Annotated in this window: 57 protein-coding genes and 1 pseudogene (2 of these 58 only partly in view); 22 read left to right on the forward strand and 36 right to left on the reverse strand. The window is 73.3% G+C overall.

The window, feature by feature from the left end; all coding sequences use genetic code 11:
• The 3 genes in view from Q2K19_RS02600 to Q2K19_RS02610 are tightly spaced (at most 13 nt apart) and all read right to left on the reverse strand, a layout consistent with a single transcriptional unit that may run on beyond the window.
• Nucleotides 1-263 carry the beginning of an anhydro-N-acetylmuramic acid kinase gene (locus tag Q2K19_RS02600; protein WP_302767279.1) on the reverse strand. Its footprint begins 931 nt before the window's first position, so 263 of the gene's 1194 nt are visible here — the first part of the coding sequence; its start codon is at nt 261-263; its stop codon lies beyond the left edge, outside the window.
• 13 nt (nt 264-276) lie between these two features.
• Entirely contained in the window at nt 277-1515 is a 1239-nt protein-coding gene (locus Q2K19_RS02605) for a class I SAM-dependent RNA methyltransferase (protein ID WP_302767281.1), read from the reverse strand.
• Nucleotides 1512-3569 carry an APC family permease gene (locus tag Q2K19_RS02610; protein ID WP_302767282.1) on the reverse strand — a complete coding sequence of 686 codons (2058 nt, stop codon included), beginning with the start codon at nt 3567-3569 and terminating at the stop codon, nt 1512-1514. The genes Q2K19_RS02605 and Q2K19_RS02610 overlap by 4 nt, the downstream gene beginning before the upstream one ends.
• Nucleotides 3570-3727: 158 nt before the next feature.
• On the opposite strand from Q2K19_RS02610, the gene Q2K19_RS02615 reads away from it, so the two are divergent.
• Both Q2K19_RS02615 and Q2K19_RS02620 read left to right on the forward strand, forming a co-directional pair.
• Complete coding sequence (locus Q2K19_RS02615) at nt 3728-4393, forward strand: potassium channel family protein (protein WP_302767283.1); 666 nt, start codon at nt 3728-3730, stop codon at nt 4391-4393.
• 3 nt (nt 4394-4396) lie between these two features.
• Nucleotides 4397-5086, forward strand: a complete 690-nt coding sequence (locus Q2K19_RS02620; protein ID WP_302767284.1) for a potassium channel family protein — start codon at nt 4397-4399, stop codon at nt 5084-5086.
• 42 nt (nt 5087-5128) lie between these two features.
• On the opposite strand, the gene Q2K19_RS02625 is transcribed toward Q2K19_RS02620, so the two are convergent.
• The 4 genes from Q2K19_RS02625 to dut all read right to left on the reverse strand — a co-directional run bounded on the left by Q2K19_RS02625 (nt 5129) and on the right by dut (nt 7551).
• A complete protein-coding gene (locus Q2K19_RS02625) occupies nt 5129-5809 on the reverse strand; it encodes a DUF3159 domain-containing protein (RefSeq protein WP_302767286.1) in 681 nt (226 codons plus the stop codon).
• Nucleotides 5806-6186, reverse strand: coding sequence for an OB-fold nucleic acid binding domain-containing protein (locus tag Q2K19_RS02630; protein WP_302767289.1), 381 nt, complete (start codon nt 6184-6186; stop codon nt 5806-5808). Before Q2K19_RS02630 ends, Q2K19_RS02625 begins: the two co-directional genes overlap by 4 nt.
• A gap of 194 nt (nt 6187-6380) precedes the next feature.
• Complete coding sequence (locus Q2K19_RS02635; protein ID WP_302767291.1) at nt 6381-7028, reverse strand: DUF3710 domain-containing protein; 648 nt, start codon at nt 7026-7028, stop codon at nt 6381-6383.
• 25 nt (nt 7029-7053) lie between these two features.
• A complete protein-coding gene (gene dut, locus Q2K19_RS02640; protein ID WP_302767292.1) occupies nt 7054-7551 on the reverse strand; it encodes a dUTP diphosphatase in 498 nt (165 codons plus the stop codon).
• An 86-nt stretch (nt 7552-7637) separates the two neighbouring features.
• On the opposite strand from dut, the gene Q2K19_RS02645 reads away from it, so the two are divergent.
• A complete protein-coding gene (locus Q2K19_RS02645; protein WP_446839704.1) occupies nt 7638-8138 on the forward strand; it encodes a DUF3093 domain-containing protein in 501 nt (166 codons plus the stop codon).
• Nucleotides 8139-8150: 12 nt separating this feature from the next.
• Here Q2K19_RS02645 and Q2K19_RS02650 read toward each other — a convergent pair whose 3' ends face one another.
• Nucleotides 8151-9011, reverse strand: coding sequence for a hypothetical protein (locus tag Q2K19_RS02650; protein WP_302767294.1), 861 nt, complete (start codon nt 9009-9011; stop codon nt 8151-8153).
• A gap of 132 nt (nt 9012-9143) precedes the next feature.
• The gene (locus Q2K19_RS02655; protein WP_046565779.1) at nt 9144-9440 is read right to left on the reverse strand and encodes a DUF4193 domain-containing protein; all 297 of its coding nucleotides are present in this window, start codon (nt 9438-9440) and stop codon (nt 9144-9146) included.
• A gap of 421 nt (nt 9441-9861) precedes the next feature.
• On the opposite strand from Q2K19_RS02655, the gene Q2K19_RS02660 reads away from it, so the two are divergent.
• Nucleotides 9862-10380 carry a LytR C-terminal domain-containing protein gene (locus Q2K19_RS02660; protein WP_302772221.1) on the forward strand — a complete coding sequence of 173 codons (519 nt, stop codon included), beginning with the start codon at nt 9862-9864 and terminating at the stop codon, nt 10378-10380.
• Nucleotides 10381-10503: 123 nt separating this feature from the next.
• Here Q2K19_RS02660 and Q2K19_RS02665 read toward each other — a convergent pair whose 3' ends face one another.
• Nucleotides 10504-11325, reverse strand: a complete 822-nt coding sequence (locus Q2K19_RS02665) for an inositol monophosphatase family protein (RefSeq protein WP_302767299.1) — start codon at nt 11323-11325, stop codon at nt 10504-10506.
• A 285-nt stretch (nt 11326-11610) separates the two neighbouring features.
• Here Q2K19_RS02665 and Q2K19_RS02670 point away from each other — a divergent pair, with 285 nt between their 5' ends.
• Both Q2K19_RS02670 and Q2K19_RS02675 read left to right on the forward strand, forming a co-directional pair.
• The gene (locus tag Q2K19_RS02670) at nt 11611-13221 is read left to right on the forward strand and encodes an RNA polymerase sigma factor (RefSeq protein WP_302767300.1); all 1611 of its coding nucleotides are present in this window, start codon (nt 11611-11613) and stop codon (nt 13219-13221) included.
• A gap of 244 nt (nt 13222-13465) precedes the next feature.
• Complete coding sequence (locus Q2K19_RS02675; RefSeq protein ID WP_013284786.1) at nt 13466-13699, forward strand: DUF7455 domain-containing protein; 234 nt, start codon at nt 13466-13468, stop codon at nt 13697-13699.
• Between the two features lie 165 nt (nt 13700-13864).
• On the opposite strand, the gene Q2K19_RS02680 is transcribed toward Q2K19_RS02675, so the two are convergent.
• The 3 genes from Q2K19_RS02680 to Q2K19_RS02690 form a co-directional block, all read right to left on the reverse strand.
• Nucleotides 13865-15598: a DEAD/DEAH box helicase gene (locus Q2K19_RS02680; protein ID WP_302767310.1), complete on the reverse strand. Its 1734-nt coding sequence runs from the start codon at nt 15596-15598 to the stop codon at nt 13865-13867.
• 184 nt (nt 15599-15782) lie between these two features.
• Nucleotides 15783-16433: a trimeric intracellular cation channel family protein gene (locus tag Q2K19_RS02685; protein WP_302767313.1), complete on the reverse strand. Its 651-nt coding sequence runs from the start codon at nt 16431-16433 to the stop codon at nt 15783-15785.
• A gap of 40 nt (nt 16434-16473) precedes the next feature.
• Entirely contained in the window at nt 16474-16692 is a 219-nt protein-coding gene (locus tag Q2K19_RS02690; protein ID WP_030502976.1) for a DUF3039 domain-containing protein, read from the reverse strand.
• Between the two features lie 88 nt (nt 16693-16780).
• Between Q2K19_RS02690 and Q2K19_RS02695 the strand changes: the two genes are divergently transcribed.
• Together Q2K19_RS02695 and Q2K19_RS02700 are read left to right on the forward strand one after the other, a co-directional pair.
• Nucleotides 16781-17716 (forward strand): pseudouridine-5'-phosphate glycosidase, encoded by a 936-nt coding sequence (locus Q2K19_RS02695; RefSeq protein ID WP_302767320.1) that lies wholly within the window; start codon nt 16781-16783, stop codon nt 17714-17716.
• Nucleotides 17713-18612, forward strand: a complete 900-nt coding sequence (locus Q2K19_RS02700; protein WP_302767321.1) for a carbohydrate kinase family protein — start codon at nt 17713-17715, stop codon at nt 18610-18612. The genes Q2K19_RS02695 and Q2K19_RS02700 overlap by 4 nt, the downstream gene beginning before the upstream one ends.
• 102 nt (nt 18613-18714) lie before the next feature.
• Here Q2K19_RS02700 and Q2K19_RS02705 read toward each other — a convergent pair whose 3' ends face one another.
• Complete coding sequence (locus Q2K19_RS02705; protein WP_302772223.1) at nt 18715-19074, reverse strand: DUF3099 domain-containing protein; 360 nt, start codon at nt 19072-19074, stop codon at nt 18715-18717.
• Nucleotides 19075-19180: 106 nt separating this feature from the next.
• On the opposite strand from Q2K19_RS02705, the gene Q2K19_RS02710 reads away from it, so the two are divergent.
• Together Q2K19_RS02710 and Q2K19_RS02715 are read left to right on the forward strand one after the other, a co-directional pair.
• Nucleotides 19181-19492, forward strand: coding sequence for a hypothetical protein (locus tag Q2K19_RS02710; protein WP_231934773.1), 312 nt, complete (start codon nt 19181-19183; stop codon nt 19490-19492).
• Nucleotides 19482-19793, forward strand: coding sequence for a hypothetical protein (locus Q2K19_RS02715; protein ID WP_302767323.1), 312 nt, complete (start codon nt 19482-19484; stop codon nt 19791-19793). The genes Q2K19_RS02710 and Q2K19_RS02715 overlap by 11 nt, the downstream gene beginning before the upstream one ends.
• 14 nt (nt 19794-19807) lie before the next feature.
• Here Q2K19_RS02715 and Q2K19_RS02720 read toward each other — a convergent pair whose 3' ends face one another.
• Entirely contained in the window at nt 19808-19966 is a 159-nt protein-coding gene (locus tag Q2K19_RS02720; RefSeq protein WP_302767324.1) for a hypothetical protein, read from the reverse strand.
• 62 nt (nt 19967-20028) lie between these two features.
• Entirely contained in the window at nt 20029-20604 is a 576-nt protein-coding gene (locus tag Q2K19_RS02725; RefSeq protein ID WP_302767327.1) for an HhH-GPD-type base excision DNA repair protein, read from the reverse strand.
• A gap of 134 nt (nt 20605-20738) precedes the next feature.
• On the opposite strand from Q2K19_RS02725, the gene Q2K19_RS02730 reads away from it, so the two are divergent.
• Nucleotides 20739-22223 (forward strand): DUF7782 domain-containing protein, encoded by a 1485-nt coding sequence (locus tag Q2K19_RS02730; RefSeq protein WP_302767330.1) that lies wholly within the window; start codon nt 20739-20741, stop codon nt 22221-22223.
• Entirely contained in the window at nt 22223-22645 is a 423-nt protein-coding gene (dtd, locus tag Q2K19_RS02735; protein ID WP_302767332.1) for a D-aminoacyl-tRNA deacylase, read from the forward strand. The genes Q2K19_RS02730 and dtd overlap by 1 nt, the downstream gene beginning before the upstream one ends.
• Nucleotides 22646-22685: 40 nt before the next feature.
• Here the strand turns inward: dtd and Q2K19_RS02740 are convergent, their stop codons facing one another.
• The 3 genes from Q2K19_RS02740 to Q2K19_RS02750 all read right to left on the reverse strand — a co-directional run bounded on the left by Q2K19_RS02740 (nt 22686) and on the right by Q2K19_RS02750 (nt 25478).
• Nucleotides 22686-23522, reverse strand: a complete 837-nt coding sequence (locus Q2K19_RS02740; protein WP_302767334.1) for an IS5 family transposase — start codon at nt 23520-23522, stop codon at nt 22686-22688.
• A 245-nt stretch (nt 23523-23767) separates the two neighbouring features.
• Nucleotides 23768-24604, reverse strand: a complete 837-nt coding sequence (locus Q2K19_RS02745; RefSeq protein ID WP_302767336.1) for an IS5 family transposase — start codon at nt 24602-24604, stop codon at nt 23768-23770.
• A gap of 85 nt (nt 24605-24689) precedes the next feature.
• On the reverse strand, nt 24690-25478 hold the full coding sequence (locus Q2K19_RS02750) for a sporulation protein (protein WP_302767338.1): 789 nt from the start codon (nt 25476-25478) through the stop codon (nt 24690-24692).
• Nucleotides 25479-25703: 225 nt separating this feature from the next.
• Here Q2K19_RS02750 and sigB point away from each other — a divergent pair, with 225 nt between their 5' ends.
• Together sigB and Q2K19_RS02760 are read left to right on the forward strand one after the other, a co-directional pair.
• Nucleotides 25704-26738 carry an RNA polymerase sigma factor SigB gene (gene sigB / locus Q2K19_RS02755; RefSeq protein ID WP_446839702.1) on the forward strand — a complete coding sequence of 345 codons (1035 nt, stop codon included), beginning with the start codon at nt 25704-25706 and terminating at the stop codon, nt 26736-26738.
• An 85-nt stretch (nt 26739-26823) separates the two neighbouring features.
• Nucleotides 26824-27230 (forward strand): annotated as a pseudogene (locus Q2K19_RS02760) (VOC family protein).
• Between the two features lie 3 nt (nt 27231-27233).
• On the opposite strand, the gene Q2K19_RS02765 reads toward Q2K19_RS02760, so the two are convergent.
• The 3 genes from Q2K19_RS02765 to Q2K19_RS02775 are packed head-to-tail and all read right to left on the reverse strand — an operon-like array spanning nt 27234 to nt 31898.
• Nucleotides 27234-29789 carry a bifunctional acetate--CoA ligase family protein/GNAT family N-acetyltransferase gene (locus Q2K19_RS02765; protein ID WP_302767341.1) on the reverse strand — a complete coding sequence of 852 codons (2556 nt, stop codon included), beginning with the start codon at nt 29787-29789 and terminating at the stop codon, nt 27234-27236.
• A gap of 24 nt (nt 29790-29813) precedes the next feature.
• Entirely contained in the window at nt 29814-30995 is a 1182-nt protein-coding gene (locus Q2K19_RS02770; protein WP_302767343.1) for an acetoin utilization protein AcuC, read from the reverse strand.
• A gap of 45 nt (nt 30996-31040) precedes the next feature.
• Nucleotides 31041-31898 carry a sulfurtransferase gene (locus Q2K19_RS02775; protein ID WP_302767345.1) on the reverse strand — a complete coding sequence of 286 codons (858 nt, stop codon included), beginning with the start codon at nt 31896-31898 and terminating at the stop codon, nt 31041-31043.
• Nucleotides 31899-32026: 128 nt separating this feature from the next.
• Between Q2K19_RS02775 and Q2K19_RS02780 the strand changes: the two genes are divergently transcribed.
• The gene (locus Q2K19_RS02780) at nt 32027-32683 is read left to right on the forward strand and encodes a metal-dependent transcriptional regulator (protein ID WP_302772227.1); all 657 of its coding nucleotides are present in this window, start codon (nt 32027-32029) and stop codon (nt 32681-32683) included.
• Between the two features lie 24 nt (nt 32684-32707).
• Here the strand turns inward: Q2K19_RS02780 and Q2K19_RS02785 are convergent, their stop codons facing one another.
• The 4 genes from Q2K19_RS02785 to Q2K19_RS02800 all read right to left on the reverse strand — a co-directional run bounded on the left by Q2K19_RS02785 (nt 32708) and on the right by Q2K19_RS02800 (nt 35341).
• On the reverse strand, nt 32708-33259 hold the full coding sequence (locus Q2K19_RS02785; RefSeq protein WP_302767347.1) for a hypothetical protein: 552 nt from the start codon (nt 33257-33259) through the stop codon (nt 32708-32710).
• Between the two features lie 77 nt (nt 33260-33336).
• Nucleotides 33337-33579 (reverse strand): DUF5522 domain-containing protein, encoded by a 243-nt coding sequence (locus Q2K19_RS02790; RefSeq protein WP_302767349.1) that lies wholly within the window; start codon nt 33577-33579, stop codon nt 33337-33339.
• 80 nt (nt 33580-33659) lie between these two features.
• Entirely contained in the window at nt 33660-34637 is a 978-nt protein-coding gene (locus Q2K19_RS02795; protein WP_446839700.1) for an asparaginase, read from the reverse strand.
• 41 nt (nt 34638-34678) lie between these two features.
• Nucleotides 34679-35341: a class I SAM-dependent DNA methyltransferase gene (locus Q2K19_RS02800; RefSeq protein ID WP_302767351.1), complete on the reverse strand. Its 663-nt coding sequence runs from the start codon at nt 35339-35341 to the stop codon at nt 34679-34681.
• Between the two features lie 120 nt (nt 35342-35461).
• On the opposite strand from Q2K19_RS02800, the gene Q2K19_RS02805 reads away from it, so the two are divergent.
• The 3 genes from Q2K19_RS02805 (at nt 35462) to Q2K19_RS02815 (ending at nt 38400) form a co-directional block, all read left to right on the forward strand.
• Nucleotides 35462-36718 carry an MFS transporter gene (locus tag Q2K19_RS02805; protein WP_302767353.1) on the forward strand — a complete coding sequence of 419 codons (1257 nt, stop codon included), beginning with the start codon at nt 35462-35464 and terminating at the stop codon, nt 36716-36718.
• Between the two features lie 96 nt (nt 36719-36814).
• A complete protein-coding gene (locus Q2K19_RS02810) occupies nt 36815-37156 on the forward strand; it encodes a YciI family protein (protein ID WP_302767354.1) in 342 nt (113 codons plus the stop codon).
• 65 nt (nt 37157-37221) lie between these two features.
• Nucleotides 37222-38400: an RNA polymerase sigma factor gene (locus tag Q2K19_RS02815; protein ID WP_302772231.1), complete on the forward strand. Its 1179-nt coding sequence runs from the start codon at nt 37222-37224 to the stop codon at nt 38398-38400.
• 17 nt (nt 38401-38417) lie between these two features.
• Here Q2K19_RS02815 and Q2K19_RS02820 read toward each other — a convergent pair whose 3' ends face one another.
• Complete coding sequence (locus Q2K19_RS02820; RefSeq protein ID WP_302767355.1) at nt 38418-39410, reverse strand: hypothetical protein; 993 nt, start codon at nt 39408-39410, stop codon at nt 38418-38420.
• 114 nt (nt 39411-39524) lie between these two features.
• Between Q2K19_RS02820 and Q2K19_RS02825 the strand changes: the two genes are divergently transcribed.
• Nucleotides 39525-40390 (forward strand): IS5 family transposase gene (locus tag Q2K19_RS02825; RefSeq protein ID WP_458329376.1). Its coding sequence is split into 2 segments (ribosomal slippage): nt 39525-39890 and nt 39893-40390, totalling 864 coding nucleotides; the frame shifts between segments, so codons are not numbered across the junction.
• A 15-nt stretch (nt 40391-40405) separates the two neighbouring features.
• Here Q2K19_RS02825 and Q2K19_RS02830 read toward each other — a convergent pair.
• The 4 genes from Q2K19_RS02830 to nrdR all read right to left on the reverse strand — a co-directional run bounded on the left by Q2K19_RS02830 (nt 40406) and on the right by nrdR (nt 45624).
• Nucleotides 40406-41341 (reverse strand): DUF2332 domain-containing protein, encoded by a 936-nt coding sequence (locus tag Q2K19_RS02830; protein WP_302767357.1) that lies wholly within the window; start codon nt 41339-41341, stop codon nt 40406-40408.
• Complete coding sequence (locus tag Q2K19_RS02835) at nt 41341-42096, reverse strand: nucleotidyltransferase domain-containing protein (protein ID WP_302767358.1); 756 nt, start codon at nt 42094-42096, stop codon at nt 41341-41343. The genes Q2K19_RS02830 and Q2K19_RS02835 overlap by 1 nt, the downstream gene beginning before the upstream one ends.
• A 113-nt stretch (nt 42097-42209) precedes the next feature.
• The gene (locus Q2K19_RS02840; RefSeq protein ID WP_302767360.1) at nt 42210-45095 is read right to left on the reverse strand and encodes a vitamin B12-dependent ribonucleotide reductase; all 2886 of its coding nucleotides are present in this window, start codon (nt 45093-45095) and stop codon (nt 42210-42212) included.
• Between the two features lie 34 nt (nt 45096-45129).
• Nucleotides 45130-45624, reverse strand: coding sequence for a transcriptional regulator NrdR (nrdR, locus tag Q2K19_RS02845; protein ID WP_302767363.1), 495 nt, complete (start codon nt 45622-45624; stop codon nt 45130-45132).
• Between the two features lie 545 nt (nt 45625-46169).
• On the opposite strand from nrdR, the gene lexA reads away from it, so the two are divergent.
• Nucleotides 46170-46955 carry a transcriptional repressor LexA gene (gene lexA, locus Q2K19_RS02850; RefSeq protein WP_302767365.1) on the forward strand — a complete coding sequence of 262 codons (786 nt, stop codon included), beginning with the start codon at nt 46170-46172 and terminating at the stop codon, nt 46953-46955.
• 50 nt (nt 46956-47005) lie between these two features.
• On the opposite strand, the gene Q2K19_RS02855 is transcribed toward lexA, so the two are convergent.
• Nucleotides 47006-48577, reverse strand: coding sequence for a hypothetical protein (locus Q2K19_RS02855; protein WP_302767367.1), 1572 nt, complete (start codon nt 48575-48577; stop codon nt 47006-47008).
• Between the two features lie 51 nt (nt 48578-48628).
• Nucleotides 48629-50092: a GTPase HflX gene (gene hflX / locus Q2K19_RS02860; protein WP_302767368.1), complete on the reverse strand. Its 1464-nt coding sequence runs from the start codon at nt 50090-50092 to the stop codon at nt 48629-48631.
• A gap of 197 nt (nt 50093-50289) precedes the next feature.
• Between hflX and Q2K19_RS02865 the strand changes: the two genes are divergently transcribed.
• A complete protein-coding gene (locus Q2K19_RS02865; protein WP_446839699.1) occupies nt 50290-51762 on the forward strand; it encodes a malic enzyme-like NAD(P)-binding protein in 1473 nt (490 codons plus the stop codon).
• On the opposite strand, the gene dapF is transcribed toward Q2K19_RS02865, so the two are convergent.
• From dapF to Q2K19_RS02880, 3 genes are read right to left on the reverse strand one after another with little or no spacing between them, the layout of a single operon-like run.
• Entirely contained in the window at nt 51763-52626 is an 864-nt protein-coding gene (gene dapF, locus Q2K19_RS02870; protein ID WP_302767372.1) for a diaminopimelate epimerase, read from the reverse strand.
• Nucleotides 52627-52633: 7 nt separating this feature from the next.
• Entirely contained in the window at nt 52634-53659 is a 1026-nt protein-coding gene (gene miaA, locus Q2K19_RS02875) for a tRNA (adenosine(37)-N6)-dimethylallyltransferase MiaA (RefSeq protein ID WP_302767374.1), read from the reverse strand.
• Nucleotides 53542-54261, reverse strand: coding sequence for a class III extradiol dioxygenase subunit B-like domain-containing protein (locus Q2K19_RS02880; protein WP_302767375.1), 720 nt, complete (start codon nt 54259-54261; stop codon nt 53542-53544). Before Q2K19_RS02880 ends, miaA begins: the two co-directional genes overlap by 118 nt.
• Nucleotides 54262-54464: 203 nt before the next feature.
• Here Q2K19_RS02880 and Q2K19_RS02885 point away from each other — a divergent pair, with 203 nt between their 5' ends.
• A protein-coding gene (locus Q2K19_RS02885; RefSeq protein ID WP_302767376.1) for a DUF349 domain-containing protein crosses the window boundary here: on the forward strand, nt 54465-55223 show its 5' portion. It continues 450 nt past the right edge of the window; 759 of the gene's 1209 nt are visible here — the first part of the coding sequence; the start codon lies at nt 54465-54467; its stop codon lies beyond the right edge, outside the window.

The following is a 55223-nucleotide window of genomic DNA, read 5'->3' on the forward strand; positions in this document are numbered from 1 at the left end:
GCGCCGCCGGCCAGCTCGACGCCGACCGCCGCCGCCTCGGCGAAGACCTCGCCGAGCCGGTTGTCCAGCCGGCAGACCGCCTCGATGGTGGTGGCCGCCGGGGGCAGCAGCGCCCCGATCTCGGCGCGCAGCCCACCGTCGTAGTCCAGGCTGCGGTGCCCGAGCGGGCGCAGCAGCAGCGTCTCCCCGTCCCGGGTGAACTCGGCCGCCACCACGTCCACCCCGTCGTACGAGGTGCCCGACATCAACCCGACGATCTTCATCGGGCCAGGCTAGTCAGGCGCCGGGCGGCAGGAACAGCCCGACCAGCTCGACGTGCTGGGTCATCGGGAACAGGTCGAAGCCGCGCAGCGCGGTCAGTCGCCAGCCCGCCCCGGTGAAGGCGCGCACGTCCCGGGCGAAGGCGGCCGGGTCGCAGGCCACGTACGCCACCGCGCGCGGGCCGGCGGCGACGATGTCCCGCACCACCGGGGCGCCCGCGCCGGAGCGCGGCGGGTCGAGCACCACCAGGTCGACCGGGCCGGTGACCCGGCGCCGGGCCAGCGCGGTCTCCACCCGGGCCGGAACCACCTCGACGCGGGGCAGGTCGGCCAGGTTCGCCCGGGCCGCCGCCACCCCGTCCGCGCTGGACTCGACCAGGGTGACCCGGGCGTCGCCGACCCGGCCGGCCAGCGCGGCGGCGAACAGCCCGGCGCCGCCGTACAGGTCCCAGGCGGTCTCGCCGGGGCGCGGGTCGAGCAGGTCGAGGACCGCGCCGACCAGGGTGTCCGCGGCGGCGGGGTGCACCTGCCAGAAGCCGGACGCGGGCAGCGTCCAGTCCCGGCCGGCGGCCACCTCGCGGACCTCCGCCGGCCCGCTGACCGGCGTGGGGGCGCCGTCGGCGTACTGGACCACGCTGACGTCCCCGCCGGTGGAGGCGACCGTCTCGACCGCGTCCGCGTCCGGCCAGCGGGCCCCGCTGGCCGGCAGCACCGGCAGCTCCTGGATGGCCGGGTGGGCGATCAGGCAGCGGTCGACCGGCACCACCTCGTGCGAGCGGTGCTTGAGCAGCCCGGCCCGGCCAGCCCCGTCGACCGCGTAGCGGACCCGGGAGCGCCAGCCCAGCGGCCCGCCGGGCAGCGCGGCGACCCGGACGCCGAGCGCGTTGACCTGGGCCTCGGTGAGCCCGCCCAGCCGGGTGAGCTGCTCGCGCACCACGGCGGTCTTCCAGTCGAGCTGCGCCGCCGGCGCGACGTGCTGGAGGTCGCAGCCGCCGCACCGGCCCGGCCGGGCGTACGGGCAGGGCGCGTCGACCCGGTCCGGTGAGGCGGTCAGCACCTCCACCGCGTCGGCCCGGGCGAACCCGCGGTGCAGCTCGGTCACCTCGGCGACCACCCGCTCGCCGGGCAGCGCGTGCCGGACGAAGACCACCTGGCCGTCCACCCGGGCCACGCAGTGCCCGCCGGGGGCAACCGCGGCCACGGTCAGCTCCACCCGCTCGGCCTCCTCCAGGCCCGGTCGGGCGGGCGCGGTCACGGGCGCTCCCCGCTCTCCCCGGGCGGGGCGGAGACCACCGGCGGGACGGCCGGCGGCAGGGTGCTGCGCGGCGCCACCCGGGGACCGCGGGCCGGACCCCGGCTCAGCGTGGCGTCCAGCCGGTCCAGGTTCTTGGTGGCGGTCGAGGCGAGCTGCCACGGCACGCTGGTCACCATCACGCCCGGCTCGAAGAGCAGCCGCCCCTTGAGCCGCAGCGCGCTCTGGTTGTGCAGCAGGTTCTCCCACCAGCGGCCCACCACGTACTCGGGGATGAAGACGGTGACCACGTCGCGGGGCGACTCCCGGCGGACCGAGGCGACGAAGTTGAGGATCGGCCGGGTGATCTCCCGGTACGGGGAGTCGATCACGGTCAGCGGTACCGGCAGCTCGCGCCGCTCCCAGTCGGCCTGGAGGTCGCGGGTGTCCTTCTCGTCGACGTTCACGGTGACCGCGGTGAGGGTGTCCGGCCGGGTGGCCCGGGCGTACGCGATGGCCCGCAGCGTCGGCTGGTGCAGCTTGCTGACCAGCACGATGGCGTGGTTGCGGGCGGGCAGCACGGCCCGGACCTCGGTCGGCTCCAGCTCGGCGGAGATCCGGTCGTAGTGCCGGCGGATGGCCAGCATCAGCAGGTAGATCACCGCCATCGCGGCGATCGCGATCCAGGCGCCGAGCAGGAACTTGGTGATCAGCACGATGATCAGCACCACGCCGGTCATCGCCATGCCGAAGGTGTTGATCGCCCGGGAGCGGATCATCCGCCGCCGCGCCTCCGGGTCCCGCTCGGTACGCAGGTGCCGGTTCCAGTGCCGGATCATGCCGGCCTGGGAGAGGGTGAACGAGACGAACACCCCGACGATGTAGAGCTGGATCAGCCGGGTCACCTCGGCCTGGAAGCCGACGATCAGCACCACGGCGGCGACGGCGAGGAAGACGATGCCGTTGGAGAAGGCCAGCCGGTCGCCCCGGGTGTGCAGCTGGCGGGGCAGGTAGCGGTCCTGGGCGAGGATCGAGCCGAGCACCGGGAAGCCGTTGAAGGCGGTGTTCGCGGCCAGGAACAGGATCAGCGCGGTCACCGCGGCCACCACGTAGAGCAGCACCGAGCCGTTGCCGAAGACCGTCTCGCCGAGCTGGGCGGTGACGGTCTTCTGCACGTACCCGTCCGGCCCGGAGACGATCTGCGACGGGTCCTCCACGAACTGGAGCCCGGTCAGCCGGGACAGCCAGATGATGCCGACCAGCATGCTCACCGCGATGGTGCCGAGCAGCAGCAGGGTGGTCGCCGCGTTCTTCGACTTCGGCGTCTTGAACGCGGGCACGCCGTTGGAGATCGCCTCCACGCCGGTGAGCGCGGCGCAGCCGGAGGAGAAGGTGCGCAGCAGCAGGAAGATCAGGGCGAAGCCGGTGACGCTGTGCTCGGCGTGGATCTCCAGCCCGGCGCTCGGCGCCCGCAGGTCGTCACCGAGCACGAAGATCCGGAACAGCCCGGTCAGCAGCATGCCGGCGATCACGATCACGAAGCCGTAGGTGGGGATGGCGAACGCGGTGCCGGACTCCCGCAGGCCGCGCAGGTTCATCGCGGTGAGCAGCACCACCGCGCTGACCGCGATCAACACCTTGTGGGTGGCCACGAAGGGCACCACCGAGCCGAGGTTCGCCACGCCCGAGGAGACCGAGACCGCGACCGTGAGCACGTAGTCGACCAGCAGCGCGCTGGCCACCGCGAGCCCGGCGCGCGGCCCGAGGTTGACCGTCGCCACCTCGTAGTCGCCGCCGCCCGAGGGGTAGGCGTGCACGTTCTGCCGGTAGCTCGCCACCACGGTGAGCATCACCACGACGACCGCGAGCGCGATCCACGGCGAGAAGAAGAAGGCCGACGCGCCCGCGATGGAGAGCGTCAGCAGGATCTCGTCCGGGGCGTACGCGACGCTGGAGAGCGCGTCGGAGGCGAAGACCGGCAGCGCGATGCGCTTCGGCAGGAGGGTGTGCTGGAGGCGGTCGGACCGGAACGGTCGACCGAGGAGGAGTCGCTTCAGCAGCGAGGTGGGGTTGGCCACAAGCGCCAAGAGTACGACCACCGCGCGCCAGCCGGTGGGGGTGCCTGATCACCCTCGCGCGCGCCCGCGCGGTACGGTCGGTCCCCCGCCTGCGGCGGGAACGTGGCAGGCTCGCAGACGACGGGCCAGCGGGCGGCACCGTGGGAGGAGCGGAGACCGTGCATGTCGTGATCATGGGTTGCGGCCGGGTCGGGTCGACCCTGGCCCACAGCCTGGAGTCCCGGGGGCACTCGGTGGCGGTGATCGACCAGGACGCGGACGCGTTCCGCCGTCTCGGCCCCGACTTCGCCGGCATCACCGTCACCGGCGCCGGCTTCGACGGCGAGGTGCTGCGCCAGGCCGGCATCGAGCGCGCCGACGCCTTCGCCGCCGTCTCCAGCGGCGACAACTCCAACATCATCTCCGCTCGGCTGGCGCGGGAGACCTTCGGCGTGTCCCGGGTGGCCGCCCGGATCTACGACCAGCGCCGGGCGCAGGTCTACGAGCGGCTGGGCATCCCCACCGTGGCCACCGTCCGGTGGACCGCCGACCGGATGCTGCGCCACCTGGTCCCCGAGGGCAACGTCGAGATCTTCCGGGACCCGACGAGCACCGTCTCGATCATCGAGGTGCCGGTGCACAAGGACTGGATCGGCCGGTCGCTGCGGGAGCTCGAGGAGTCCGGCGGTGCCCGGGTGGCCTACCTCATCCGTTTCGGGATCGGCACCCTGCCCACCGCCTCCACCGTGGTGCAGGAGGGCGACCAGGTCTTCATGCTGGTGACCGATGACATCATCGGGTCGGTCACGTCGGTGGCGGCGGCGCCGCCGGAAGGAGGGCACTGAGCCATGCGCATCGCCATCGCGGGCGCCGGCAACGTGGGCCGGTCGATCGCCCAGGAGCTGATCGACAACGGGCACCAGGTGATGCTGATCGAGCGGCAGCCGAAGATGCTCCGCCCGGACCGGGTGCCGGCCGCCGATTGGGTGCTCGCCGACGCGTGCGAGCTGGCCAGCCTGGAGGAGGCCAACGTCGCCGGCTGCGAGGTGGTGGTGGCCGCCACCGGCGACGACAAGGTCAACCTGGTGGTGTCGCTCCTGGCCAAAACCGAGTTCGCGGTGCCCCGCGTGGTCGCCCGGGTCAACCGGGCGGAGAACGAGTGGCTCTTCACCGAGCAGTGGGGGGTCGACGTCGCGGTCAGCAAGCCGCGGGTGATGGCCGCCCTGGTCGAGGAGGCCGTCACGGTCGGCGACCTGGTCCGGCTGATGACCTTCCGGCAGGGCGAGGCGAACCTCGTCGAGATCACCCTGCCGCCCACCGCGCCGTACGTCGGCCAGCCGATCCACGCGGTGCCGATCCCCCGGGACGCCGCCCTGGTGGCGATCCTGCGCGGCAAGCGGGTGCTGGTGCCCAGCCCGGACGACCCGATCGAGGCCGGCGACGAGCTGATCTTCGTGTGCACGGCCGCGGTGGAGGACGAGGTCCGGGCGGTCATCCTCGGCCCGGACAGCGTCGGGCGCACCCGCGACCGGGCCTGACCCCCGTCGGTCCCGCCGGCCGGCGCGTACGGCCGGCGGGGCTCAGGCGCCCGGCAGCGGCGTCGGCGCGGTCTCCCGGGTCACCCGGCGCACCGCCCAGACGGTGATCAGCAGCAGCAGCGCGTACGGCGGGTAGCCCAGGGCGAGCCGGGCCACGCCGAGCGCGGTGTCCTGGTGGGCCAGGTAGAGCCCGGCCTGCACGCCCACCTTGGCCAGCCAGACCACGCCCCAGAGCACGGTGAGCTGGGTGAAGGTTCGCACCAGCCGGGGGTCGTCCCGCCACTCCGAGCGCCCCTTGGCCACCAGCACCGACCAGATCCAACCCACCAGCGGCTGTCGGACCGCCGCCGAGACCAGCAGGGCCAGGCCGTAACCGACGCCGTAGAGGATGCCGGGGAGGTAGAAGTCCCGCTCGTCGCCGGTCCGCCAGGCGATGGCGGCGCCGACGGCGATGCCGACCAGGCCGTTGACCGCGTGCCGCACCGGCCGGCGCTGGGCCAGCCGCAGCCCGGCGATCAGCAGCGCCACCGCCACCGAGGCGATCACCGCCGGGCGCAGCTCCCCCACCACGTTGGCGATCACGAAGACGACCACGGGGATGCTCGACTCGACCAGGCCCCGCCAGCCGCCGAGCTGGTCGGCCATCTGCTCGGTGAGGCTGGGCAGTCGCTCGTCCTCGGGCCCGAGTTCCGGGTCGGTGGTGCGGTGCTGTCCGGTCGTCACTTCGGCGACTCCAGCTCGTAGTACGGGTTGTAGATCACCTTGCGGTCGTCCCGGACGGCCATCCGGCCGCGGGCGGTGAGGTGCCGGCCCGGCTCGATCCCGGCGATGTGCCGGCGGCCCAGCCAGACCAGGGTGACCACGTCGTTGCCGTCGTACAGGTCCGCCTCCAGCGTGGGCAGGTTCGTCCGGGGCGTGTAGACCACCGTGCGGAGCCGCCCGGCGACCGAGACCACCTGGCCCCGGCTGCACTGGTGGGCCGGCATGCCGCCGGACTCGGCGCTCTCCCGGCGCAGCTCCTGCGCCTCGATCTCGGACTCGCTCGCGGTGAGCCGTTGCAGGAGCCGCCGCAGCGACACCCGGCTCTCGTCGGTCGTCATGACCTCCGCGTCACCCTCTCCACCCGGGCCGGTCCGCGCCGGCGCTGGCTCGGCCCGATGCCGGAACCGTCCCGCCAGCGTACGCCGATCCGGCCCGGCCGCGGTGCCGGCGTCGGCCGGACCCGACGGCGGACACGCGGCGGGCCCGGCACCGTCGACGAGAGCCGACGGGACCGGGCCCGGCACGACAGGTCTCAGGCCTCGCCCTGCTGCGCGGCCTGCTGCTCGGCCACCTCGCGGGGCAGCCGCAGCGGCAGCGGCTCGCGGACCGGCTTGGCCTCGTGGCCCCGGTCGACCACCAGGCCGTCGAGGCAGAGCGCCAGCGGGCCGGCCGCGACCGGGTTGTTGGCCGCCTCGCCCTGGTAGACGCCCCGGACCATCCAGCGCGGCCCGTCGATGCCGACGAAGCGCAGGTCGGTCGGGCCGTCCGGGGTACGCACCCGGGCGAGCAGCTCGGTGCCGTACTCCCCCTCGATCTCCTGGGCGGCGGCACCGTCCTTGCCCAGCGACTGCCGGATCTCCTCGCGCACCTCGTCCCAGATGCCCTCGGAGCGCGGCGCGGCGAAGACGCCGAGCTGGAGGGCGTTCTGGCCGTGCACCAGCACGACCTGCTGGATCACGCCCTGCGGGTCGGCCTGCACCCGCACCTCCACGTCCGGCACCGCCGGGATCTGCAGGCTGCCCAGGTCCAACCGGGGCGCGTCGGGCGCCTCGGAGACGTCGTACGGGCCGCGGGACGGCGCCTGCGCGGTCTCCTCGGCCTCGTCGAGGTCGAGGACCTCGGCGTTCCGCTCGTCACGCGCGTGCCGCGCGCCCTCGGCCCGCTTACGGGAGAAGATCACTGCGCCCACCCTCCGCTGTTCGCACTCACCCTGCCACCTCTTCCGTCTGCCCGCCCGCCGGCGCCGGGACCAGCCCGGCGTGCCCGCCGGTCGATCCGTGCCCGCCGGCGCCGCGCCGGGACGTGGGCAGCTCCGCCACCGGCTGGAACTCGGCCCGTGCGACCCGCTGGACGACGAGCTGCGCGATCCGGTCCCCCCGGCTGATCTTCGCCGGTGTGTCCCGATCATGATTGATCAGGTTGACCAGGATCTCACCCCGGTAGCCGGCGTCGACCGTACCGGGCGCGTTGAGCACCGTCACGCCGAGCCTCGCCGCCAGCCCCGATCGGGGATGCACCAGGCCGACGTACCCCTCCGGCAGCGCGATGGCCACGCCGGTCGGGACCAGGGCCCGGCCACCGGGCGGCAGCTCCACGTCCGCGGCGGCCACCAGGTCCGCGCCGGCGTCGCCGGGATGGGCGTACGCCGGCAGCGGCAGCTCCGGGTCGAGCTGCCGTACGGGCACGGGTACGACGTCTGTCACGGTCTTCCTCTTCCGTCCGGTCCATGCGGGGGTGACCCTGCCATCCTGCCGGTTGGCCGGCCGGCCGTGCGCCGTACCCTCGGACTGTGAGCCTGTCCTCGTCCTCGTCCACCCCGGCGCCCCCGGTGGGCACCGCCCGGGAGCACTCGGAGCGGCTGACGCTGCCCTGGTGGGCCTGGCCGGCCGCCCTGGCCGTGGCCGGGCTGCTCGCCGCCGAGCTCTGGATGGGTGCGACGGGGATGCGTGCCTGGCTGCCGTTCGTCGTGCTGATCCCGGCGGCCGTGGCCGCGCTGGCGTGGCTGGGCCGGATCCGGGTGGCGGTGCGCGACGGCGAGCTGTGGGTGGACGACGCCCACCTTCCGGTGCGCCACGTCGCCGACGCGGTCCCGCTGGACGCCGCCGGGCGGCGCGAGGTGCTGGGCGTCGGCGCCGACCCGCTCGCCTTCGTGGTGCAGCGGCCGTGGATCGGCGGCGCGGTCCAGGTGGTGCTGGACGACCCGGCCGACCCGACCCCGTTCTGGGTGGTGAGCACCCGGCGCCAGGTGGAGCTGGCCGCCGCGATCCTCGCCGCCCGCGACGCCGCCTGACCGGCCGAGCCGTCAGGGCAGGGCGGGACGGCCCCCGGGAAGTTCCCTGCCGCGGCGGCGCAGGTCGGTGCGGAGCTCGTCGGCCAGGGTCCGGGTGGCCCGGCGGTTGAGGTAGCCGGCGACGGCGGCGCCGGTCAGGAACGGCCCGAGCGTGGTCAGGTTCCGGCCGAACCGGCGCAGCAGGCTGTCCCGCAGTTCGCGGCGGGCCGCGGTGCTCAGCACGGCGCTCACCCCGACCCCCGGCATCATCGGGTTGATCCCCCGCTTGCTGGCCCAGGACTGCACCAGCGCGACCGCGCGCTGGGTGCCCCCGGTGGGCAGCGGGACCCGGTGGATCTCGTGCAGCTCGCCGATCAGCTTCAGCTCGATCGCCACCACCGAGACCGTCTCGGCGGCCAGCAGCACAGGCGCGGAGAGCAGCGTCGGGGTGACCGCCCACTCGACGGCGGCGACCCCGCCGCCGGCCGCGCCGACCCCGGCGGTGGCCCGGGCGGCGTTGCGGATCAGCCGCTCGGCGAGCTCGTCGTCGTCCAGGCCGGGGAAGTGCCGGCGGAGCGTGGCCAGGTCGCGGATCGGCACGTGCGGGGCGACCTCGGCGACGGTGTCCGCCATCCAGCGGATGGCGGACCGGGGCTTGAACAGGTCGGTGAGGCCGCGGGCCCGCGCCTGGCCCACCAGCCGGGTGAGGAGCTGGCGGCGCCGGGCGGGGGCGATGTCGTCGGCGGTGAGCGCGGCGACGGTCGCGCCGAGCTCGTCGTCGGCGCCGCCCGGTACGGCCGGCGTGGGTTGCTCGGCTCCGCCGCTACCGGTCGGCTGCTCGGCGTCGGTCCCGTCGGCGCCCGGTCCCCCGGTCCGCCTGCTGCGCTCGCTCACCCATCCGCCCTCCCGTGCTGCGCGGCGTGGCAGCCGCTGGTACGAGTCAAGCAGCTTCCGGCCGCCGGTGCACGGCGGCTCGAACAGCGGCGGCCCCGTCAAGGAGGCCGCCGCCGGTGATGCGCGTCGGGATCAGACGCACTCGCGGCAGATCAGCTCGCCGTTGCGCTCGACCGCCAGCTGGCTGCGGTGGTGGACCAGGAAGCAGCGGCCGCACCGGAACTCGTCCTGCTGCATCGGTAGCACCTTGACCGTGAGCTCCTCGTCGGCGAGGTCGGCACCGGGCAGCTCGAAGCTCTCCGCCACTTCGGCCTCGTCGACGTCCACGGCACCCGACTGTGAGTCGACCCGCCGGGCCTTGAGCTCTTCCAGGCTGTCCTCGCCGAGGTCGACCTCGTCGCGACGCGGGGCGTCGTAGTCGGTGGCCATCGGTTTCACTCTCCCATATCGATATGGTCGCTTCCGGTTGTAACGCCGGAGGACGCTGTTTCGGTTCCGTTGGCCGGCCACCAAATGTGTCGGTCACCGGACCCGACCGGTCGGCCGGGTCCGCCAGAGAGGAACTTCCCCAGCGAGCGCGGAACCTTACCCCCCCTTTGGGCGAGGCATGTATACCGCCCTCGTGGCAGAGATGTACGCCCCTGCGCCCGAAGTTGTTCCCAATGTGACTCAGGCGACACGAAGATAGGGGTAGTAGTACCCGTTCCTCCGGTGGCGCGCCGGCATGTCGGACTGTTTCCACGCCACGGCCGGACAACCGTTAACCTCAGCGGCGTACTCGACGGCCGGCGGGCGACGGCCGCCGCCACCCAATCACGGTCCGGGGAGCGCCCAGATGAGTTTTGCACGAGTGCGAGCACTCGTTGTCGTCGGTCTGCTGGCGGTGCTCGCCCTGGTCTTCGTCATCGTCGCGATGGTCAAGGACAGTCAGAGCAACGCGGGCACCGCAGAGGGCTGCCAGAAGGGCTGGCCGCTCGCCGACGTGACCCTGCGCGAGCCGAAGGACGTCAAGATCAACGTCTACAACGGCACCGACGAGGTGGGCCTGGCCGGCAGCGTCGCGGACGACTTCCGCAACCGCAAGTTCCAGGTCAAGAAGGAGGGCAACGCCCCCAAGGCCGTGGACGAGGTCGCGGTGCTGCGCTACGGCCCCAAGGGCGTCGGCTCCGCGCACCTGTTGCGGGCCTATTTCCTCAACAACGCCAAGCTGGAACCCGACCTGAAGCGCAAGGACGACACCGTCGACGTGATCCTCGGCAACAGCTTCCAGCAACTGGCCACCACCACCGAGGTCAACCAGTCCCTCGGCGACCTCGGGGCGCCGGAGGCGCCGCCCGGCACCTGCCCGGAACCGGTCGAGAAGAAGTAGTCCTCGGGTATTCGGCCGACCCCTTGATCGCACATGATCCATAGGAATTCACGGAAAGAGTGGTCTTCCCTGGCGGGACGGCCACTCTTTTCGTGAACCGGGGCTCTCCGGCGGGCCGGTCGGTCAGGGGCCACCGGAGGCGTCGAGGGCGGCCAGCCGGGTGTGCAGCGGCTCGAACAGCGCCGGCGGCGCGGCGATCACCAGGTCCGGGCCCGGCGGCCGCCCGGCCAGCCCGGTCACCAGCAGCCCCGCCTCCCGGGCGACCAGCCCGCCCGCGGCCAGGTCCCAGGCGGCCAGCCCCTTCTCGTAGTAGGCGTCCACCTTCCCCTCGGCGGCCAGGCAGAGGTCCAGCGCCGCGGCGCCCATCCGGCGGATGTCCCGGACGTGCGGGATCAACTCGGCGACCACCCGCGCCTGGTGCGCCCGGCGGCCGGCGTCGTAGCCGAACCCGGTGGCGACCAGCGCCTGCCCCAGGTCGGTCTCGGTGGAGCAGCCCAGCCGCTCCTCCTCCCGCCAGGCCCCGCCGCCCGCGGTGGCCGTCCACTCGTCACCGGTGGCGACGTTGCGCACCACCCCGGCCACCACCTCGCCGTCGACCTCGGCGGCGAGGGAGACCGCGCAGTACGGCAGCCCGTAGAGGTAGTTGACGGTGCCGTCGATCGGGTCGATGACCCAGCGCACCCCGCTCTCGGCGGCCGGGTCGCCCGCGCCGGCGCCGTACTCCTCGCCCAGCACCGCGTCGTCCGGCCGGTGCTTCCGCAGGGCGTCGAGCACCTGCCGCTCCACCGCCCGGTCGGCGGCCGTGACCACGTCGGTGACGGTGCTCTTGGTCGCGGCGACCGAGACCCCCTCGGCCCGCATCCGCTGCGCGGTGGCGGCGGCGTCCCGGGCCACCGCCACGGCGATCTCCAACAGTTCCCGCGGCGTGGGCGCCGAGCGGATCATGTTCGTCCCCTTCCCGCACGACCGAGGCTGCTCGAACCGTGCGCGGTATCATCCTTACAAAGTCCACATCTGCGCCGAATCGGCGGTCCACGCCGCCGGTACGCCGTGCGGCGCGGGATGATCGCCGTAGACGGCGTTACAATTCACCCTGCCCACGCGCCACGGACCGCCAGCGACCGGCCGGCCCGGGACACGGGGGTCCCTCAACGACATCGCCCGACACGGCATTCCATGCTGCGCCGGACGACCCGGCCGTGCTCGCTCTTCGCCTCCGGAAGGTCATTCGTGACAGAACCCCGCCAGACCGGCGCCGACGTTCGCTCGCTCACCGACACCCTGATCGCCCACGCGCAGAGCGCCGGCGGCCAGCTCACGTCGGCCCAGCTCGCGCGCACGGTCGAGTCCGCCGAGGTGACCCCGGCCCAGGCCAAGAAGATCCTCCGTGCGCTCTCCGAGGCGGGGGTGACGGTGGTCGTGGACGGCTCGGCCAGCACCCGCCGCCGGGTGGCCGCCGCCCGGTCGGCCACGCCCGCCTCGCGGGCCACCACCGCCAAGACCACCAAGAAGGCCGCCGCGCCCGCCCCGAAGCAGGCGCCGGCCGCCGAGGAGGCCCCGGCTCCCGCCCCGCGGAAGGCGACCGCGCGCAAGGCCGCCGGCACCACCGCCGAGGTGGCCGCCAAGGCCGCCGCCCCGGCGAAGGCCACCAAGGCGACCCGGGCCACCAAGGCGACGGTGGCCGCGAAGACCGCCGCGGCCAAGCCGGCCAAGGACGCCCCGAAGGGCGAGGGCGCCGAGGGCGAGATCGACCCGGAGGAACTCGCCGCCGAGATCGAGGACGTGGTGGTCGAGGAGCCGGCCGAGCTGACCCAGGCCGCCGAGGCCGACGCGGCCAGCTCCGCCACCGACAACGACTTCGAGTGGGACGACGAGGAGTCCGAGGCGCTCAAGCAGGCGCGCCGGGACGCCGAGCTGACCGCCTCCGCCGACTCCGTCCGGGCCTACCTGAAGCAGATCGGCAAGGTGCCGCTGCTCAACGCCGAACAGGAGGTCGAGCTCGCCAAGCGGATCGAGGCCGGCCTCTACGCCGCCGAGCGCCTGCGCGCCGCCGACGAGGGCGAGGAGAAGCTCACCCGCGACATGCAGCGCGACCTGATGTGGATCTCCCGGGACGGCGAGCGGGCCAAGAACCACCTGCTGGAGGCGAACCTCCGGCTGGTCGTCTCGCTGGCCAAGCGCTACACCGGCCGCGGCATGGCCTTCCTCGACCTGATCCAGGAGGGCAACCTCGGCCTGATCCGCGCGGTCGAGAAGTTCGACTACACCAAGGGCTACAAGTTCTCCACCTACGCCACCTGGTGGATCCGCCAGGCCATCACCCGCGCCATGGCCGACCAGGCCCGCACCATCCGCATCCCGGTGCACATGGTCGAGGTGATCAACAAGCTCGGCCGGATCCAGCGCGAGCTGCTCCAGGACCTGGGCCGCGAGCCCACCCCGGAGGAGCTGGCCAAGGAGATGGACATCACACCGGAGAAGGTGCTGGAGATCCAGCAGTACGCCCGGGAGCCCATCTCGCTCGACCAGACCATCGGCGACGAAGGTGACAGCCAGCTCGGCGACTTCATCGAGGACTCGGAGGCGGTCGTCGCGGTCGACGCGGTGTCGTTCTCGCTGCTGCAGGACCAGCTCCAGCAGGTCCTCCAGACGCTGTCCGAGCGCGAGGCGGGCGTGGTACGCCTGCGGTTCGGCCTCACCGACGGCCAGCCGCGCACCCTGGACGAGATCGGCCAGGTGTACGGCGTGACCCGGGAGCGCATCCGTCAGATCGAATCCAAGACCATGTCCAAGTTGCGGCACCCCTCGCGTTCCCAGGTGCTCCGCGACTATCTGGACTGACCCCACACGTCAACGAGTCGTGTCGGTTTGATCACCAGCCGTACAACACTCTTTGGTGATCGGTCGGTTGCCTGTTTGTGATCGTTGGCGTGGCACCCTTGGTGCACGGCACACTGTCTTCCACGCCAGGTGTGACCTCCGTCCCCGACGGGCACACAGGGAAGGCAGGGCCCGAGAAGGGTGTTGCACGATAGGTGAGCAACCGAAGAGAGTGTTCATCGGTGACGACCAGAGGAGGAAGGCGATGACCCCGACCCTCACGCCGCCGCCCGAGACGGTGAGCCCCCCGGCCGCCGATGAACGGTGCGACCGCTGCAATGCTGCCGGCAAGCTCCGGATCACTCTGGCGGGTGGGAGTGAGCTGGTGTTCTGTGGGCACCACGCGAACAAGTACGCGGAGGATCTCGTGAAGATCACCGTGCGGTACGCGTCGGACCCGGAGTTCAGCTGGCGTGGCGCCGATCTGATGGCGAACTGAGCCGGTAACCAGATAACCGCGACAGAGCCGGCCGGAGGCCCCGAAAGGGTGCTCCGGCCGGCTCTTTCACATCCCCGCCCCGCCCCGCTCACTGCGGCGTCGATCATCGACATCGCCGCAAACCTCATGATCACCCGGAGGGGGTGAGGCCGGGCGGGAGCGCGGTCAGAGGGTCTGGACGGTGGCGATGCGCTCTTCGAGCTGCTCGATGGTGGCCTGGGCGCTCGGCGGGCCGCCGCAGAGGCGGCGCAGCTCGGCGTGGATCTTGCCGTGCGGCTGGCCGGTGTGGTGGTGCCGGGCGGCCACCAGGGCGTTCAGTTGCCGGCGGAGCGCCACCCGGCGCTGGGCGGCACTCATCGGGGGCGCAGCCACCGCCGGGGCCGCAGCGGCCGGCTCAGCGGGCTGCTGAGCGGCCCTGCGCCGCTGCGCGGCGAGCTGCTCGGCCTGTCGCTTGGTGAGCAGCATGGCAACCTGGTCGGCGGTGAGCAGCCCGGGAAGGCCGAGGTATTCCTCCTCCTCGGGGGTGCCCGCCTGGGCGGCGGTGCCGAAGGACGCGCCGTCGAAGATCACCTGGTCCAGCTCGGCGGTCGCGGAGAGCGCGGCGAACCTCTTCTCCAGCTCGCCGCTGGCCTGGTCGTCCCGCTGGGCACGCTCCAGCAGGTCGTCGTCGAAGCCGTCGGAGTCCTTCGGCTTGCCGAGCACGTGGTCCCGCTCGGCCTCCATCTCGCTGGCCAGCCCGAGCAGGTGCGGCACGCTGGGCAGGAAGACCGAGGCCGTCTCGCCGGGCCGGCGGGCCCGGACGAACCGGCCGATCGCCTGCGCGAAGTAGAGCGCGGTGCTGGCGCTGGTGGCATAGACGCCGACGGCCAGCCGAGGGATGTCGACGCCCTCGGACACCATCCGCACCGCGACGAGCCAGCGTTGCTCGGAGGCCGCGAACGTCGCGATCCGCGCCGAGGCGCCCTGGTCGTCGGAGAGCACCACGGCAGCCTTCTCGCCGGTCAGCTGCTCGATCAGCTTCGCGTACGAGCGGGCGGTCTGCTGGTCGCTGGCGATCACCAGGCCGCCCGCGTCGGGCATGCCGGCGTTGCGCAGCACGGTCAGCCGGGCATCGGCGGCCCGCAGCACCTGCGGCATCCAGTCGCCCGCCGGATCCAGCGCGGTACGCCAGGCCTGGGCGATCAGGTCCTGGGTCATCGGCTCGCCCAGCCGCGCGGCCAACTCCTCCCCCGCGTTGGTGCGCCACCGGGTCTCCCCGGAGTACGCCAGGAAGAGCACCGGCCGGACCACGCCGTCGCGCAGCGCGTCGGAGTAGCCGTAGACCGAGTCGGCGCGGGAGCGCAACAGCCCGTCGCCACCGCGCTCGTAGCCGACGAACGGGATCGGGTTGTCGTCGGAGCGGAACGGCGTACCGGTGAGCATCAGCCGGCGCACCGCGGGCTCGAAGGCCGCCTTGACGCCGTCGCCCCAGGTACGCGAGTCGCCGGCGTGGTGGATCTCGTCGAGGATGACCAGCGTCCGCCGGGTCATGGTGCGCCGCCGGTGCACCTGCGGCGCCATGCCGACCTGTGCGTACGTGACGACGGCACCGTGGAAGTCGGCGGCGGAGTGCAGATCGGCGTTGCGGAAGGCGGCATCGAGCTGGATGCCGACCCGGGCCGCGGACTGGGCCCACTGGGTCTTCAGGTGCTCGGTCGGAGCGACCACCGTGACCGCGTCGATCGTGCCGTCGTTGAGCAGCTCGGCGGCGATCCGCAGGGCGAAGGTGGTCTTGCCGGCGCCGGGCGTCGCGACCGCGGTGAAGTCCTCGGTACGGCGGCGCAGGTACTCCACCATTGCCTTGCGTTGCCAGGCACGCAGGGGCGGGAACGTCTCGAGCGCCGGCAACCGCGGTGCCACGCGTAGCTCCTCTCCGCTCCAACGGCGGCGGGGCGAGCCCGGCCGAGGGCCACGGGTACCGCCGCCCATGAAAAGGCCCTCGCGCATTCGGTGCCGCGAAGGCCGACTCAGCATAACCAGCGGGGCCGGTTCTCCCCACTCGACGCCACGCTGGTCACATCCGCCCACCCCACCGGTGGGGTGCTCAGCCCTGGGGGCCGCGGGTGCCGGTGCGGGGCGGGCGCAGCGTGGCCACCGGGGCGGACCAGCGCCGGCGCAGCGACACCAGGCGCAGCAGGAAGACGAAGGTGGCGGCGGCGGTCAGCGGCGCCGCCTTCGCCTGTCCGTACGCCGACAGCAGGGCCACCACGATCGATCCGGCCAGCGCGGCGACGGCGTAGATCTCCCGGCGCAGCACCACCGGGATCTCGCCGGTGAGCAGATCCCGGCCCAGGCCGCCGCCGATCGCGGTGAGCATGCCGATCATGCAGGCACCGACCGGCGGCACGTGCGCGTCGAGGGCCTTGAGGGTGCCGGTGACGGTGAACAGGCCGAGACCGGCCGCGTCGAGCACCAGCACGGTGGTGCGCAGCCGGGCGAACTGCGGGTGCAGCCAGAAGATGGCGGCGGCGGTGACCGCCGCGGCCACCGCGTAGCGCCAATCGGCGAAGGCCAGCGGCGGGACCTCGTCGATGACCAGGTCGCGGAAGATGCCGCCGCCGAGCGCGGCGACGACACCGACGAAGACCACCCCGAACAGGTCCAGCCGTTTGGCCACCGCCGCGGAGGCGCCGGACGCGGCGAAGACCGCCACGCCGGTGAGGTCGGCGAGGAGCAGGGCGGTGGAGGTGGTCACCGCCGCAGGTTACGCGGGCGGCCGGGACGGCCGCCCCGGATCACTCGGCGTACGAGTCGTAGATCTCCTTGCACTTGGGGCAGACCGGGGAACCCGGCTTGGCCGCCTTGGTCACCGGAAAGGTCTCGCCGCAGAGCGCCACGACGAAGGTGCCCATGACGGCACTCTCCGCGATCTTCTCCTTGCGGACGTAGTGGAACATTTCCGGGCCGGTGTCGGCGTCCTTCAGCTCGGGACGCTCGAGAACCTCTGTACTCACGACTACACCTCCAACGGTCCAGTTTTGCAGGTCGATCCGGCCCGGTCCACCTGGGCCCGCGCCAGAAGCGGCCCGTACCGTAGCCGAAGTGACCAACTTTCACATCAGCTTCGGCACCGAGGTGGCCGACGCCCTCCGCGACGGCCACCCCGTCGTGGCCCTGGAGAGCACCATCGTCTCGCACGGCCTCCCCCGGCCGGACAATCTGCTGGTCGCGCGGCAGATCGAGCAGGCGGTCCGGGACGGAGGCGCCGTCCCGGCCACCATCGGGATGGTCGGCGGCGAGCTGATCGTGGGCCTGGACGACGCCCAGCTGACCCGGCTGGCCACCGTCGACGGGGTGAGCAAGCTCTCCGTACGCGATCTCGCGGTGGCGGCGGCGACCGGCGCGGACGGCGCCACCACGGTGGCGGCGACCAGCGCGGTGGCCGCGGCCGCCGGGATCGGCGTCTTCGCCACCGGCGGGCTGGGCGGGGTGCACCGGGAGGCGGCGCAGACCTTCGACGAGTCGGCCGACCTGGTCACCCTGGCCCGGACGCCGATCGCGGTGGTCTGCGCCGGGGTGAAGTCGATCCTCGACGTCGGCGCCACCCTGGAGCGACTGGAGACGCTGGGGGTGAGCGTGGTCGGCTACCGCACCCGCCGCTTCCCCGGCTTCTACCTCACCGACGCCGGCTTCGAACTGGACTGGTCGGTGGAGTCGCCGGAGCAGGTGGCCGACGTGCTCGCCGCCCGGGAGCGGCAGGGTGTGCACCAGGGCGGGCTGATCGTGGCGAACCCGCTGCCGGTGGACGAGCAGCTCGACCCGGCGCTGCACGACCGCACCCTCGCCGACGGCCTGGCCATGCTGGCCGAGGACGGGGTGACCGGGAAGGCCGTCACCCCCTTCCTGCTGGCCCACTTCCACGCCGCCACCAAGGGCGCCAGCCTGGCGGTGAACGTCCGGATCATCCTGCGCAACGCCGACCTGGCGGCACGGATCGCGGTCGCCGCGGCGGCCCGGCGTACCGACTCCCCGGCATGAGCCGGACGCCGCGCGTCGTCGTGGTCGGCGACGTGATCACCGACGTGGTCGCGGTGCTCTCCGGTCCTTTGGCGACCGGCTCGGACACCGCGGCCACAATCCGGTTCAGCGGGGGCGGCCAGGCGGCCAACACGGCGGCCTGGCTCGCCGCGCAGGGTGCGGACGTGACGCTGGTCGCCGCGGTCGGCGACGACGAGGCGGGTCGGGAGCGGATCGCCGAGCTGGAGCGGGTCGGCGTGACCTGCGCCGTGGAGCGGCACGAGGGCTACCCGACCGGCACCGTCCTCGTGCTCGCCCACGACGGGGAGCGGACCATGGTCAGCCAGCGGGGGGCGAACCTGCGGCTGACCGCCGAGCAGGTCGACCGGGCCCTGGCCGCGGCGCCCGACGCCGGGCATCTGCACCTGTCCGCGTACACCCTGCTGGACGCCGGGTCGCGCGGCGCGGGACTGCGCGCGCTGGCCGTGGCCCGCGAGGGCGGACTCACCACCAGCGTCGACGCGGCGTCCGCGGCGCCCCTGCGGCGGGCCGGCGCGGCGGCCTTCCTGAGCTGGGTACGCGACGTCGACCTGCTGCTGGTCAACACGGACGAGGCGACGGTGCTGGCCGGCGGGCTGGACCCGGCGGCGCAGGCGCGGGCCCTCGCCGTGGTGGCCCGGCGGGTGGTGGTGAAGCGGGGCGCGGCCGGCGCGATCTGGGTGGACCGGAGCGGCGCGGTCGAGACGACCCCGGCCCACGGGGTTCCGGTGGTCGACGTCACCGGCGCGGGCGACGCCTTCGCCGCCGGCCTGCTCACCGCCTGGCTCTCCGGCGCCGACCCCCGAGCGGCCCTCTCCCGCGCCGGCGACCTGGGCGCCCTGGCGGTCTCCTCCATCGGCGCCCGCCCCACCCCCTGACCCCCACGCGGCGATCTTGCACTTACGGCCCCGCCCGCGTCCGGTTCGGGCGTTCCGCCCGGGCACGAAGTGCAAGATCGCGGGGAGGGGGAAGGGAGGGGGTCAGGGTTCGGCGTCGATGATTTTGTGGGGGTGTTCGTCGGGGGTGAGGGACATGGGGGGTGGGGGGTCGTCGTGGGGGCGGGGGTGGAGCTTGTTGGCCAGGCGGTGCTGCTCCTTGGGTGGGCGGTCGTTGGCCAGCAGCACCGCGAGCCACGGGATGAGCACCATCCCGAGGCCGCACAGCGGCAGCCAGAGCCAGAGCAGGGGTGCCTTCACGCCGACCAGGGTCGCGCCGACCACCAGGCACGCCACCCGGATGCCCATCATCAGCACGTAGCGCTTCTGGCGGCTGCTGAGCTGGTCGTCCTGGCTGCGTGAGGCGTCGGTGATCAGAATCGGCTGGTGCGCCGGACGCTTCACCACGGACCTCCTCGAGGGGATTACGCCTCATCCTGTCACCCCCGACGGTTGATCGGCGAAAATCGTGACAAGGCGGCGCGTGTTACGTGCGTGGTACGCTCCACTCGTGGGCAACCGGTTCAGCTTCACCGACGAGGCGCTGGCCAACCTGCGGGTCTACGACGTCACGCCCGGGGAAGTCTGGGAGGCCCTGCACAGCACCCGCCGGGTCATCCGGCATCTCGGCGACGACGTCATGGTGGTCTACGCGACCGACCACCGGGGGCGGCGGCTCGCCGTGCTGCTGGCCGAGGCCGACGGCACCGACAACGACTGGGACATCCTCTCCGCCCGCGAACTGAGCGACGTCGAGGCCAAGCGCTACGACGAGGCCGTGCGGAGATCGCGCCGACGAGGAGGCGGTCACGATGCACCGTAACGAGGCGACCAAGCGGTTCCACGACGGCGACGACGCGCTCGCCGACCTGATCGACGAGAGCCAGCCGGTGGAGCTGCCCATCCCCGACACCGACGTGCCGATGGTCAGTCGCTCGGTGCGCCTGCCCCTGGAGACGTACGAACGGGTCCGGGCGGCCGCCGAGGCACGCGGCATCGGGGTGACCACGCTGATGCGGCAGTGGATCGAGGCCGGCCTGGCCGACCTGGACGAATCCGCCACCGTCTCCCTGGCCGACGTGCGCCGGGCCCTCGCGGCCCTGTCCCGCCCCACCGCCGCCTGAGTCCCGGGGCGACCTCACATCGGCGGGACGGGGCCGCCCGTCGTCACGTCGTGGATCAGGCGCAGCGAGACCCGGGTGAAGGCGAAGACGACGTCGAGGAAGAGCTCCCGGAAGGTCGCGCGGTGGCTGACCCCACCGGCACGCAGGAGTTCCGCCCCCCGCTCGTCCGTCATCACCCGCCCAACGTCGCCGTCCCGACGGTCACGTCAACGAGCCGCCGCGGGTGCGGGTTGCGTCAGGCCTTCGCGGCCTTCGCCTCCGCCTTCATCCGCTGCTTGTACTCCCGCACCCGGCGCAGCGACTCGGGGTCGGTCACGTCGGCCACCGACCGGTACGCGTCCGCGTCGCCGTAGCCGCCGGCCGCCTCCCGCCAGCCGTCCGGGGCGATCCCGAACCGCTTGCCGAGCAGGGCGACGAAGATCTGCGCCTTCTGCTTGCCGAAGCCGGGCAGCTCGCCCACCCGGCGCAGCAGCTCACGCCCGTCGGCGGCGTCGGACCAGAGTCGCGCCGGGTCGGCGTCGTACCGCTCGACGAGCACCCGGCAGACCTCCTGCACCCGGGCCGCCATGGCCTTGGGGAACCGGTGCAGGGCCGGGGGCTGGGCGAAGAGCGCGACCAGGCCCTCCGGGGCGTACCCGGCCAGCTCCCGGGCGTCCGGCTCGTGGCCCAGCCGCTGCGCGAGCACGTACGGGGAGGAGAACGCCTTCTCCATCGGCACCTGCTGGTCGAGCACCATGCCGAGGAGCAGCGCCAGCGGGCTGCGGGCCAGCAGTTCGTTGGCGGCCGGATCGATGGGCAGCGAGAGCGTCATGCCCCCATCCTGCCGGTCGGGCCGCCGCCCGCCACGCCGACTCCCCGCAGGACGTGACGCGGCCCGGTGGACACGGGCGCGAAGATGTCGCGGGTGCCGGCCGCGGGGCCGGCCCGGGGAGGCAGGATGACGACGTGGACCGTCATGACATGCTGCTCTCCCCCGCGGGCGTCGCGGCGCTGCGCACCGCGCTGACCGGGGCGCGCTTCACCTCCAACGGCATCGCCGACCGGCTCGGCCCGCGGGCCACCGGCGGCGTGGCCCGCAACGACTTCCGGGCCGCGCTGCGCGCCACCGAGGACGGTGACCCGCTCGCCACGCTGATCCGGGTCTTCATCTGCGACCAGACCGAGCCGTCGGCGGCGGTGGCCGCCGCGCTCGCCCCGCTGACCGTCGAGGAGGCGCTCGCCGGCGGCCTCGTCGAACGGCACGGCGACGGTCTGCGCGCGGGCGTCGACCTGGAGCCGTACGGCGACGACTGGTGGGTGCTCGCCGACGTGCCGGCCAGCGCCCGGCCCGGCCGGCCGCTGCACGCCGAGCACGTGCTGGGCATCGGCGGGGCCACCCAGACGCTGATCGGCGCGGCCGTACGCCGCCCGGTGGAGACCGCCCTCGACCTGGGCACCGGCTCCGGGGTCCAGGCCCTGCACCTGTCCACCCACGCCCGTCGGGTGACCGCCACCGACGTCTCCGAACGGGCGCTGCGCTTCGCCGCCACCACCGCCGCGCTCAACGGGCAGGACTGGGAACTGCTGCGCGGGGACATGGTCGCCCCGGTCGCCGGACGCCGCTTCGACCTGGTGGTCAGCAACCCGCCCTTCGTGGTCGGCCCCGGCACCACCACCCACGTCTACCGGGACTCGGGCCGGGTCGGCGACGCGATCGGCGCCGAGCTGGCCGCCGCCGCGCCGCACCTGCTCACCGAGGGCGGGACGATGCAGTACCTGGCCAACTGGGTGCACGTCGCCGGCGAGGACTGGGCCGAGCGGGTGACCGGCTGGTTCGCCGGCACCGGACTGGACGCCTGGGTGATCCAGCGCGAGGTGGCCGACCCGATGGCGTACGTCAACCTGTGGCTCACCGACGTCGGCGAGGCCGCCGACCCCCAGCGGATGGCGGCCTGGCTGGACTGGTTCGACGCGCACAAGGTGGAGGCGATCGGCTTCGGCATCGTCTCGCTGCGCCGCGCCGGCCACGACCAGCCGGTGATCCGGGTCGAGGACCTGCGGCAGCGGGTGGAGCCGCCGATGGGCGACCGGATCGCCGAGTGGTTCGACCGGCAGGACTGGCTGCGCGACCGCGACACCGACGGGCTGCTCGCCGCGCGGTACCGGGCCGCCGACGGGCTCCAGCTGCGCCAGGAGGCGACCATGGGCGAGGAGGGCTGGGCGGTGAACCGGCAGGTCCTCGCCCTGCCGCGCGGGCTGCGCTGGTCGGAGGAGATCGACCCGCTGGTGCTCGCCCTGGTCGGCGGCGCCGACGGCCGGCTGCCGCTGCGGGACCAGCTGGCGCTGCTCGCCGTGGCGCACGACGTCGCCCCCGACGAGCTGGCCGAGGCGGCCGGACCGATCGTGGCGCACCTGGTCGAGCGGGGCATCATCGAGCCGGTGGAGGGCTGATGCGGGCCGTAGTGCAGACCGTCGGCCGGGCCAGCGTGACCGTCGACGGGGAGGTGGTCGGCGAGATCGCGGACGGCCTCCTGGTGCTGCTCGGCGTGACGCACGCCGACACCCCGCAGGTGGCGTCCACCATGGCGCGCAAGATTCACGAGCTGCGCATCCTGGACGACGAGCGGAGCGCCGCCGACACCGGCGCCCCGATCCTGGTGGTCAGCCAGTTCACCCTCTACGGCGACGCCCGCAAGGGCCGCCGTCCGAGCTGGACCGCCGCCGCCCCCGCCGAGCTGGCCGAACCCCTGGTGACAGCGGTGGTGGAGGACCTCCGCGCCCGGGGCGCGAAGGTCGAGACCGGCCGCTTCCGCACCCACATGCTGGTCGAGAGCGTCAACATCGGCCCCCGCACCCTCCTCCTGGACCTCTGAGAGGGCGTCTGATTCACGTATTTTGTGAGTGATGTGATCTTCAGATGTCTCGCCAGGTTGGGGTGGTTTCGTCGGTGACCCGTTTGGTGAGGTTGTCGATCATCGCGATGCGGATCATGCTGGCGGAGTGGTCGGGTAGGGCTTCGTAGTCACGGGCCAGGCGCCGGTGCAGCATGATCCAGCCCAGGGTGCGTTCGACGACCCATCGGCGTTTGACCACCGAGAATCCTTTGATGTGCGGGTCTTTGGCGACGACCTCGACGTCGATGCCGAGGGTGGCGCCGTGTTCGATGACCTTGTTCTTGAAGCCGGCGTCGACCCAGGTCTTGGCCAGGGCGGGATGCGCGGCTTTGGCCTGATCGAGGAGGTCGACGCCGATGGTGTTGTCGGTGACGCTGGCCGCGGTGACGATGACGGCGAGGAGCAGACCGAGGGTGTCGGTGACGATGCCGCGTTTGCGTCCGACGATCTTCTTGCCGGCGTCGATGCCCTGGCTGGCCAGCGGCGCGTTGGTGGAGGTCTTCACGCTCTGGGTGTCGATCACACCGGCCGACGGCTGAGCGGCGCGTCCGGCCTTGGCGCGGGCCAGTCCGGTGAGCTCGTAGTTGAGCTGGGTGAAGATGCCATCGCCTGTCCAGGCGGTGAAGTAGCCGTAGACGGTCTGCCAGGGCGGGAAGTCGTGCGGCAGATAGCGCCACGCGATGCCGGTGCGGTTGACGTAGAGGATCGCGTTGAAGATCTCCCGCAGGTCGTAGGTGGGTTTGCGTCCCCCGACGCCAGCATCGGTGCGCGCCTGGCGCCAGGCGTCCAGTCGTGGTTCGATCAGCGCCCAACGGGCGTCGGACAGGTCGGAGGGGTAGGCAGGTCGTTCGGCCATACGAGATGTCTACTGTGGACCACGAGGTGGGTCGCACTCGGGGTCCGCCGATTCCCGAACTTTGTGAACCAGACACGATCTGCGGATCAAAGCAAGGCATCTCGCATCGACATCAATTAGGCGACCTGGCCCCAGTAGTGATCATTCGACCCTGCCGACGCCTCACCGACCAGGCCCACGAAAGCAGCAATATGCAGCGAGAGTGATCAAAACGCCCAGTGAGAGCGTGTTTGAGAGGGACTTGATCAGGTCCAGATGAAGGTGCGCTTTGCCTGCCGTCGGGCTGGTCGGCCGCGGGTGATGCGGCGGGTCATGCCGGCGATGGCGGCCCACCTGACGATGCCTTCGGAGGTTTCAGGGTGGCGTTCGTAGTCGCGGGCCAGCCGGCGGCAGGCGGTGAGCCATGCCAGGGTCCGCTCCACGACCCACCTGCGCGGGTGCACGGCGAAGCCCCGCTGCTCAGCGGGCTTGCGCACGATCTCCAGCGTGATTTTCAAGGTGTCGCGGGTCCAGTCGACGAGACGGCCCGCGAAGCCCTGGTCGGCGAAGACGTGCCGGATCGGGGTGGCCAGATAAGCGCCGAGCAGGGCCGTCTTCGCGCCGTCGCGGTCCTGCCACGACGCGGCCATCACCGCCACGGTGACCAACAGCCCGCCGGTATCGGTGATGATGAACCGTTTCCTGCCGTTGACCTTCTTACCCGCGTCGTAACCACGCGTCTGCTGCCCGACGGTGTCGGCGCCCTTCACCGACTGCGAGTCGATGATCCCCGCCGACGGCTCCGGATTCCGCCCGTCCTGCACCCGCGCCTTGACCCGCAGCGTGGCCAGCAGGTTCTCGGTCACACCGGCGTCCTCCCAGCGCACGAAATACCAGTACACCGTCTGCCACGGCGGCAGATCCGCCGGCAGGTACCGCCACGGACACCCCGAGCGGACCACGTACAAGATCGCGTTGACGATCTCCCGACGAGGGTGCTTCTCCCGCCGCCCGTCCGTGCTGGGCTCCGGCAACAACCCTTCGATCAACGCCCACTGGGCATCGGTCAGGTCCGACGGGTAACCACGACGAGGCGACGACACCCAGACACCCTGCCCGCCCCGGCGGCCATCGTCACGCCGCCACACCGTCCACACCCGGCCTTCTCAAACACGCACTGAGCCCGGATCAGGAGAAGAGGCCGCGGCGAGAGAGGGACTGGCGGAGCCAGGCGTCGAGTTGGGCGGGCCAGTCGGTGCGGTCCGCGGTGGCGTGGTCGACGGTGAATCGGCCGAAGGCGTCGCGGCCCTCGGTGAAGAGGCCGCCTCGCTTGTCGACCTCCAGCACCACCTGCACCTGCTGCGGATTCGTCACGAAGGTGACCTCGAGCTGATTCATCGCGCGGGCGTACTGCGGCGCCGGATGGAACTCGATCTCCTGGTAGAACGGCAGGGTCTGGTGCACGCCGTAGAGGTGGCCGCGCTCGACGTCGGCCCGGGCGAACCGGAACCCGAGCCGCAGCAGCGCGTCCAACAGCCGCTCCTGGGCCGGCAGCGGATGCACCGCCACCGCGTCCAGGTCTCCCTTGTCGACCGCCCGCGCCACCTCCAGTTCGGTACGCAGCCCCATGGTCATGCCGTGCAGGTGCTGGCCGTACAGGTCAGTCAGCGGGGTCTCCCAGGGCACGTCGAAGCGGAACGGCACCTCGTACCGCTGCCCCGGCTCCAGCCGGAACGCCCCGGTCACCTGCCGGCGGCCGAACTCCTGGGTGGTGTCGTACTCCGAGTCGCCGCTCTCCACCTCGACCCGGGTGACCAGGCCGAGCGCCACGTACGAGACGTCCACCGCGTGGTCGCCGCCAAGCACCTGGACCCGGCCCTCCAGCTGGCCGCCGGGACGGCAGTTCGGGTTGGTGAGCACCGTCTCCACCGACGGACCGCCCACCCCCATCGCCTGCATGAGCCGCTTGAAGACCACCGCGTCCTCCGATCGCCTGTGCTGCCGCGCCCCGGTGGCCGGCCGCTGGCACGGTAACCGGGTCGGGCAAGGGACACCCGACTTTCCGCCCGGATTGCTGTCGGTTCCCCGATCGCCTCACTCCCGTTTCACGCCCCGACCGCCAAGCTGTTCCTCACCGGCACCACCGCGCCGGCACACGGCACGGAATCCGGTACGGCACGAAGGACACGGGGAGAGACAGAGATGGCCCTGCAGATGATCGAGCACCACACCCGGCCGGCTGCCATGGACGAGGCCGAGCACGGCACCGATATCCCGACCGACCAGGACGCCGGCCTGACCGACCTGGACGCCACCGACGAGCGCGGCGTCTCCACCGATCTGGTCCGGGCGTACCTGAACGGCATCGGGCGCACCAAGCTCCTCACCGCCGCCCAGGAGGTCGAGCTCAGCAAGCGGATCGAGGCCGGCCTCTTCGCCGAGGAGCTCTCCACCTGCACCCCGGTCTCCGCGGAGCTCCGCGCGGACCTGGCGCTGATCGTGGCCGAGGGCCGGGCCGCCAAGGACCACCTGCTGGAGGCGAACCTGCGGCTGGTGGTGAGCATCGCCAAGCGCTACACCGGCCGCGGCATGGCCTTCCTCGACCTGATCCAGGAAGGCAACCTCGGCCTGATCCGCGCGGTCGAGAAGTTCGACTACACCAAGGGCTACAAGTTCTCCACCTACGCCACCTGGTGGATCCGCCAGGCCATCACCCGCGCCATGGCCGACCAGGCCCGCACCATCCGCATCCCGGTGCACATGGTCGAGCAGGTCAACCGGATGGTCCGGGCGCGCCGGGAGCTGTCGGTCTCGCTGGGCCGCGAGCCCACCGTCGGCGAGGTGGCCACGGCGCTGGGGATCCCCGAGTTCCAGGTGATCGAGCTGATCTCCTACGACCGGGAGCCGGTGAGCCTGGACCAGGCGGTCGGCGAGGACGGCGAGAGCGCGCTCGGCGACTTCGTCGCCGCGGTGGACCCCCGCGACGAGCCGGGCGACGCCGCCGCCAACGGCGAGCTGCGCAACGAGGTACGCATCGTGCTGGCCACCCTCTCCCAGCGCGAGCAGGCGGTGATCCGGCTGCGGTTCGGCCTGGACGACGGCCGGCAGCGCACCCTCGACGAGGTGGGCCGGGAGTTCGGCCTGTCCCGGGAGCGGATCCGGCAGATCGAGAAGGTGACGCTGCTGAAGCTGCGCGCCCCGGAGCGGGCGAACCGCTTGGAGGCCTACGCCTGCTGAGCGAAACCGCACCGTGGGGCCCCGGCGGATCCGCCGGGGCCCCGCGGTGCTTGAAGCGACCGTCCGCGGCGGCCAGGCTGGGGCGATGAACTGGACCCTGGAAGTGGTGGTGGTGCCGGTCTCCGACCTGGACCGCGCCAAGGAGTTCTACGCCGACCGGCTCGGCTTCACCGTCGACCACGACACCGCATCAGCGACGAGGTGCGGATCGTGCAGCTCACCCCGCCCGGCTCCGGCTGCTCGATCGTGATCGGCCGGGGCGCCGTCCCGGACATGCCGCCGGGCTCCCTCAAGGGGCTGCAACTCGTCGTGCCCGACCTGGAGAAGGCCCGCGCGGAGCTGGTCGAGCGGGGCGTGCCGGTCAGCGAGATCCAGGTGCTCGGGGAGAACCCGCGACCGGTGCCGCACCCCCTGGACAACGTCGGCTTCGTCTTCTTCACCGACCCGGACGGCAACGCCTGGGCCGTCCAGCAGATCTCCGACCGGGCCTGAGGATCACAGCCGGCGTGGGCCGGTGTCCGGGCGGAACGCCTCGGCGCCGGTGCGGACGCCGGCGTGCAGCACCGAGATGCCGTCCGGGCGGGCCAGCACCGGGTTGAGGGTGAGCGAGCGCACCCGGGGCTGCTCGTCGGCGAGCCGCCCGACCCGCAGCAGCAGGTCCACCAGGGCCGCCCGGTCCACCGGCGCGGCGCCCCGGTGACCGCGCAGCAGCGGCGCGGCCCGGGGCTCGTCGACCAACTCGGCGGCGTCCCGGTCGGTCAGCGGCACCGCCCGCCAGGCCCGGTCGCCGAGCAGCTCGGTCGCCACGCCGCCCAGGCCGAAGCCGACCACCGGCCCGAACGCCGGGTCCTCCACCAGCTCCACCACGCAGGCCACCCCGGCCGGCACCATCGGCTGCACCAGGACGTCCGCGCCGAAAGCCGGGACCATCTCGGCGTACGCGCGGCGCAGCGCCGCCGGGTCGGCCAGGTCGAGCCGGACCGCGCCCAGGTCGAGGCGGTGCCGTAGGCCCGACGCGGCGGCCTTGAGGGCGACCGGCCAGCCGAGCCGCTCGGCGGCCGCGACCGCCTCGTCGGCGGAGTGCGCCGGGACCGACTCCACCACCTCGATCCCGTACGCCCCGAGCAGCGCCGCCGGATCGGCGCCGTCGGCACGCAGCGCGGCCTGCCCGGCCGCCCGGTCCACCCGGTCCAGCTCGGGCAGCGCCCCGGGCGGTCGGCGCAGCCAGCCGGCGTACGTGGTGACCCGGGCGAGCGCCCGGACCGCCTCCTCCACGCTCGGGTACGCCGGCACCCCGGCGGGCACCCGGCCGGCGAGGAACGTCGCCACCACCGGTTTCCCGGTGGTCCGCGCGTCGGGCAGGGCGGCGCTGAAGTCGGCCGCCGGGTCGGCGAGTTGGCCGGGCAGCGGCGGCGCGAAGAGCGCCACCACGGCGTCCACCTGCTCGTCGGCGGCGGAGGCGGCGAGCGCGGCGGCGTACTCGGCGGCGCCGGCCCGGGGACCGACGTCGTGTGGGTAGCCGTCGGCGACGGTGAGGCCCTGGCCGGCGCAGGCGGTGGCAGCCAGCCCGGTCAGCGCCGACGAGTTGCCCACCACGGCCACCCGGCGGCCGGCCGGCAACGGCTGGTGGGCCAGGAGCACGCCGACGTCGAGCAGTTCGGAGACGGTGTCCACCCGGATCACCCCGGACTGGGCGAAGAGCGCGCTGACCGCGGCGGCGTCCAGCGCCGGTCCGTCGCCGAGGCCGGGCGGGCGGGCCAGCGAGGCGAGCGCGACGATCGGCTTGCTCCGACCGATCCGTCGGGCCAGCCGGGCGAACTTGCGCGGGTTGCCGAAGGTCTCCAGGTAGAGCGTGATGACGTCGGTGCCGGGGTCGTCCTGCCAGTACTGGAGCAGGTCGTTGCCGGAGACGTCGGCCCGGTTGCCGGCGGAGACGAAGCTGGACAGGCCGAGGCCGCGGCGGGACGCCTCGGCGAGCAGGGCCACCCCGAACGCGCCGGACTGGCTGAAGACGCCGACCCGGCCGGGGGCGGGCAGCACCGGGGCGAGGGTGGCGTTGAGGCGTACCGTCCCGTCGGTGTTGGCCACGCCCAGGCAGTTCGGGCCGACCACCCGCATGCCGGCCAGGTGGGCGGCGCGGACCAGGGCCCGCTGGGTGGCCGCCCCCTGCGGGCCGGACTCGGCGAAACCGGCCGAGATCACCACGAGGCCGTGCGCGCCGGCGGACGCGGCGTCGGCGACCACGTCGATGGCCGCCTCGGGGGCGACCGCCACCAACGCCAGGTCGACGGCGATCCCGGCGTCGACCGCCGACGGGTACGCGGGCAGCCCCGCCACGGTCGCCGCCGTCGGGTGCACCGGGACGATCGCGCCGGTGAAGCCGCCGTCGCGCAGGTGCCCGAGCAGGGCCGCGCCGACGCCCTGCCCGGTGGTGCTGGCGCCGTAGACGGCGATGCCGCGCGGGGCGAGCAGCCGGGCGATCGAGCGCGCCTCGGTGCGGTGCTCCCGGCCGCGCTGCACCTCCAGGGTCGCCTCGGTGGGGGCGATCGGGAAGGTCAGGTGCACCACGCCGTCGGCGAACTGGCGCTGGACCTGGTAGCCGAAGTCGGAGAAGACCCGCAGCATCGCCCCGTTGGCCGGCAGGACCTCGGCGACGAAGTGCACGATGCCGTACCGGCGGGCCGTGTCGGCCAGGTGCTCCAGCAGCACCGACCCGATCCCCCGGCCCTGGTAGGCGTCCTCCACCACGAAGGCCACCTCGGCCTCCGGCGACCCGGGGCCGAGCCGCTCGTACCGGCCGACGGCGACGATCCGCTCGCCGGCCAGCACCACGAACGCCTCCCGGTCGCGGTGGTCGACGTTGACGAACCGTTGCAGGTCCCGCTCCGGGATGCGCGGGTACGGCGAGAAGTAGCGCAGGTAGCGGGTGCGCTCCGAGAAGCGGGCGTGCATCGCCACGATCGCCGCAGCGTCGTCGGGACGGATCTGTCGCAGCTGGACGGTCGTGCCGTCGCTGAGCAGCACGTCCACCGGTTGCTCCACGGTGGTCACCGGCCGGTCCTCCCCACCACCGGATCAGTCGCGCGGGTCGTGCGGGTCGAGCCCGTGCAGCGGGAAGACCGCCCGCCGGGTGGCGGCGATGGCCCGGCCCACCGCGTTTGGCTCCCCGTTGGGCTGCCACGGCTCGTACGTCGGGTCGGCGTCGTCGGTCATCCGCAGCGGGATCTCGTGGCCCGGCCGCCGCAGCTTCGCCAGCTCCCGCCAGCCGGGCGGGGTGAGCGTGGCCGGGTCGATCGGCTCCCCGGTGGCCACGGCGAGCAGGTGCGTCCAGGCCCGCGGCACCACCTCGACCAGCGCGTACCCGCCGCCGCCGAAGGCGACCCAGCGACCGTCGCAGAGCTCGTCGGCCAGGGCCCGCAGCGTCCGGTAGGTGGCCCGCTGCCCGTCGACGGAGAGGTGCAGGTCGGCGAGGGGGTCGAGCCGGTGCCCGTCCGCCCCGCACTGGGTCACCAGGAGCTGCGGCCGGAATGCCCGCAGCACCGACGGCACGACGGCGTGGAAGGCGCGCTGCCAGCCGGCGTCGCCGACGCCGGGCGGGAGCGGCAGGTTGACCGCGCTCCCCTCGGCGCCCGGCCCGCCGGTCTCGTCGGGGAACCCGGTGCCGGGGAAGAGGGCGAGCGGGGTCTCGTGCAGGCTGACCGTGAGCACCCGGGGATCCCGGTAGAAGATCTCCTGCACGCCGTCGCCGTGATGCACGTCCACGTCCACGTACGCGATCCGCTCCGCACCGAGGTCGAGCAGGCGGGCGATGGCCACCGCCGGGTCGTTGTAGACGCAGAAGCCGGCGGCCCGGGCCGGCATGGCGTGGTGCAGCCCGCCGGCGACGTTCACCGCCCGCCGGGCCTCCCCGCGCCACACCGCCTCGGCGGCGGCCACGCTCGCCCCGGCGATCAGCGCGCTGGACTCGTGGATGCCGTCGAAGACCGGATTGTCCGAGGTGCCCAGTCCGTAGCCGGCGAAGAGGGGATCCCGGGGCGCGGCCCGCACCGCGTCCAGGTAGCGCGGGTCGTGCACCCGGGTCAGCAGGTCGTCGTCGGCCGGCTCCGGCTTGACCAGCCGCACCCCGGGGCGGTCGAGCACCCCCAGCTCGCGGGCGAGCGCCATGGTCAACTCGACCCGGACCGGGTCGAGGGGATGGTCACCCATGTCGTAGGCGAGCAGGGCCTCGTCCCACACCACCACCGTGTCGTCGGCCATGCGGCCATCGTCGCACGGCCGCCCGGAGCCCACCTCACGCGCTGCTCAGCGCGGGGCTGTCCCGCCGGTGGCCACCGGCCGCTGCGGATCGGCCACCCAGTTGCTCCACGACCCGACGTACAGGGCGGCGTCCGGGCGGCCGGCGAGGTGCAGGGCCAGCACCGCCTGCGCGGCGGTCACCCCGGACCCGCAGTACGCCCCGACGGGCGCGCTCGCGGCCACCCCGGCGGCAGCGAACCGCTCCCGCAGCGCCTCGGCGGCGGGGAAGCGGCCGTCGGCGACGTACTCCGGCGCGGGCAGGTTGACCGCGCCCGGCACGTGCCCGGCGACCGGGTCGATCGGTTCGGTCTCGCCCTGGTAGCGCGGCGCGGCCCGCACGTCGAGCAGCACCCCGGCGTCGGCGGCGGCCAGCCGCGCGGCCTCCCCGGCGTCGAGCACCGGCAGTGCGCCCGGGCTGACGGTGACGTCGCCCGGCGCGGGCGCCGGCACGGCGGTGGAGACGGGCAGGCCGGCGGCGAGCCAGGCGGGGAAGCCGCCGTGCAGCACCCGGACCGCCCGGTGGCCGGCCCAGCGCAGCGTCCACCAGGCCCGCGCGGCGGACATGCCGTCGCCACCGTCGTAGACCACCACGGGGTGCCCGGCGCGGACCCCGGCGGTCCGCAGCGCGGCCTGGAGCGCCGCCGGGTTCGGCAGCGGGTGCCGGCCGGCGGCACCGGGCCGGCCGCAGAGCTCGGTGTCCAGGTCGACGAAGACGGCACCGGGCAGGTGGCCGGCGGCGTAGTCGTCCCGGCCGGGCGGCCCGACGAGCCGCCAGCGGACGTCGAGCAGGGTGGGCGCATCGGCACGGTCGAGGTCGGCGGCGAGCCGATCGGGCTCGACCAGCAGGTCATCGGTTCCGGACATGCGGTCCAGTCAACACCATCCGGGCAGCGACCTCGCGGTTCGCGGTCCGTTGATCGTCGGAGGTCCGGGGTACCATCGACCACCGGGAGGCCGCTGACGTGAAGCATGATCTGGTCGATACGACCGAAATGTACCTGCGCACCATCCTCGAACTGGAGGAGGAGGGGGTGCCGCCGCTGCGCGCCCGCATCGCGGAGCGGCTCAAGCAGAGCGGTCCCACCGTCAGCCAGACCGTCGCCCGGATGGAGCGGGACGGCCTGCTCACCGTCGAGGGCGACCGGCACCTGGCCCTCACCGCCCTCGGGCGCGGCAGCGCCGTCGCGGTGATGCGCAAGCACCGGCTGGCCGAGCTGCTGCTGGTCAACGTGATCGGGATGCCCTACGAGGAGGCCCACGAGGAGGCCTGCCGGTGGGAGCACGTGATGAGCGACGCGGTGGAGAAGCGGGTCTACGACCTGCTCAACCGCCCGACCCGCTCGCCCTACGGCAACCCGATCCCGGGGCTGGAGGAGCTCGGTGAGGCCGGGCAGGCCGAGAGCGAGTCGGCCGAGGGCGAGCGCAACCTCGCCTTCCCGGGCCTCTCCGGCCAGGTCGTGGTGCGGCGGATCTGCGAGAGCGTGCAGACCGACGCGGACGTGCTCCGGCAGCTGCACGCGGCCGGCGTCGACCCGGGCGCCACGGTGACCGTGGCCCAGGAGCGCGACGGCGTCTCGATCGACCGCTCCGGCGACCGGGTCCGGCTGCCCCGCGAGGTGGCCTCCCGGGTGTTCGTCGCCGCCCGCTGACCCGACGCCCACCGACCCCGCCGGTCAGAGCCGGCGGGTGTCCACCGCCTTGGCCAGGATGACCAGCCGCCCGGCCACCTGCTCCGCCACCGCCTGGTCGGCGCCCTTCGGGCAGGTCCAGCGCAGGGTCACCAGCCGGCCCTCGGTGGCGAGCCAGCCCACCTCGGCCGCCGGCCCGGTCTTCCCGGTCTTGGGCAGCGTCTGCCGGTAGGCGATCTTCCCCAGCTTGGTGACCTTCTTCGCGCCCCGGGGGAGCACGTCCAGGGTGAAGGTCGTCGTGTCGATCGAGGTGTCGGTGACGGTGAGGACCAGCTCCGGCAGCAGCGCCCGCTCGGCGCGGACCACGCAGGTGTGCGTGTCGTCCTTGTCCACCGCTGCGGCGACGTCGAACTTCCCGCCGGTGTGCTTGGCGATCACCGCGAAGTCGAGCAGCCGGCACGCGCCCCCCGAGGAGGCCGCCGCCACCTCGACCGGCGGTGGATCCACCGCCGGCACCACCACCGGCGCCTCCGCGGCGCAGCCGGCGGTCAGCGCCACGGCCGCGCCGGAGAGCCAGATCCGCGCCCGCACGCTCACCCTCCGTCCCCATCGGCGGGCCCCCCGCCGGATGTCCGTCGGACACCGTACGGGGTGCCCGCGTGGGAGGGAAGTCCTCAGTCGGCCACGTACGGGCAGTGGCGGCAGCCTCGCCCGCAGCAGGTGCCGCGGCGGGCCAGGAAGCCGGCGCTGAGCACGAAGAGACCGGTCGCCGGGTCAAGGTAGCCGGCCTCCCCGGCGGCCAGCGCGGCGGCGTGCGCGGCGAGGATCCGCGCCCGGTCCGGGTGGTCGGGCGACAGCCGGGACGGGTGCGGCTCGGTCAGCGGCCGGTCCGCCAGGGGTAGTCGCTCTCCGCTCACCCGGCGAGTGTAAGGAGGGGCCCCTTGTTAACGCCTCGTGCATAGCAGGGGTCCCTTGCTAACGCCCTGCCAGGCGAGGCTCAGCCGCGGCGGGCGAACGCCTCGGCGATTCCCGCCCGGTCGGTGCCGCCGGCCAGCAGGAGCCGGAGCAGCACCTTCGCCTTGTACGGGTCGAGCAGCCCGCCCCAGACCAGGCCGCGCTCGCGCAGGTCGCGCTCCGAGCCGACCGCGCCGTACGTGTTCCGCAGCACCGACCCCGCCCCGGTGCGTGAGGTCAGCACCACCGGCATCCGCTCGGCGAGGGCGCCGAGCACCGGGGCGAACGCCGGCGGCACGTGGCCGACCCCGAAACCGGCCACCACCAGCCCGTCCAGGTCGCGGGCGAGCGCGTCGAGCAGCGCCGGGTCGTCGTCGAGGGTGACGGTGTGCAGCGCCACCCGGGTGGCGGCGAGCCGGTCGGCGTCCACCGGCGGCAGCGGGGCGTGCCGGGGTGGCCGGGTGAGCAGGCGTACCTCTCCCTCGATCACGTGGCCGAGCGGCCCGGCGTTGGGCGAGGCGAAGGTGGCCGTACTGGTGCTGTGGCTCTTCCGGACGAACCGGGCGGCGTGGATCTCGTCGTTGATCGCGACCAGCACGCCGAGGTCCCGCGCGGCCGGCGCCGCGGCGACCCGGGCGGCGGCGAGCAGGTTCGCCGGACCGTCCGGCCCGGCGAGGGTCGGGTTGCGCATCGCGCCGGTGACCACCAACGGCGCCGGGTGGGGCCAGACCAGGTCGGCCAGGAAGGCCGTCTCCTCCAGGGTGTCGGTGCCCTGGGTGACCACCACGCCGGTCGCCCCCTCCGCCACCGCCGCGCCCGCCGCGTCGACCAGTTCCAGGATCTGCCGGTACGACAGGGCGGCGCTCGGCACCGCCTCGACGTCCCGGACGTCGAGCGCGATCTCGGCGAGCCCGGGCACCGCGGCGGTGAGGTCGGCGCCGGTGAGGCGGTTCACCACTCCCCCGGCCCCGGTCCCGGCCATGGCAATGGTGCCGCCGAGGGTGTAGAGAGCGATGCTCACGCCGGTCTCCTTCCGCCGGATGCTGCCGTTGATCATGGACACTACCGCCGGCGGTCGGCGCCGGGTTCAGCCGGCCGGGTGGCCAGCAGGAACGCCTGCGGTCCCGCCTCGCCGCCCTCCGGCTCGCGGACCAGCGTGGCGTGCACCGCCAGCCCGGCCGCGGCGAGCTGCGCGGCCAACCGGTCCGGCGGCAGCCAGTGCACGTCGTACGCGACCCGGTGGCCGTACGCCTGCTCCCGGCGGACCCGCCGGTCGCCGGCCTTCACGGCGAGCAGCAGGTGACCGCCGGGGGCGAGCGCCCGGTGGAAACCGGCGAAGACGCCGGGGAGCAGCTCCGGCGGCAGGTGGATGATCGAGTACCAGGCGACGAGTCCGGCGAGACCGGCCTCGGGTGCCGTCAGCTCGGTCATCGAGCCGATCTCGAAGCGCAGCTCCGGGTAGGCCCGGCGAGCCACCTCGACCATCCCGGGCGACAGGTCGACCCCGGAGATGTCCAGCCCGAGCCCGTGCAGGTGGGCGGTGACCCGGCCGGTCCCGCAGCCCACCTCCAGCACCGGCCGGCCGGGCCCGACCAGTTCGGCGAAGGCGGCCAGCATGCCCCGGTCGAGCGGGCCCTCCACCACCTCGGGGAGCAGCCGCGCGTAGTCCACGGCGACGGTGTCGTACGCGGCACGGGTCTCGGTCAGCCAGCCCGGTTCGGTCATGGCCGGCAACCCTAGTCGCCAACAGCGAGCGGTGCCCGCCCCGATATTGCGGTGCCGGCCGGTCGGGCGGCGGGTTACCGTGCCGGGTCGCGACACCCGCCCCAACGGACAGGCCGAGCAGTGACCGAGCAGCTGACGCAGGACAGGACCGAAACTCCCGGGCCGCTCGGGCGGAGCCGGAACTTCCTGCTGATGTGGAGCGGCCAGACGGTCAGCGAGGTCGGCACCCGGATCTCCGCGGTGGCGGTGCCGCTGCTGGCGGCGGACGTGCTCGACGCGAGCGTCTTCCAGGTCTCCCTCCTCACCGCCCTGGCCTGGCTGCCGTACCTCGTCTTCTCGCTGCCGGCCGGGATGCTGGCCGACCGGGTCGACCAGCGGCGGCTGATGATCGGCTGCGACCTGGGTCGTGCGGCGCTCCTGCTCTCGGTTCCGGTGGTCGCCCTGGTCGGCCAGCTCACCCTGGCCTACCTGTACGCCGTGGTCGGGCTCTCCGGCGTGCTGACCGTCGCGTTCACCGTGGCCTACCGGAGCCTGCTGCCCGCGCTGGTGCCCGCCGGCGACCTGACCTCGGCCAACGCGCGACTGGAGGTGAGCGAGAACCTCGCCCAACTCGCCGGGCCGAGCGCCGGCGGGGTCCTCGTCGGGCTGCTCGGGGCGGCCCGCACCTTCGTCGCCGACGCCGTCAGCTTCCTGGCCAGCGCGGTCACCCTGCTGCTGGTCCGGCACCGCCCGGCGCCCCGGGTGGCGGGCCGGGTGCCGGTCCGGGCGGCGCTGACCGAGGGACTGGGCTTCATCCGCCGGCAGCGGATCCTCGCCCTGGTGCTCGCCTGCACCGCCACGTCGAACTTCTTCGCCATGGCCGAGCGCGCCATCGAGGTGCCCTACCTGCTGCGGGTGCTGCACGCCGGCCCGTTCACCATCGGGCTCCTGTTCAGCCTGGGCTCGGTCGGCGGGCTGCTGGCCAGCCTGCTGGCCGGGCGGGTGACCGGGCTGCTCGGCGGCGCCCGGACCATCTGGGTGGCGATGGCGGCACCCGGCCCGCTCTACCTGCTGATGCCGCTCGCCCGGCCCGGCTGGGGCGCCCTGCTCTACGGGGTGGGCACGGCGGCCTTCGCGGCCAACGCGGTGCTGTTCAACGTGGCGGCCATGTCCTACCGGCAGCGGGTCACGCCGGCCCGGCTGCTCGGTCGGGTCAACGCGGCGTTCCTGTGGATCTGCTACGGGCTGATCCCGCTCGGCGCCCTGCTCGGCGGCACGCTCGGCAGCCACCTCGGGCTGCGTCCGGCGCTGCTGGTCTGCGTCCTCGGCATGTGGAGCGCGGCGCTCTTCGTGGTCTGCTCGCCGCTGCGCCGGATGCGGGACTTCCCGGTCGCGTGACGGCTGCGGAAAAATCTTCCCGGACCGCTGTCGAATCCGGCCGCCGCCGTCCGTCGGTAAGGCAGAAGAGGCAAACGACAACCTGAGGAGATTCCGATGGCCCAGTACGCAGTCCTGATCTACTCGCCCGCGCCGGCCGACCCGATGGAGATCACGCCCGACTACCTGGCGCTGCTCGACCGGTACCCGGCCCAGGTCGAGGAGCTGGGCGGGACGATCGTGACCGGCTTCGCGTTGCAGCCCAGCACCACCGCCACGGCGGTCCGGGGCGACCTGGTCACCGACGGCCCGTTCATCGAGGCGAAGGAGGTCGTCGCCGGGTTCTTCATCCTGGAGGCGCCCGACCTGGACGTGGCCCTGAAGATCGCCAAGCTGAACCCGGCCACCATCGACGGCGGCGTCGAGGTCCGGCCGCTCTTCACGCCCCCGGCCGAGTGAGCGACGCCGGTACGGCCGCGGCCGAACGCGCCGTGGCGGACGCGCACCGTCGCGAGTGGGCCTTCGTGCTCGCCGCGACGGCGCGCGTCGCCGGTGACCTCGACGTGGCCGAGGAGTGCGTGCAGGACGCGTACCTGGCCGCGCTGGCCGCCTGGGCGCGCGACGGCGTACCCGACAAGCCGGGCGCCTGGCTGACCGCCACCGCGAAGCGCAAGGCGCTCGATGTGCTGCGCCGGGAGAAGGTGTTCCGGTCGAAGATGCCCCTGCTCGTCGAACCGGCGGAGGCCGACATGACGGACGAGCCCGGCGGGGACGCGGTCCCCGACGACCGGCTGCGGCTCGTCTTCACCTGCTGCCACCCGGCGCTGGCCCGGGAGGCCCAGGTGGCGCTGACCCTGCGCCTGGTCTGCGGGGTGGCCACGGGTGACATCGCCCGGGCGTTCCTGGTCTCGGAGACCACGATGGCCGCCCGGGTCACCAGGGCCAAGAAGAAGATCGCCGCGGCCCGGATCCCGTACCGGGTGCCGGAGGCCGCCGAGCTGCCCGAACGGCTGGACACGGTGCTCACCGTGATCCACCTGCTCTTCACCACCGGGCACACCGCGCCGACCGGCGCCGACCTGGTCCGCGCCGACCTGGTCGAGCGGGCCGTGCACCTGACCCGGACGCTGCTGGCGCTGATGCCCGACGAGCCGGAGGTACGCGGGCTGCTCGCGCTGCTGCTACTCACGGACGCTCGCCGGGCCACCCGCACCGACCCTGCCGGTCGACTGCTCCGACTGGAGGAGCAGGACCGGTCCCGCTGGGACCGGGCCGCCATCGAGGAGGGCAACCGCCTGGTCCTCGGCGCGTTCCGCACCGGCCGGGTCGGCCGGTACGCCCTCCAGGCCGCCATCGCCTCGCTGCACGCGGTCGCCCCCAGCTACGCCGCGACGGACTGGCCCCAGGTGGTACGCCTCTACGACGAACTGCTGAAGCGCTGGCCGTCGCCGGTGGTCGCGCTCAACCGGGCGGTGGCCGTGTCGATGGTGGACGGTCCGTCGGCCGCGCTCGCCGAGGTCGACGCCCTCGCGGCCGACCCCCGGCTGGCCGGCTACCACTACCTGCCCGCGATCCGAGCCGACCTGCTCCGCCGCCTCGACCGTCCCGCCGAGGCGGCGAAGGCGTACCGCGAGGCCCTCGCCCTGGTCGACAACGACGCCGAACGCGCCTTCCTCACCACCCGCCTCGCCGAGGTCGGGTGACATCAGGCACGGCCGGGTCAGTCCTCCTTGGCGGCGTCGGACACCTTCTTGGCCCCGCCCCCGAACAGCACCAGGAGAATGATCCCGCCGAGGATCCACGGCCCGTAGTCGGTCTTCTCGTCCGGCGGCTTCTGCGCCCAGGTCCGCACCTGCACGTACACCGCCGTCCGGTCGCCGTCGTGATCGACCCGCTTGACCGTGAGCAGGCTGCGCCGGCCCGCGTCGGTCAGTACGCAGTACCGGTCCCCCACCGCCAGATCGTCGTACCCGAGGGTTTCCGACACGTAGTCGGTGTTCGCCGAGCACATGGCGTAGGTCCCGGGAGCCTTGCCCTGCACCACGGCGATCTGGGTGCCGGACATGATGTTGCGGCCCAGGCCCGTCCCGTCGTTGCCGATGTCCTGCCGTGAACCGGCCAGGTCGGTGACGTCCCAGTCGGGACAGAGCGAGTCGAGGTCGGCGTTGAAGCCCTTCGACAGCACCAGCGGACCGTCGTGGCGGACCACCTCGCTCGACGCGGTCCCGCTCGGCGAAGCGGCCGCGGCCGCCGGCGACGCGTCGACCGCTGAGGCGCACCGTTCCCGCTTGGTGGGGGTCGCCCCGCTCGCGGCCGGGCTGGGGCTCGGCGGCTCGGCGGCCGTGGTCGGGGCCGCGGCGGGCGGGGTCGCCTCGGGCTCTCCCCCGCCGATGACGCCCACCAGTACGACGAGCAGCAGGCCCACGGCCATCGTGCCGAGCGCCAGCAGCACGCTCGGCCGCTTCCACACCGTCGGCCGCTCGCCCGCGGGTTCGGCCTGCTCCCCGGCAGCCAGGCGGCGCGGGACCTCGACAACGGCGACGACCAGGGCGCCCAGCCCGATCAGCATGCTGATGACGCTGGCCGCCTTGTCGGCCCGGTCCAGCGACGCCTCGCTCATCAGCAGGGCGAGCAGCGCCCAGCCGGCGAGAGCGCTGACCAGGACCGCCGCCACCGGATGCCACTTCCGTCGCAGCTTCGGGGGCCAGGCCATGCCGGCATGATGCCAGACGGCCGCCAACCCGCCGGCTCCACTGTGGCCGGTTGGGGCGGGCTAGGGCGTGTCCTGCCGATCTTGTAGTGGTTGATCGTTGACGATGTGCCAGTGGTGCGTCGTGGTGAACTGACCGATGGGGCGTGGGCGGTGATCGCGCCATTGCTTCCCGAACCAGGCAGCAGTCGGGGGCGGTGGCGGGATCACCGCCAGGTCATCAACGGGATTCTGTGGAAGCTCCGCACGGGCGCGCCGTGGCGTGACCTGCCGGAACGCTTCGGGCCGTGGAAGACCTGCCACGAACGCCTGCGCCGCTGGAGCGCCGACGGGACATGGGACCGGATCCTGGTCGCGGCGCAGGTGCATGATGACGGCACACCGGTGCAGTGGACGATCAGCATCGACTCGTCCATCGTGCGGGCACACCAGCATGCCGCTGGCGCCCGCAAAAAAGGGGCTCCCCGACAAGTCCGGCGACGCCTGGTGCGCAAGATGGTGAGGCCATCGGCCGATCCCGCGGCGGGCTGAGCACGAAGATCCACCTCGCCGTCGACGGACGCGGCCGGCCGCTGTCGATCCTGCTCACTCCGGGCCAGGCCGGTGACAACCCCCAGCTCCTGGCGTTGCTCGACGCGATCCGGGTCAACGAGCCCGGACCCGGGCGACCCCGCAAACGACCCGATGTGCTGATCGCCGACAAGGGCTACGCCCACGACTCCACCCGCCGAGCCCTGCGATCTCGCGGGATCCGGCACGTCATCCCGGAACGCTCGGACCAGGTCGCCCGCCGGGCCGCCAAAGGCAGCAACGGCGGGCGGCCACCAGCCTTCGACAAGGCGATCTACAAGAAGCGCAACGTCGTGGAACGCTGCTTCAACCGGCTCAAACAGTGGCGTGACCTGGCCACCCGATTCGCCAAACGCGCATCCCTCTACCGATCCAGCCTTGTCCTCATCGCCGCCATCATCTGGCTTCCATGATCGACAGGACAGGCCCTAGCCGAACCAGGTGACCGCCTGGCCGTGGCCCCGGGTCCAGGCGAGCGGAGCGCCGTCCAGCGCGAGCACGTTGTGGAACGCCCCGGGCGGCGGTTCCGGCAGCGCGGCGTAGGGCAGCACCTCCGGGTCCTCGTTCGCGATCCAGTGCCCCGGCAGCCCGCGTACCACCTCGGCGAAGGCGTCCCGCCGAGGGGCGGGCACCTGGTAGAGCACCGAGGTGTGGAACACGACCAGGGTCGCGTCGGGCGGCGCCAGCGCGGCCAGCGCCGGCAGGTCGTCCGCCAGGTCGCCCCGGACGAGCAGCGGCGGATCGGCCGCCGCGACGGCCGCCGCGGCCCGCAGCCGGGCCCGGCGGTGCGCGTGCTCCGGCCAGATGAGCGCGTCGAGCCAGGCGACGTCCGCCGGGTCCGTCACGTCGAGCGGGTTCAGGTCCAGCCCGGCCCGCCACACCACCTCCGGCCGGCGGGCCGGCGGCGCCGCTCCGGTGATCGCACAGTCGAGGACGGGGACGCCCGCCCCGAGCAGTCGGTCGCCGTAGCGGTAGGTGTACCGGTCCGGGTAGAGGCAGAGGCCGGCGGACGCGCCCACCTCCAACAACGCGAGCGGCTGCGGCAACGCGGCGAGCACCGGCAGCAGGACGGCACACCGGCCGGCCTCGTTCGTCTGGGTCGCCCGGACCCGCATCTCCGCCTCGACGGCAGGCCAGTTCGCCACCACGAAGTCGTGGAACGCCGCCGGGTCCTCGACCGGGCCACCGAGCAGGCGGACCACGCCGAAGAGCAGGTTCGGCTGCCGCTTGGCCGGCGACAGCCCGTCGACCAGGGCGAGCAGCCCGTCGTCGCGGGACACCGCCAGCGACAACCGTTCGTACACCGGGGACACGCCGCGCGCCTCGCGCGTGGCGAACGCGGCGTAGGTCCCGGCGGTGGTCATCACTCAGCCCCCCCGGTCCCGATCGTCCGAGCGTCCCGCAGTCGCGCCCGGGCGACGGTTCGGCGGGCATCGCGCCAGGCGATCAGCGCGGTGCGGAGCCGGGGCGAGGAGACGCGCTCCCCTCGGCGCCGGGCGGCGAGCTGGTCGACCAGCCAGGCCGGGGCGTCGGCCTGCCTGATGGCGTCGGTCTTGGTGAGCAGTTCGCCATTGCCGAGCGCGTGGCGTCCCCGGGCCATCGAGGTGAGCCCGAGATCGGCGAGGGTGGGGTCCAGCCACCGCCACGGCCGCCGGGCGGCCCAGGCCCAGTAGCCGGTGAGCTCGGCGCGGGCCGCCGCCCGTACGTCGTCGGCGCTCATCGGCGGGAGGACGTCGCGGGGCGGGCGGCCGAAGACGGCGTAGCCGTGCCGCACCAGCTCCGCGCGGGTGACCCCGGAGAGGATGCGCTGGACGAGCTGCCCGTGGGTCCAGGTCGGATGCCGCACCTGGACGCCGCACACCGACGCGGTGTCGACGTAGACGCAGCCCAGGTGGAGGCCGGAGCCGGTTCCCGCATCGAGGCGACGGTGCAGCGCGGCGAGCGTGTCCTGCCGGGTCGGGTCGACCGGGCCGGCCACCAGTGCGACCAGGTCGAGGTCGCTGACGCCGGGACGGTAATCGCCGGTGGCCAGCGAGCCCGCGACCAGCAGGTCGGTGACCCAGCCGAGCGACGCGAGGTCGCCGGCGAACTCCTCGACGACCGCAGGCGAACTCACCATGACGGCAGTCTATGGACCCTAGGCGACGGCAGCTGTCCCGTGCCCCGGCACGTGGCGCAGCTACGCCGCGAGCGCGGCAGGAATCCCTGCCGCGCTCGCGAGACGGTGGACCGTCAGCTGCAGCCGCTGGTGGAGCCGCAGCCCTCGCAGACGTAGCAGCTACCGGCCGGCCGCATCTTCGTACCGCAGGTGAAGCAGAGCGGCGCATCCGCGGCCTTGCCGATCACGGCCTCCAGCAGTTCGGTGCTGGAGCCCACCGACGGCGCCGGCTTGACGGCGGCGACCTCCGCGACCTCCTGCTTCGGCTGGATGACCGCCTTCGGCTCCGGTACCTCGACCGGGGCGGAGGCGGCCATCGCGGTGAGGTCCGCACCGCTCGCCTCCGCCTCCGCCTCGGCCTGGAGCTGGGCGGCCCGCTCCTTGGCGGTGAAGATGCCCAGCTCCGCGCGGCGCTCGTACGGCAGGAAGTCCAGGGCCAGGCGACGGAAGATGTAGTCCATCACCGAGGCCGCCATCCGCACGTCCGGGTCGTCGGTCATGCCGGCCGGCTCGAAGCGCATGTTGGTGAACTTGCTGACGTACGTCTCCAGCGGGACGCCGTACTGGAGACCGATGGAGATGGCCACCGAGAAGGCGTCCATCACGCCGGCCAGGGTCGAGCCCTGCTTCGACATCTTGAGGAAGACCTCACCGAGGCCGTCGTCCGGGTAGGACGAGGCGGTGAGGTAGCCCTCGGCGCCGCCGACCGAGAAGGAGATCGTCTCCGACGGGCGCTTCTTCGGCAGCCGCTTGCGCACCGGCCGGTACTCGACGACCTTCTCCACGACCTTCTCGACCTCGGCGGCCGGCGCCGGCTCCGCAACCTTGTTCTTCTTGGCGGCGGACAGCGGCTGGCCGACCTTGCAGTTGTCCCGGTAGATCGCCAGCGCCTTGAGGCCGAGCTTCCAGCCCTCGAAGTAGATCTTCTCGACGTCCTCGACGGTAGCCTGCTCGGGCATGTTGACCGTCTTGGAGATGGCGCCGGAGATGAACGGCTGGACGGCCGCCATCATCCGGACGTGGCCCATCGGCGCGATGGACCGCTCGCCCATGGCGCAGTCGAAGACCGGGTAGTGCTCCGGCTTGAGGCCGGGGGCGTCGACCACGTGGCCGTGGTCGGCGATGTGCTCGACGATCGCCTCGACCTGCTCCTCCGGGTAGCCGAGGCTGCGCAGGGCACGCGGCACGGTCTGGTTGACGATCTGCATCGAGCCGCCGCCGACCAGCTTCTTGAACTTGACCAGGGCCAGGTCCGGCTCGACACCGGTGGTGTCGCAGTCCATCATCAGGCCGATGGTGCCGGTCGGGGCGAGCACGCTGGCCTGCGAGTTCCGCCAGCCGAACTTGTCACCGACCTTGTTGCCGAGGGTCCACTGCTTGGTGGCCTCCCGCTGGATGGCGGTGGCCACGGTGCCGGCCGGCTTGATCGCGTCGTTGGCGGCCGCGTGCTTGCGCATGACCCGCTTGTGCGCCTCGGCGTTGCGGGTGTAGCCGTCGTACGCGCCGACGATGCCGGCCAGCTCGGCCGAGCGGCGGTAGGCGGTGCCGGTCATCAGCGAGGTGATCGCCGCGGCGACGTCCCGGCCCTGCTCCGAGTCGTACGGCAGGCCGGAGGCCATCAGCAGCGCGCCCAGGTTGGCGTACCCGATGCCGAGCTGCCGGTAGGCCCGGGTGGTCTCACCGATCTTCTCGGTCGGGAAGTCGGCGAAGCAGATCGAGATGTCCATGGCGGTGATGACGAACTCGACCGACTTGACGAACTTCTCCACCTCGAAGCTGCCGTCGGCGCGCATGAACTTCATCAGGTTCAGCGAGGCCAGGTTGCACGAGGAGTTGTCCAGGTGCAGGTACTCCGAGCACGGGTTCGACGCGGTGATCCGCCCGGTCTCCGGGCAGGTGTGCCAGTCGTTGATGGTGTCGTCGTACTGGAGGCCGGGGTCGGCGCACTCCCAGGCGGCCTGGGAGATGGTGCGGAACAGCTTCTTGGCGTCGATCGTCTCGATGGTCTGCCCGTCGAGCCGGCCGCGCAGGTCGAAGGTGCCGCCGTGCTCCACCGCGCTCATGAACTCGTCGGAGACCCGGACCGAGTTGTTGGCGTTCTGGTACTGCACGCTGACGATGTCGGCGCCGCCCAGGTCCATGTCGAAGCCGGCGTCCCGCAGCGCGCGGATCTTGTCCTCCTCGCGCGCCTTGGTCGCCACGAACTCCTCGATGTCAGGGTGGTCGACGTCGAGGATGACCATTTTGGCCGCACGCCGGGTGGCGCCGCCGGACTTGATGGTGCCGGCGGAGGCGTCCGCGCCGCGCATGAAGCTGACCGGGCCGGAGGCGGTGCCGCCGGAGGAGAGCAGTTCCTTCGAGGAACGGATGCGGGAGAGGTTGACCCCGGCACCCGAGCCGCCCTGGAAGATCCGCCCCTCCTCCTTGTACCAGTCGAGGATCGAGTCCATCGAGTCGTCGACGGCCAGGATGAAGCAGGCGCTGACCTGCTGCGGCGACGGCGTGCCGACGTTGAACCACACCGGCGAGTTGAAGCTGAACACCTGGTGCAGCAGCATCCAGGTCAGCTCGTGCGCGAACACCTCCGCGTCGGCCGGAGTGGCGAAGTAGCCGTACTCCTCACCGGCGGTGCGGTAGGTCTCGACCACCCGGTCGATGAGCTGCTTGAGCGACCACTCCCGCTCCGGGGTCCCCACCGCGCCCCGGAAGTACTTGGTGGTCACGATGTTGGCCGCGTTGACCGACCAGGACTCGGGGAACTCCACCCCGCGCTGCTCGAAGTTGATCGAACCGTCCCGCCAGTTCGTCATCACGACGTCGCGGCGCTCCCAGGTGACCTCGTCGTAGGGATGCACCCCCTCGGTCGTCCAGACGCGCTCGATCTTCAGCCCTGCCCCGGCCTTGTTCCGTGACTTGCTGGTCGTCACGCCCTCGCCCCCCTCGTCAGCGCGGTCACCCACCGCGCGTCGTCTGACTGTCAGAAATCCGTGAAACTCAACTGGTCGCGCCGGCGGCCCCGACCGCCTCGGCGCCCTCCCGGGCACGCGCGTCGGCCCGCAGCGTCTCGATCTCGCGCTCGAAGTCGGCGAGCGAGTCGAAGGACCGGTAGACGCTGGCGAACCGCAGGTAGGCCACCTCGTCGAGGTCGCGCAGCGGCCCGAGGATGGCCAGCCCGACCTCGTTGCTGGGGATCTCGGCGGCCCCCTTGGCCCGGACGGTCTCCTCGACCTTCTGCGCGAGCAGCGCGATGGAGTCGTCGTCGACCGGCCGGCCCTGGCACGCCTTGCGTACCCCGCCGATGATCTTGGTGCGGCTGAACGGCTCGGTCACCCCGCTGCGCTTGACCACCGCGAGCACCGCCTCCTCGACGGTGGTGAACCGCTTGCCGCACTCCGGGCAGGACCGCCGCCGCCGGATGAGCTGGCCGTCGTCGGCCTCCCGCGAGTCGACGACCCGGGAGTCGGCGTGCCGGCAGTACGGACAGCGCATCGCCTGACCTCCTTCATCGACCGCGGGCACACCGGCCGGCTCCCGGGCACGCGTCACCGCGACGACGGCACCGTCCGGTGGCCGCCGCCGGGTCGGCGGTACGGGAGTGCGGTCGGTAACCGAACCCAACCTGTAGGCGACTTACGCCCGTGTAACCACTACATCTAGGGGTCGACCGTATGCCGTCGCACTAGCGAGGTCAAGTTGGCCGGCGTGTCCGGCGCGTCACCAGGATCACTCACCCGTCCCACCTCTTCCCGCCCGTCACCGAGGAGCCCAACGGCCCGCCGCCCCGGGGGTCACGGGGCACGACGATAGAACATTCGTTCGAGAGCGACGTACCATTTATCAGAACAGCCGTTCGGAAATCCAGGATTTCTGCGCGACACGCCGACAACAGGTCGTACAGATGTTTGAAAATGGCTGATCTCACCTATACGGTCAACAACGACCGGATGCGGCGTGTCGCGTCGGACCGGTCGGCAGCACCACCCGTACGCACCACGAGCCGCCAAGGCACCCAGCGCCGACCAGGGAGGACGGACGTGACCGAGGACCGGGCCAGCCGGCAGAAGAACCCGCAGCCGATCGACGGGGCGGGTCCGCCGGCGACCCGTCGGCCCCGCACCGCGCGCACCCGGGCGGCCCAGCCGGCCGTGCGCCCGGTCACACCGGTGGTCAGCAGCTTCCCCGACCCGACCACGGTCGACCTGACCGCCCGGCAGCGCCGGATCCTGGAGTTCATCCGGACCTGGGTGGAGCGGCACGGCTACCCGCCGAGCGTGCGCGAGATCGGCGAGGCGGTCGGCCTGGTCTCCCCGTCCAGCGTCGCCTACCAGCTCAAGGAGTTGGAGAAGAAGGGCTTCCTGCGCCGCGACCCGAACCGGCCGCGCGCGGTGGACGTCCGCGCCCCCAGCGACGTGCTCGACGACGAGGCGGCCCGGGCCCAGCGCCCCGCCCCGGCCTACGTGCCGATGCTCGGCCGGATCGCCGCCGGTGGCCCGATCCTCGCCGAACAGGCGGTGGAGGACATCTTCCCCCTGCCCCGCGAGCTGGTGGGTGAGGGCGAGGTCTTCATGCTCCAGGTCAAGGGCGACTCGATGCTCGACGCGGCGATCTGCGACGGCGACTGGGTGGTGGTCCGGCAGCAGCCGACCGCCGAGGCCGGCGACATCGTGGCCGCCATGCTCGACGGCGAGGCGACGGTGAAGACCTACCGCCGCCGCGACGGGCACGTCTGGCTGATGCCGCAGAACCCGGCCTTCGACCCGATCCCCGGCGACGACGCCACCATCATGGGTCGCGTGGTCGCCGTGCTGCGCCGGATCTGACCACGCTCGTCCGGGTGACCGCCCTGGTGGGCGGCCACCCGGCAGCTCGGTCAGTAGCGGTCGCCCCGGTACTCCCGGCCGCCCGACACCGGCCCGTACCGGCCCCGCTCGTCGTAGCCGCCGTCACCGCGGCGACCACCGCGCGGGTCCCGGGAGTCGGGCTCACGGCGCGGCGGTTCGCCCCGCCCGCCGCCGTAGGATCCGCCACCCTGCGGGCCACCGCCGTAGCCGCCACCGCCCTGCGGAGCGCCACCGCCGCCGTAGACGCCGCCCTGCGGACGCCCACCGCCCTGCGGGCCCCCACCGTAGACGCCGCCGCCCTGGGGGCGGCCGCCCCCGTACACGCCGCCGGCCGACGGCCGGCCCGGGGCGCCGTTCGGGGCGCTGCCGCCGTACATCCCGCCGTTGGGGGCCGCGCCGTAGACCCCGCCGGGCGGCGGGGCGAAGCCCCCGTCTGCGGGGAACTCGTCGCGAGACCCCGGCCGGCCGGCCGGCTCCGCGGGCGGTGCCGGCTTGCGGCGGGCCCGCAGGATGCCGAAGACGCCGGCGGCCACCATCAGCACGCCGATCACGCCCACCGCCGCGATCAGGTACGTGATCTCGTCGAGGCTCAGCCCCTCGATCCAGGACTTCTCCGCCGCCGGCTTCGTCAGGTCCTTGCCGGCGTTGGGCAGCGCCTCGACGCCGGCCGCGGACGGCGTGTAGCTGAGGATGTCGATCGGGTCGGCGGCGTCGAGCGAGCCACCGTCGGAGACGGTGACGAAGGACCTGCCGTCCGGCGTGTAGGAGATGGCCTCGCCGAACGGGTCGGCCAGCGGCGTGACCCGGGGCTTGCCGGCGAGCGCGGCGACGATGTTGCCGCCGGTCACGTCGAACTCGAAGGCGTCCGCGTAGGTGCGCAGGACCACCTTGCTGCCGTCCGGCGAGCGGGCCGCGCCGGTCACCAGCGCCCGGCCGGGCGAGCCCAACTTGTTCTCGGTGTTGGTCTTGGGGAGCGTGACCTCGCCGACCTTCTTCATCGGCACCGCTTCGAGATCGCCGCCGCTCTTCAGCTTCGCCGTGGGCGTGAAGATCTCCGACTTGCCGGACAGGTCCTTGGTGATGACCAGCGGCAGGTTGTCGTTGCCGATGAGCAGCGCCTCGGCGTCGTGCGGCTCCTGGCCGGGGTAGGTCAGCCGGTGCAGCACCGGCTGCTTCGACCCGCTCAGCGGCATGGTCCAGACCGCGACCCGCGGGCGCCGGGTCTTGCTCTCGACGTTGTCGCCGGTGTCAGCGATCCAGAGGGTCTTCTTGTCCGGCCCGACGGCCAGGTCCTCGGTGTCGAGGGGTCCGTCACCCGAGTAGCGGACCGGGTCCTTCGAGATCCCGCACTTGGTGTCGAGGAAGAAGACCTTCTTCCGGCTCTCGTCGGTGGAGCTGTCGTTGATCACGACGTAGCCGGTGCTCGTGGCGACGAGGCCGGACAGCTCCCGGAGCCGCTTGTCCTCGACGGTGCACTTCTTCTTGGGAGCCGCGGCCAGCACGGGGGCCGCGGCGGGTGCCGCCAGGGCGATCCCGGCCGGCGCCACGACCGCGCCGATCAGGCTGAGCGCGATCGTGACCGAGGAAACAGCGTGCCGCATGGCGCCAAGTGTCGCACGGCCCGCGTTTCGGGCGGGTGACGCCGGGAGCTCTCAGCCCCCGACGCCGACCCGCTCGTCCACGGTGAGCCGGTCCCCCGCCCGGTACGGCACCAGCTCGGCGGCGAGCGCCTCACCGACCCGCACGTGCAGCAGCGTGCCCTCCGGCAGGTGGGCGGTGCTCAGCACCTCGCCCTGCCGGTGCACCCGCGCCACCAGGTCGCCCCGGTCGTACGGGAGCACGGCCCGGACCTCGACGGCCGGGCGCGGCAGGCGCTGCTCGATCGCCTCGCGCAGCCCGTCGATCCCGCGCCCGGCGTGGGCGGAGACGAAGATCGCCTCGGGCCAGAGCCGCTTCAACCGCAGCAGCGTCTCCTCGTCGGCCGCGTCGATCTTGTTCACCACCAGCAGCTCCGGCAGCCGGTCGGCGCCCACCTCGGCGAGCACCTCGCGGACCGCCCGGACCTGCTCCTCCGGGTCCGGGTGGGTGCCGTCAACCACATGCACCACCAGGTCGGCGTCGGCGACCTCCTCCAGCGTCGAGCGGAACGCCTCGACGATCTGGTGCGGCAGGTGCCGGACGAACCCGACCGTGTCGGAGAGGGTGTAGAGCCGCCCGTCGGAGGTGGTGGCCTTGCGGGTGGTCGGGTCCAGGGTGGCGAACAGCGCGTTCTCCACCAGCACGCCCGCCCCGGTCAGCCGGTTGAGCAGGCTGGACTTGCCGGCGTTGGTGTAGCCGGCGATGGCCACCGCGGGCACCGCGTTGCGGGTCCGGCGGGCGCGCTTGGTCTGGCGTACCGTCGTCATGCTCTTGATCTCGCGGCGCAGCCGCGCGATCCGGTGCCGGATCCGGCGCCGGTCGGTCTCGAGCTTGGTCTCACCGGGACCACGCAGACCCACGCCGCCGCCGGCGCCACCGCCGCGACCGCTACCACCGGTCTGCCGGGAGAGGGTCTCACCCCAACCGCGCAGCCGCGGCAGCAGGTATTCGAGCTGGGCCAGCTCGACCTGTGCCTTACCTTCGCGGCTCTTGGCGTGCTGGGCGAAGATATCGAGGATCAGCGCGGTCCGGTCGACCACCTTCACCTTGGTGCGCTGCTCCAGGTTGCGCAGCTGGGACGGGGAGAGTTCACCGTCGCAGATCACCGTGTCGGCCCCGGTGGAGAGCACCACCGCGCCGAGGTCGTCGACCTTGCCCCGACCGACGTAGGTGGCCGGGTCGGGCCGGTTGCGCCGCTGGATCAGCCCCTCCAGCACCTGCGAGCCGGCCGTCTCGGCCAGCGCCGCCAGCTCGGTGAGGCTGTTCTCCGCGTCCTCCTGGGTCCCCTCGGTCCAGACGCCCACCAGGACGACCCGCTCCAGCCGGAGCTGGCGGTACTCGACCTCGGTGATGTCGGTGAGCTCGGTCGAGAGGCCGGGGACCCGCCGCAACGCCTGCCGCTCCGACAGCTCGAACTCGCCGGTGGTGGCCTCGAGCTCGTCGTCCTCGTAGGGAAGGAAGGTCTCCTGCTCTCGCAAACCGCGTCTCCTGTCCGTTATGTGCATTGCCGGGGGATTTCCCGCGCGTACGAGCAATCCTGACATGTGACAACGCCCGACGCACCTGCTATATGCCCGTGGCGCTACCCACCGGTAGCGGGGTCGGATGCCGACCGAGCTGGGCGGGCGAGTAGAAATGCCAGGCGAGCCGATCAGCAATGACGGAGGAGTTCTTCGTGGCCATCACCCGACTGCCGAGCGCCGGATTCTCGATCACGATCCGGATCGCGGTACCCGCGGACGCCTCGTCCATCGGGCGGCTGACCACCGCGGCGGGCGAGGCCGGCGCCATCGTCACCGCCCTCGACGTGGTCGACTCCGACCCGGCCCACGTCGTCGTCGACCTCACCTGCGACACCGCCGACGCCGCCCACGCCGACCAGGTGGTGAAGACGCTGACCGCGCTCGAGGGCGTGGACGTCCGCAAGGTCTCCGACCGGACGTTCCTGCTGCACCTCGGCGGCAAGATCGAGGTCAGCTCGAAGGTCGCGCTGCGCACCCGCGACGAGCTGTCCCGCGCGTACACGCCGGGCGTGGCCCGGGTCTGCCAGGCGATCGCCGAGAACCCGGCCGACGCCCGCCGGCTCACCATCAAGCGCAACACCGTGGCCGTGGTCAGCGACGGCTCCGCCGTGCTCGGCCTGGGCAACCTCGGCCCGGCCGCCTCGCTGCCGGTGATGGAGGGCAAGGCGGCGCTCTTCAAGCGCTTCGGCGGGGTGGACGCCTGGCCGGTCGTGCTCGACACCCAGGACACCGACGAGATCGTGTCGATCGTGAAGGCGATCGCGCCCGCGTACGGCGGGATCAACCTGGAGGACATCGCCGCGCCGCGCTGCTTCGAGATCGAGGCCCGGCTGCGCGAGGCGCTGGACATCCCGGTCTTCCACGACGACCAGCACGGCACCGCGATCTGCGTGCTGGCCGCGCTGACCAACGCGCTGCGCGTCGTCGGCAAGCAGCTCCAGGACGTCCGGGTGGTGGTCTCCGGCGCCGGCGCCGCCGGCACCGCGATCATGAAGCTGCTGCTCCGTCAGGGCGTGGGCGACATCATCGCGTACGACCGGCAGGGCGCCCTGCACCGCGGGCTGCCCGACCTCAACCCGGCCTGGCAGTGGCTGGCCGAGCACACCAACAAGGAGAACTACTCCGGCGACCTGCCCGGGGCGGTCCGGGGCGCGGACGTCTTCATCGGGGTGAGCGCACCGAACCTGCTCACCGGCGAGGACATCGCCACCATGGCCAAGGACGCGATCGTCTTCGCGCTGGCCAACCCCGACCCGGAGGTCGACCCGCGGGAGGCGCGCAAGCACGCCGCGGTGGTCGCCACCGGCCGGTCCGACCAGCCGAACCAGATCAACAACGTGCTCGCCTTCCCCGGCGTCTTCCGCGGCATGCTCGACGCGCACGCCGAGGAGTTCACCGAGGAGATGGCGATCGCGGCCGCCCGGGCCATCGCGGACGTGGTCGGCGAGGACAAGATCAACCCGACGGTCATCGTGCCGAGCGTCTTCGACTCCCGCGTCGCCCCCGCGGTCGCGGCGGCGGTCCGCGCCGCCGCCCAGAACCCGGCCACCACGCCGCCGCCGGCCGCCGACCCGGGCCCCGCCGACCTCCCCGAGATCGCCGCCAACGCCAGCGCCACCCCTTGATCAACTCACTCGGGGGCCGTGAGGGGTGAGGGCGGAGGGGGTCACCTCGCCGGTGGCGACCAGCACGGCGGGGCCGGAGAGCCAGCAGGAGTCGTCGGTGAGCGTCACCGTGAGGCGGCCGCCGGGGACGTCGACGGCCATGGCGCCGGTTTCCCGGCCGGCGTCGCGCAGGGCGACCGCAGCCACCGCGCAGGCGCCGGTGCCGCAGGAGAGCGTCTCGGCGGAGCCCCGCTCGTAGACCCGCATCAGCACGTGCCCATCGGTGCCCGCGACCGGCTCGCCCGGGGCGGTGAACTCGACGTTCACCCCGGCCGGGAAGACGGCCGGGTCGACGTCGGGCGCCCGGGTGAGGTCCAGGCCGGCCAGCTCCAGGCCGGCGGGCAGGGCGCAGACCAGGTGCGGGTTGCCGACGTCCACCGCCGCGCCGGTCAGCGTCAGCCCGCCGATGGTGGCGGTGCCCGTGTCGTAGAGCCGGGGGCGGCGCATCTCGACCGCGACCGCCTCCCCCTCGACCCGCGCGCGCACGACGCCGGCCCGGGTGGCCACCGGCAGCGCCGCGCCGGACGGGCTGGCCAGCCCGGTCTCCAGCAGGTAGCGGACGAAGACCCGGGCGCCGTTGCCGCACATCTCGGCGAACGAGCCGTCGGAGTTCCAGTAGTCCATGAACCACTCGGCCTCGCCGGCCAGGGCGGCGCCCTCCGGATGCTTGGCGGCGCGTACCACCCGCAGCACGCCGTCCGCGCCGATCCCGCGCCGCCGGTCGCAGAGCGCGGCGACCAGCCCCGGCGTCAGGTCCAGCGCGCCGTCCGGGTCGGGCAGGATGACGAAGTCGTTGCCGGTGCCGTGGCCCTTGGTGAACTCCACGCCCCCATCATTCCCGATGCTCGGCGACCAACCGCAGGGCCGTGTCCAGAAACGAAGGCGAGGCCGAGTCCAGCCAGTGGATCCGCGGGTCGCGCCGGAACCAAGAGCGCTGCCGGCGGACGAACCGCCGGGTGGCCCGGACCGTCTCGTCGTGCGCCTCGACCTCGGTCAGCTCCCCGGCCAGGAAGCGCAGCACCTGCTGGTAGCCGAGCGCGCGGCTGGCCGTACGCCCCTCCGGCAGGCCGTGGCCGACCAGCGTCCGCGTCTCCGCGACCAGGCCGTCCGCCCACATCCGGTCCACCCGCAGTGCGACCCGCTCGTCCAGCAGCGCGGTGTCCAGGTCCACCCCGAGCTGCACCGACGGGTAGTAGGGCGTGGGCTCCGGCAGCGACGCGGTGAACGGGGCGCCGGTCAGCTCGATCACCTCCAGGGCCCGGACGATCCGCCGCCCGTTCGTCGGCAGGATGCCGGCCGCGGCCACCGGGTCGGCCTCGCGGAGCCGGGCGTACAGCGGGGCCGGGCCGCCCGCGGCCAGTTCCGCCTCCAGTCGCTCCCGCACCGCCGGGTCGGTGCCGGGAAACTCGAACTGCTCCAGCACCGCCCGCACGTAGAGACCGGAACCGCCGACCAGCAGCGGCACCCGGCCCCGGGCCAGGATGTCGTCGACCGCCGCGCGGGCCAGCTTCTGGTACTCGGCGACGCTGGCCGGCTCGGTCACCGCCCAGATGTCGAGCAGGTGGTGCGGGACACCCTCCCGCTCGGCCGGGGTCAGCTTCGCGGTGCCGATGTCCATGCCCCGGTAGAGCTGCATCGAGTCGGCGTTGACCACCTCGCCGTCGAGGGCGTGCGCCAGGGCGATGCTCAGCGCCGACTTCCCCGCCGCGGTCGGCCCGACCACGGCCACCACGGTCCGGGTCACACCCGCTCCCAGTTCGCCACGAAATAGGCAACGCCGTAGGGGGCCTGGTGGTAGCTGAGGTCGCCGCGCCAGTCGCCGCCCGCCGCGCGGACCGCGCCGGCCAGCACCTGCCACGGCGCCCGCCCGGCCACCTTCAGCTCCGCCGAGAGCACCGGGTCCAGGCCGAGCAGGGCCGCCGCGTCCGCGCCGGCCAGGGCCGCGGCAACCCCCTCGTCGTACGCGGGCGCACGCGGGTCGTCGTAGCCGGGCGCCTTGACCCCACGGCAGGCCGACCCGTCCCCCAGCACCAGCAGCGCGGTACGCCGCTCCGCCTCGGCCACGATCGTCGACCCCAGCTCGGCGCACTCGACCGGCGAGGCGTCGGCGGCCACCGCGCGGGCCAGCCGGGGCAGGTCGGTGCCGGAGCGGCCGACCAGCCAGGCCCCGATGGTCAGGCTCAGCGGCAGCCGCTCGCCCCCGGCGCAGTTCTGCCGCCACAGCGGGACCGGGCGGTCGAGGCCGTAGCCCCGCAGCGACCCGTGGTCGGCGGGCCGGAACACCTCGCTCCGCGGCCCACCCCCGACCAGCAGGACCACCTCAGGGGCCGCGGCGAACAGCCGGGTCAGCGCGGCGTCGCCGGCGGCCCGGAGGTCGTCCAGCTCGCCGGCCGCGGCGCCGGCCACTTCGGGTACGAGCAGGGGCGGGTGGGGGCAGACGGCGGCGGCGACCAGAGGCACCCGTTCAACCTATCCGTATCCCCCGGTGCGTCCCCGCGCCGATCCGGTCATCGAGGCGCTACGACACCGTATGGTCACGGTCGACGACAGGCGCTCGACACGGACGGGGTCGGACCTGTGACAATGCCGGAAGTAACTTTGCTGCGCCGTGGCGGCGATCGAGGGGGCAGCCCCGTCGACGCCGGGAGAACGAGGATGGGCACATGAGCGACTGGACTGCCTTCGGACGGGTGGACGAGGACGGCACCGTCTACGTCAAGACCGCCGAGGGCGAGCGGGTGGTCGGATCCTGGCAGGCGGGGGCCCCGGAGGAGGGGCTGGCCCACTTCGCCCGGCGCTTCGCCGACCTGGTGACGGAGGTGGACCTGACCGAGGCCCGGCTCAACTCGGGCGCGGCGGACGCCGGCCACTCGCTGACCACGATCCGGAGGATCCGCGGCTCACTGGCCGAGGCGCACGTGGTCGGCGACATCGACGCGCTGGCCGCGCGCCTGGACAAGCTGGCCGGCGTGGCCGAGGAGAAGGCCGGCGAGGCCAAGGCGGCCCGCGACGCCGCCCGCGGCGAGGCGCTGGCCCGCAAGACCTCCCTGGTGGAGGAGGCGGAGAAGCTGGCCGCCGAGTCGACCGGCTGGAAGACCGCCGGGGACCGGCTCAAGGAGATCCTCGACGAGTGGAAGACGATCCGCGGGGTCGACAAGAAGACCGACGGTGAGCTGTGGAAGCGGTTCGCCGCCGCGCGCGACGCGTTCACCCGCCGCCGGGGCGCCCACTTCGCCTCCCTGGACCAGCAGCGCAAGCAGGCGCAGTCGATCAAGGAAGAGCTGGTCACCGAGGCCGAGAAGCTGAAGGAGTCCACCGACTGGGGCGTCACCGCCAACCAGCTCAAGGACCTGATGGCCCAGTGGAAGGCTGCCCCGCGGGCGTCCAAGGAGGCCGAGCAGAAGCTCTGGGAACGGTTCCGG

This window comes from Micromonospora sp. NBRC 110009 (assembly GCF_030518795.1).
Taxonomy (GTDB): domain Bacteria; phylum Actinomycetota; class Actinomycetes; order Mycobacteriales; family Micromonosporaceae; genus Micromonospora.

Excerpts from the sequence above, each read along its gene's own strand:
- Q2K19_RS02620 (WP_302767284.1), top strand. The coding sequence starts at position 4,397 with ATGCGCATCGCCATCGCGGGCGCCGGCAACGTGGGCCGGTCGATCGCC.
- Q2K19_RS02630 (WP_302767289.1), bottom strand. The coding sequence starts at position 6,186 with ATGACGACCGACGAGAGCCGGGTGTCGCTGCGGCGGCTCCTGCAACGG.
- Q2K19_RS02655 (WP_046565779.1), bottom strand. The coding sequence starts at position 9,440 with ATGGCCACCGACTACGACGCCCCGCGTCGCGACGAGGTCGACCTCGGC.
- Q2K19_RS02665 (WP_302767299.1), bottom strand. The coding sequence starts at position 11,325 with ATGATCCGCTCGGCGCCCACGCCGCGGGAACTGTTGGAGATCGCCGTG.
- Q2K19_RS02675 (WP_013284786.1), top strand. The coding sequence starts at position 13,466 with ATGACCCCGACCCTCACGCCGCCGCCCGAGACGGTGAGCCCCCCGGCC.
- Q2K19_RS02700 (WP_302767321.1), top strand. The coding sequence starts at position 17,713 with ATGAGCCGGACGCCGCGCGTCGTCGTGGTCGGCGACGTGATCACCGAC.
- Q2K19_RS02715 (WP_302767323.1), top strand. The coding sequence starts at position 19,482 with ATGCACCGTAACGAGGCGACCAAGCGGTTCCACGACGGCGACGACGCG.
- Q2K19_RS02720 (WP_302767324.1), bottom strand. The coding sequence starts at position 19,966 with ATGACGGACGAGCGGGGGGCGGAACTCCTGCGTGCCGGTGGGGTCAGC.
- Q2K19_RS02725 (WP_302767327.1), bottom strand. The coding sequence starts at position 20,604 with ATGACGCTCTCGCTGCCCATCGATCCGGCCGCCAACGAACTGCTGGCC.
- dtd (WP_302767332.1), top strand. The coding sequence starts at position 22,223 with ATGCGGGCCGTAGTGCAGACCGTCGGCCGGGCCAGCGTGACCGTCGAC.
- Q2K19_RS02740 (WP_302767334.1), bottom strand. The coding sequence starts at position 23,522 with ATGGCCGAACGACCTGCCTACCCCTCCGACCTGTCCGACGCCCGTTGG.
- sigB (WP_446839702.1), top strand. The coding sequence starts at position 25,704 with ATGGCCCTGCAGATGATCGAGCACCACACCCGGCCGGCTGCCATGGAC.
- Q2K19_RS02770 (WP_302767343.1), bottom strand. The coding sequence starts at position 30,995 with ATGGCCGACGACACGGTGGTGGTGTGGGACGAGGCCCTGCTCGCCTAC.
- Q2K19_RS02775 (WP_302767345.1), bottom strand. The coding sequence starts at position 31,898 with ATGTCCGGAACCGATGACCTGCTGGTCGAGCCCGATCGGCTCGCCGCC.
- Q2K19_RS02780 (WP_302772227.1), top strand. The coding sequence starts at position 32,027 with ATGTACCTGCGCACCATCCTCGAACTGGAGGAGGAGGGGGTGCCGCCG.
- Q2K19_RS02800 (WP_302767351.1), bottom strand. The coding sequence starts at position 35,341 with ATGACCGAACCGGGCTGGCTGACCGAGACCCGTGCCGCGTACGACACC.
- Q2K19_RS02810 (WP_302767354.1), top strand. The coding sequence starts at position 36,815 with ATGGCCCAGTACGCAGTCCTGATCTACTCGCCCGCGCCGGCCGACCCG.
- Q2K19_RS02820 (WP_302767355.1), bottom strand. The coding sequence starts at position 39,410 with ATGGCCTGGCCCCCGAAGCTGCGACGGAAGTGGCATCCGGTGGCGGCG.
- Q2K19_RS02830 (WP_302767357.1), bottom strand. The coding sequence starts at position 41,341 with ATGACCACCGCCGGGACCTACGCCGCGTTCGCCACGCGCGAGGCGCGC.
- Q2K19_RS02835 (WP_302767358.1), bottom strand. The coding sequence starts at position 42,096 with ATGGTGAGTTCGCCTGCGGTCGTCGAGGAGTTCGCCGGCGACCTCGCG.
- nrdR (WP_302767363.1), bottom strand. The coding sequence starts at position 45,624 with ATGCGCTGTCCGTACTGCCGGCACGCCGACTCCCGGGTCGTCGACTCG.
- Q2K19_RS02855 (WP_302767367.1), bottom strand. The coding sequence starts at position 48,577 with ATGCGGCACGCTGTTTCCTCGGTCACGATCGCGCTCAGCCTGATCGGC.